Consider the following 57,671-nt stretch of genomic DNA (forward strand, 5'->3'; position numbering starts at 1 on the left):
ACGGTGTCCCTATAATTCAAGCCCAATAGCGAGGAAGCGCCTCCAACGGAATTTAAGTCACTTTTATAAATAGCAAGCTCAATATAACCCGCAGAGTTGAACAGGGCCAAGGCATCCCCTGGACCTTTGCGCTGGTTTCGCTCCAAATCATAATTGATGATGCCGTTGTAGCTTTGGTGTACTTGTTTTATTTTGGTGGTTCTCGCAATAATTTCAAAATCACGTCCGCTTCGGTAGGCTTCAAATAGGTTTTTCTGAATGTTGGTGACCACGTTGCCGTAGTTATCAATATATATAACGTTACCTGTAATGGTTTTGCCTTCGTTGGTGATTCGTGGTTCAAAATCGCGTAATTCCTTCAAACGCTCCAAAGGTTTGCCAATCACCTCCAACTTACCACCACGTGCAATATGGCAGGCCACTTGAACAAATATGTTCAGCACAGGAAAAGCGCCAGATTCTGCATTGGGCAGATTGATTTCCACAACTTTTTCGGGTTGCACCTCGGAAGTTATCAAGGAAATAACGCCACTGTTGGCACTCACAAAATAGTGCCCATCCACCTGCACTACGATATGCTCGTTTTCTGGCGAAATCTCCGAATCCACACCAACTATATGGACCGTTCCCTTCGGGAACGAGTGGTAGGCATTCCTTAGGATATAAGCGCATTCTTGAATATTGAAAGGGCTTATGGCGTGCGAAATATCAACAACGGAAATATCGGGGAGATTGCTCAGTATTGCCCCTTTCACAGCCCCAACAAAGTGGTCCTTATATCCAAAATCTGTAGTTAAGGTTACAATGGCCATGCAATACTGTTGATATGTTTTTCCGTGTTCAAATCGATTTTTAGTTAAGTTTGTTTGTAAAATTAGTCAAAAAAGAAAGAATAAAACGCTTCAGAAACAACTGTAACACCTCACTATTTTTGAACGAACTTGTAATAGAACTTACGGAAATCAGCCCCCAAGAATTTTTTGGGCAACAAAACGCCAACATTGAGCTACTGAAAAAATACTTTCCAAAGCTTAAGATTGTAGCACGGGGGAACAAGATAAAGGTATTCGGCGATGAAGAACTTTTGGAAGAGTTTGATAAACGCTTCGATGAGCTGACCAATCAGTTTGCCAAATATAACAAGCTTGATGAGAACATGATCGAACGGATACTCACCAGTACCAGCAAAGCCGATTATATTTCATCTTCAAGCAGTGGAGATGTTTTGGTGCACGGGGTAAGCGGAAGGTTGATAAAAGCCCAAACAGCCAACCAAAGACGTATGGTAGATGCCACCAAAGTGGATGATATGGTCTTTGCCATTGGCCCTGCGGGAACGGGAAAAACCTATACCGGAGTTGCTTTGGCCGTAAAAGCTCTAAAGGAAAAGCAGGTAAGGCGTATTATTTTGACGCGTCCTGCGGTGGAGGCAGGGGAGAACCTTGGTTTTCTTCCGGGTGATCTTAAGGAAAAGTTGGATCCGTACATGCAACCTTTGTACGATGCCCTTAGGGATATGATTCCTTCGGAAAAGTTGGAAAAATATATTGAGGATGGCACCATACAAATAGCACCAATGGCCTTTATGCGTGGCCGTACTTTGGACAATGCCTTTGTGATTTTGGACGAGGCCCAGAACACTACCCACGCCCAAATGAAAATGTTCCTGACCCGTATGGGCAAGAACGCCAAGTTTTTGTTAACAGGTGACCCAGGGCAGATTGATTTGCCAAGAAGGGTTATATCAGGATTAAAGGAAGCGTTGCTTATTTTGAAGAATGTGGAGGGTATCAGTATCATTTATTTGGATGATAAAGATGTAATCCGACACAAATTGGTGAAAAAGGTGATTGATGCCTATCAAAATATAGAGCACCAGAATCAATTCTAATAATATTATGGGAATGAATACGCTGATGACCACGGATTTTAACTTTCCTGGGCAAAAATCTGTTTATAAAGGAAAAGTAAGAGAGGTTTATACCTTGGAAGATGATATTTTGGTGATGGTAGCCACGGACCGATTGTCCGCGTTTGATGTGGTGATGCCAAAGGGAATTCCTTATAAAGGCCAAATTTTGAACCAAATTGCCACCAAAATGATGGAGGACACTCAAGACATAGTTCCCAATTGGTTGATGGCCACACCAGACCCCAATGTGGCGGTCGGCAAAGCCTGCGAGCCCTTTAAAGTGGAAATGGTGATCCGAGGGTATATGTCTGGTCATGCTGCCCGTGAATACAAGGCTGGCAAAAGAATGCTTTGTGGCGTTCCCATGCCCGAAGGAATGAAGGAGAACGACAAGTTTCCGCAACCCATCATCACGCCAGCGACCAAGGCCGAAAAGGGAGACCACGACGAGGATATTTCCAAAGAAGATATTTTAAAACGTGGTATTGTATCCAAAGAGAATTATGAAGTGTTGGAAAAATATACCCGAGCCTTGTTTCAAAGAGGAACAGAAATAGCTGCTGAGCGGGGACTCATTTTAGTGGATACCAAATATGAATTCGGTAAGACCAAAAACGGAGAAATCGTATTGATAGATGAAATCCATACCCCCGATTCATCACGTTATTTTTATGCTGATGGATACAAGGAGCGCCAAGCTAAAGGCGAACCCCAAAAACAACTTTCTAAAGAATTTGTAAGGCAATGGCTTATTTCCAATGGATTTCAAGGCTTGGAGGGGCAGTCGGTTCCTGAAATGTCGGATGAATACATCGAATCGGTTTCTAACCGGTACATTGAGCTTTTTGAGAATATTACAGGAGATACTTTTGTGAAAGCAGATGTTTCCAATCTACAAGAACGTATCTTAAAAAATGTAAAGGCATATTTGGAAAAATAACCATTACTTATTTGTTATCTAACCAATAAACAAAAGGGAATTCTGTGAATTCCCTTTTTTTGTTGCTCGTTTATTCATATTTGTTTAATCAATTTTGATATATTCATGCCGCACAATTTGAAATAACTAAACCAACCAATAAAACATGTCCGAAAAACAAAAGAAGGCCACCGCCTATTGGAGAGAAAACCTAAAGTATTTGGTTATTCTCTTGACCATCTGGTTCCTGGTCTCCTATGGAGCAGGTATCCTCTTCAAAGATGCATTGAACAACATTAAAATAGGCGGGTTCAAACTTGGGTTTTGGTTCGCACAACAAGGGGCCATCTATGTATTTGTTATCCTCATTTTCGTCTATGTTCGTCTTATGAATAAATTGGACAAGAAATACGGCTACAACGAGGAATAAATCAACCAACTGAATAAAACCACAACTAATGAGTGATGAACAAATTTGGACCTATGTGTTGGTCGCACTATCCTTTGGTCTCTATATAGGAATTGCAATTTGGTCTAGAGCCGGTTCCACAAAAGAATTTTATGTAGCTGGAGGAGGGGTTTCCCCATTGGCCAACGGGATGGCTACGGCAGCCGATTGGATGTCGGCAGCCTCCTTTATTTCCATGGCAGGAATCATATCCTTTGCAGGGTATGATGGCGCCGTATATTTAATGGGGTGGACAGGGGGATACGTGCTATTGGCGCTGCTATTGGCACCCTACCTAAGAAAATTTGGAAAATTCACGGTGCCCGATTTTATAGGGGAGCGCTACTATTCCAAAACAGCCCGTGTTGTGGCGGTCATCTGTGCCCTTATCGTTTCCTTTACCTATGTGGCCGGCCAAATGCGCGGTGTAGGTATTGTGTTTTCGCGATACTTGGAAGTTGATATCAATACAGGTGTTGTTATCGGAATGGTGATTGTGCTGTTCTATGCCGTACTTGGCGGGATGAAGGGAATCACCTATACCCAAGTAGCACAATATTGCGTTTTGATATTTGCCTTTATGGTGCCAGCCATATTTATTTCCATTCAAATGACGGGAAACCCAATCCCACAACTTGGTTTTGGCGATACATTATCCGATGGTTCTGGAACTTATCTTTTGGATAAACTGGATGGTCTATCCGAGGAACTCGGTTTTGCAGCATATACGGATGGTTCAAAAAGTACGATTGACGTGTTTGCCATTACCTTGGCCTTAATGGTGGGCACTGCAGGATTACCTCACGTAATCGTTCGCTTTTTTACCGTAAAAAGAGTGCGTGATGCCAGAAAATCGGCAGGCTTGGCCCTGTTGTTTATCGCAATTCTATACACCACAGCACCCGCTGTGGCCGTATTCGCAAGAACCAACCTAATTGAAACGGTTAGCGGTAAAGAATATGCCAACATGCCTGAATGGTTCAACCGATGGGAAAAAACAGGATTGATAGCCCATGAGGATAAAAATGGAGATGGTAAAATCCAATATGTGGCTTCGCCAGAAGTAAACGAATTGACGGTTGACCGGGATATTATGGTATTGGCCAACCCAGAGATTGCGGATTTGCCCGCATGGGTCATTGGTTTGATTGCCGCTGGTGGACTGGCAGCCGCTTTATCTACCGCAGCAGGGTTGTTATTGGTGATTTCTTCTTCGGTTTCCCACGACTTGATTAAGAACGTACTTAAACCAGACCTTTCGGAAAAAGGAGAACTTTGGGCAGCTCGCATTTCTGCTGCCCTTGCCGTTGTTGTTGCGGGGTATTTCGGTATCAATCCGCCAGGCTTTGTGGCGGCTGTGGTCGCCTTGGCTTTCGGTCTTGCTGCGGCATCGTTCTTTCCTGCGATCATTTTAGGGATTTTCTATAAAAAAATGAACAGTAAAGGTGCCATATCGGGTATGGTTGTAGGTCTTTGCCTGATGCTTTTCTACATGCTGAAATTCAAATTCGGAATTTTTGATGGAGGAAAAGAAGCTGTCGATGTCCTACAAGAAAGCTGGTGGTTTGGCGTTTCGCCCGAAGGGTTTGGAAGCATAGCAATGCTTGTCAACTTTATCGTTGCTATTGTGGTGAACAAATTTACCGCCGAACCGCCCGAAGAGGTACAGGAAATTGTTGAAAATATCCGTGTACCCAATCAAGCAGGTGAAGCATCTGGGCACTAAAATGACTGTGAAATGCCTATCTTTTTCCTTATTTTTAAGGCAGCATAAAATTTAATTACACATAATGAGTAACTACCACATAAAACACTTGGAGGAATATTTTCAAGTCTATCGAAAATCCGTTAGAAACCCCGAAGGATTTTGGGAAGAAGTAGCCGAAGAACACTTTCACTGGCGTAAAAAATGGGATTCGGTTTTGGAATGGGACTTTACCAAGCCAGAAATCAGTTGGTTTAAAGGAGCCAAACTCAACATTACCGAAAACTGTATTGACCGCCATTTAAGAATCCGAGGTGATAAAACTGCCATACTTTTTGAACCCAATGATCCCAGCGAAGAAGCAGAACATATTACATACACCCAACTTCACGAACGCGTTTGTAAGTATGCCAATGTGCTAAAGGAAAAGGGTGTTAAAAAAGGGGACAGGGTAGTTATTTATTTGCCGATGATTCCAGATTTGGCCATTGCATTATTGGCCTGTGCACGAATCGGAGCCATTCACTCTATTGTTTTTGCAGGATTTTCATCTACCGCATTATCAACCAGAATCAATGATTGCGGTGCCAAAATGGTGCTTACTTCCGACGGTTCTTTTAGGGGAACCAAGGTTATCGACTTAAAATCCATTGTGGACGAAGCTTTGGAAAGCTGTCCGGATGTGGAAACCGTACTGGTCACCAAACGTACAGGTGGTGAAGTAACCATGAAAGAAGGTCGCGATATCTGGATTCAGCCACTTTTGGATAAGGCATATTCGGATTGTGTTCCTGAAATTGTGGATGCCGAACATCCATTGTTCATTTTATATACTTCGGGTTCAACAGGCCGCCCCAAGGGAATGGTGCATACAACCGGAGGATATATGGTTTATACCGCATATACCTTTAAAAACGTATTCCAATACCGCGAAGAAGATGTGTATTGGTGTACGGCAGATATTGGTTGGATTACGGGACACTCCTACATTGTGTATGGACCATTGGCCAATGGAGCGACTACGGTAATGTTTGAAGGGGTACCATCTTATCCTGACTTTGGACGATTCTGGGATGTAGTGCAAAAGCACAAAGTAAACCAGTTTTACACCGCTCCTACGGCAATTAGGGCCTTGGCCAAGGAAAACTTGGACTTTGTTACAAAATACGACCTTTCCAGCTTGAAGGTTTTGGGAACTGTTGGAGAACCCATCAACGAGGAGGCATGGCACTGGTACAACGACCATGTGGGTGATAAAAAATGCCCAATTGTGGATACGTGGTGGCAAACAGAAACAGGGGGCATCCTAATTTCACCCATACCATTTTCCACGCCCACAAAGCCTACATACGCCACTTTGCCCATGCCAGGAATTCAACCCGCGCTTATGGATGAAAATGGTGAGGAAATCAAAGGCAACCAAGTAGATGGAAGGTTGTGCATCAAATACCCATGGCCCGCTATTGCCAGAACCATTTGGGGCAACCACCAAAGGTATAAAGAGACGTATTTCTCTGCTTTTGAAGGAAAATATTTCACAGGGGATGGAGCTCTTAGGGATGAGGTCGGTTACTACCGAATTACAGGTAGGGTAGATGATGTTATCATTGTCTCCGGTCATAATTTGGGTACCGCACCGATTGAAGACGCCATTAACGAGCACCCGGCCGTAGCAGAATCTGCAATTGTTGGATTCCCACACGACATCAAAGGAAATGCATTGTACGGGTACATTATTTTAAAAGAAACCGGAGAAACCCGTAACCGTGACAACCTGAAAAAAGAGGTGAACCAATTGATCACCGAGCACATCGGACCCATTGCCAAATTGGATAAAATTCAATTTGTGGAAGGATTGCCCAAAACACGAAGTGGTAAGATCATGAGGAGAATCCTTAGAAAGGTTGCCTCCAAAGATACCAGTAATTTGGGGGACACTTCAACTTTGTTGAACCCAGAAGTGGTGGAGAACATTATAAAGGAAAGCCTTTAAATAGTTCAGTTTTACTCGATAATCGAGATTTGAATACTCTGAGGCTTGCCTCGAAATGAAAACTACCTTTCCTATTAATGCCTCGTGGGCTTGCCCCGAGGTAGTTTACTAAATAAAAAGGGTCTTCTTATTTTTTAAGGAGATCCTTTATTTTTTTGGGTTTCAATTTTTCAATTATTCTTAAAAAAGCAATAGCGGTAATAAAGGCATCGCCCAAGGCTGTATGCCTATCCTTTCGAGAAATACTGAACTTTTTGGCCAAATCGTCCAAGGAGTATCTTTCTTTTTTTTGTACTACGGTGGATACCAACAATGTTCTGATGTAAAGAGATTCAGTGTCCAAGGTTTTGTTTTTGAGCTTGGGTAGCCCATTTCTTTTTAGGGCAGCATTGATCATGTTCACATCAAACATCACATGATGCCCCACCAGCACATGGTTTTTGGCGTACACCAAAAATTGTTTCAATGCTTCGAGCTCGGAGATGCTATTCCGTTTACTTTTCTTTAGAATTCCATGGATCTCTGCACTACCCGAATCATAGTGCTCTTGCTGAATGAACACTTCAAAACTATCCTTCACCACAATATTGTTGTCCAATAGTTTTAATGCCCCAATGCAAAGCATACGGTCTGTTGTAAAGCTAAAACCCGTTGTTTCGGTATCTAAGACCACAAAGGTATTCTCATGGATGCCCTCCAGAAGTTTTTCCTTAAAATGCTCCTCGTACTCCCGCCAAAAATCGGGAAGTTCCAATGGTTTTTTCTTGGAGAAAGGCCACATTAGCGCAACAGGTTTTTAACTTGGAACCTTACCTCAATCAAAGATTGGATTTCTTTAACGGTTTTAAAGGTTCTTTTCAGTTTGATTTTCTCCTCCTTGTTCAATTTGTCCAAAGCGATATACCGACCCGAATCGTTGTGCAGCAAACCCTGTCTTGTCCTAAATTTGAGCAACGCTTTGCTAGCGTAGGAACAAGCTAGGTAAAGCTCCTTGTTGTTAGGTTCCAGTTCGGCCAGTTTTTCGTAGCGTTCCGCTGTATTGTTTATGGATTTGATGGAATGTGACAGTATAAGTACCCGTGCGGCATCGATAATGGGCATAAGGGCACGTAATTTTAAATCGAAGAAATCCTTATGCTCCCCATCCTGTTCCACCAAAAAATCCCTAAAAAAACCTGATGGCGAAGGGTTCTGCAAAGCACCGCTGGCCAAATGGGTGAAAAATTGCGGATAGTGGTTGGCATAATTAAAAATACTTTGAGAAAGTTCATCTGCCAGAGCCTTATCCCCATAGGTTACATTGTAATCAAAAAAGATGGAGGATAAGAGTATCTCGTCAGGTCCAGGATTATGAATCCAGTGGGCCGTAACGTCTTTCCATTCACTTAAACAATGGCACCAAGAGCGGTTCGAAGCCATCATATCCGCAGTGCAATATTCAAAACCAATGGTGTTCAATCCTTTGGAAATGCGTTCACCCAGTTTTAAAAAATAGCTTCGGGTTGTTTCCAATTGCTCTTCTGGAACATCTTCAAAAATAATGGCATTGTCTTGGTCGGTATTCAAGAGTTGTTCCCCACGACCTTGACTGCCCATACTGAGCCACGTAAATTTTACAGGAGGCTCTTCCTCCATTTTGGACAATGCAATTTGAATGACTTGTTTGGTAGAGGCATCATTTAGTTCTGAAATGATTTTGGATACCAATCCCAAAGGGATATTCTGGTCCAAATACCCTTGCAACAAATTCATGATGCCATGTCGAATACCCCGCAGTCTTTTGGCGCTGGTTGCTCTTTTAATGGCTCGCATCAGTACAGCAGGATTGTTGCCGACCGCCACCATAATATCATGTTTGGATAAGATCCCGACCGATTTTGTATCCGTAGTACCATCTTCCGTAAGAACCAAGTGGCTGATATTGCTCTTCATCATGGCCATTTGCGATTGTGCCAACGTAAGCCCTTTTGGATAGGTAATAATGGGGGAGGACATGATTTTTTTCGCCGAAGCGGTGATGGGAAAGAGTCCTGTGGCTACTTTTTTACGAATATCCTTATCGGTTATGATGCCCACAGGTAAGTTGTCTTTTTCTACCAACATGCAACTTACATTGTGTTTGGTCATTTTGTTGGCTATGGTCTTTATTTTTGTGCCTTTTTTGCAGGTGATAAGGTCCGTTGAATATTTTATGGGTTGAAGGTCCAATATTTTATCACTGGAATATTGATTGGAATCGCTACTGGCACCATACAATTTTCCACGGTGTTTAATGGAGTAGGGGTTACCCGTGTTGGAAGCAAAGCTTTCTATCAAAAAATTTCCGATACGCTTGTTTTCGAGCGCCAAGGGTTTAAAATCCTTGATGGGAATGGCGTAGAGAATGGTCTCTTCATAGGCTTTGGCCTCCAGTTTATAACTTTCGTTGGCCAAAAGGGGGCGAAGTCCAAAAACATCACCTTCGTCACATATATCCAAAATTTGACTGGATCCTGCTTTGGACAAGGCCACGGCACCTTTGTTCACCACATAAAAATGGGCGTGCGGACTTTCGCTCTGCGAAAAAACTAGGGTGTTGGTTTCCTTATGGACAATCACCACTTCTACGGACAACTGCTCCAGCTGTTTTGCCTCCATGGCGTTGAAAGGAGGATAGTTTTTTAGAAAGTCGGCAATGCGTTCGGAGATGGTATTTTTCATAGTTTTTTAAATGTAAGACAAAGAATAGAAATAGCATGTCCTATTAAAACTTTATCAGATCAAAACGGTGGTTTGTTGGTTCAAAAGGGGTATCCATCAATTGGAGATAGTGGAGTATGCGATGTTTATGTTTCTTTATGGAAGAAATTCCTTCCTGTTATAAAAATCTATAATTGAGTAATCAAATCAATAACCATAAACAAAGTTCAACATGAAATTAAAATTTTGTTCATAGTTTCTTTTATTGTTTCCTATTTACTTATCTCATCATGTTCTAAAGAGGAACCAGTAGCCTTAAGTGAAACAAGTTCAGAAATAAAAGTAGATATTGAATTGGTCAATAACAAATTGAAATTTGACAATGAAGAGTCTTTAGCTACTTTTTTAGAACAAACAGAAGAAAAAGATTTTAAAGAAAGGATAAAAGAACTGAACACAGCAGGTTTCAATTCTCTAAGACCTATTTTAGACTTAGAAGATGAAAATACCATAAATAATTACTTGGCTCAAAAAAAATCACGTATTGCAAAAAAAGGACTGCTTTACAGCTCAAAAAGAGATTCTGATGATATAGATTTGGAAGATGAGTTAATCGCAGATTCCAATTTTGCATCGATCTTAAATGAAGATCGGGAAATATATGTTGGGGATAAATTATATAAATACACTACTAGAGGACTTTTTTACTGCAAAATAGAAGATGAAAGGTATCTTAAAAGCTATTTGTCGGAACTGTCGTCCAAAATTGCCAATAAGGCATTAATGATGCCCTTAGAATGCGAGGAAGCACTTAAAACTCCACTAAACTCTGATTTGGAAAGTATGTCTTTAAATCTGGTTGAAGGCACAGTTACTCAGATTACCCCAAAAATTTCTCTTTATAGTGTTTGCAGTGGTGGTGGTTCTGGGGGATCTTCAGATGGTTCGTCGGGTGGAAGTCCAAATAATGTGATTCCTCTACTTGTTCCTCAAAACTTTGGAACTTGTTCATATAGTGAGGACAGTTTGTTTCAACAAGTTTTCGGTAATACTGTTAAATGTAATGATTATCACGATAGCACTCATAGAATTCAAACCAAGGTGTGGAACGAAAATTATCTAATATGGTCTTCAGTTGGCGCTTCTGCAAAGTACCAAAAGAAGCGCATCATTGGATGGTCGGAGTCCTCAACTTCTGATGGTGTTAGGTTGGGTATAAATCATGCTATTTATACATATGAGACCAACTTTAGTCCGTACAATGCTTTAGACCCAAACCGTGTAATTTTTAAATATAAGGGAGTCAACTATGATATGACAGGAAATGTTGTTACAACATATCCAATTAATCCATCCGAGTGGCCCTTTATAGAAAAAGAAACTTATGGGGCTATAGAGATTACCATACTTGGTGAAGATTTGTACTATCCTCTGAAAGGAAAAGATGCTAACAAATCAATAAATACTCTTTTAAGTCAAGCTAGGAATTTGATAAATGGTCTTTCCTCTGATATGAAACAAGATAAGGTCGGTGTGAATATAGTGAAGTTTCTTCCAAACTCTTTTCAGGTTACACAAGCCGATATTTTATTAAAACATAGTTCGCAAGCTAAAAAAATTTTTGATTTCAACTATCTTGTTGAGTGGGAATCCAATTCAAATTGGGGGGAAAACCTACTCAATCAATTAGGTAATTCTACAAAATATGAAAAGATTGATATTGATATATACGGAGCTGCTCTACGGAATGGAGTATGGAAAGGAAAACGAATCAGGGGAAAGGTTGATTAACTTTAAATAATGATTGGTTGCATGGGAGTTCAACGAATAGCTTTAAGCATTTTATATATTGTTCTTTTTGTAGGTAACGTTTTTTCACAAGGAGGTGATGGCTTGGAAAACATTTTTAGACTAAATTTTATCAACCCTGCACTGGAATATGAGAAAAAAACAGGTGATTATTCTGTAATCAGCGGAGCAGCCGGTATTGGATATGGAGGTTCTTACAGGGAACTTGAAATCCAGGGTAATGGGTTCGTATATATCATAAGTCCATTTGTGGATATACAGTACAAATTGTTCTATAACAGAAAAAAGAGAGTTTCCAAAGGTAAGAGCATATTGTACAATTCAGGGAATTATGTTTCCCTCCGGGGAATAACAAGATTTTTGCCTTTAACCGAAAATGTAGTCAGAACTGATAAAACCGATTTTGCCATAGGCCCTACTTGGGGGCTACAACGCTCGTTTGGTAAAATACACTTCCTGTTTGATATTGGCCCGCAGTATTATTTTGACACAAAGGGAAATGGAGGATTTTTTCCGATTATGGTACAAATAAATATTGGGTTGAACCTATCTCCAAAATAAGGGTATTATTGTTTTAAACGGTTCTTCCGGTATTTGGCAATCAACTTTTTTGCTCCGGCCAGCATTGAGGTGTGCGAACTCTGTAAAAGTGTCGGCCTATTTTTCCCATCTTCAAAAATGGAACCTTGATCAGCAGTTTTTCCATGTACTTGGGATGATGATATGAGCATTCCGTTGTTCAGATCATAGATTCTGATGGAAACCGAAGCTTCATTGGCAGCATACGGACTATTTGGGTAGTTGGAAGCAAAGGAAATGCCTCCAGCACCATCGTTTATGATCTTGCCTTTTACATTGATCAAATAATCACAGTTCGATGATTTCCCCAAGTCCAATAACTTTTCCTTGGTCAATCCAAAACCAATTTTTGCGGGTATTAATTTATCCGTTCTTAGTTGGTTGATTTCCAAAAGGGAATCGCCAAGAATTTTTCTGAAATGATTCTTTGAAGTGGTATAGAGTTCTGTATCAAAAATCTCCGAATTTGACTCGGTTCTGTTCAAAATCCATTTGCCAGAATCAAAATCCAAATGTTTCCCTGTATCGAAGAAATAGGTATATTTTGCTGTGCTGCAAGACAATAATGGCAGCAGGAATAGGTATGGAAAGATCTTGGGTATAGAATTTCGCATTTTGAGAATATTAAAAACACTGTTTAAATATAGTCAAAACCCATTGTATGTAAGGATGTAACACATAAAAAAGACCATCAATTGATGGTCTTTTGAGTAGCGAGAGGGGGACTTGAACCCCCGGCCTCCGGGTTATGAATCCGACGCTCTAACCAGCTGAGCTACCTCGCCATGGTTTTGCTAAGCGGGTGCAAATATATGTTTAAATTTTCGCTGAATCAAAATTCAGGATTAATTTATTATTTGACATTTATTTTTATATCTTCCCAAACTATACTAAAGTTAAAAAAACGATTTAAAGAACACGACAATGAGTGATAAGGTTAAATATGAACTGGAGTTTGTGATCCAGGCTTCACCTCAGTTGCTTTACCAATATATTTCCACACCCTCGGGACTATCTGAATGGTATGCCGACAACGTTAATTCCCGTGGGGAAATATTCACATTTATTTGGGATGGTGCAGAAGAGAGAGCAAAAATGCTCAAGCGTAAGAGTGAGGAATTTGTAAAATTGGCATGGGAAGAAAGTGAGGATGATTCCTATTTTGAAATGCGTATTATAGTTGACGAAATAACTAAAGATGTATCTCTTTTTATAACAGATTTTGCAGAGGAAGACGAAGTGGATGAATCTAAAATGCTGTGGGAAAACCAAGTATCCGACCTTAAGCAGGTCCTTGGATCTACCTAGTCCGATTCTTAACTAAACCGTATCTTTGGTCCCGATAAAAATCGGGACTTTTTTATGGTCAATTGTAACGGAGCACTTTTAGCGGAGGACAAGGCAATTTTTACCCACAACAACAGAGCCCTCAAATATGGCGATGCCCTTTTTGAAACGGTTCGTTATGTAAATGGAACCCTCTTTTTTTGGGAAGATCACTACTTTAGGTTAATGGCCTCTATGCGTATCCTGCGTATGGAAATTCCCATGGAATTTACCTTGGAGTTTTTGGAGGAGGAAATTAAAAATACCATTAAAGCCAACGCACTGGATAATGGTGCGGTTCGCATTCGCCTAACGGTTTTTAGGAACGAAGGTGGCTTGTATACCCCAAGCACCAACGATGTTTCCTATGTTATTGAGACTAGTCCTATGGAGTCCCCTTTTTACATTATTGAAGAGGGCCACTACGAAGTGGAATTGTTCAAGGATTATTATGTAAACAAGGACATGCTCTCCAACCTAAAGTCCACCAACAAAATTTTGAATGTGGTGGCCGGAGTTTATGCCCAAGAAAATGGGTATGCCAACTGTTTATTGGTGAATACCGACAAAAAGGTGGTCGAGGCCATAAACGGAAACCTTTTTTTAGTGAAGGGCAAAGAGGTAAAAACACCTCCTTTGAGCGATGGTTGTTTGGATGGCATTATCCGAAAAAACCTTATGAAAATTATTGCGGGTTCCGAAGAACTTGATTTGGTAGAAGAATCCATTTCCCCTTTCGAACTTCAAAAAGTGGATGAACTGTTCATTACCAATTCCATTGTGGGCATACAGCCCATTAGCAAATACAGGAAAAACAAATTTGATGCCAAAGTGGCCAAGAGTTTGGTAGGAAAGTTAAATGCCAGGGCTCGGATAGGATAGTTTAGTTGAGCGAGGGATTTTCGGGAGCATTGGACCACAAAAGATAGTCTCCGCCCAATTCTACCATTTTTTCTTTCCAAAACGCATAGGCGGATTTTTCCAGAATATTGCTTTCGTACTCATTTGGGAGCACTACCCACGATTTGGAAGAAAGTTCTTGGTCCAATTGACTGGTGCCCCAGCCGGAATACCCCAAGAAAAATCGGATGTCCTGTTCGGTGATGGTTCCACTATTGATGAGTTCTACGGTCATTTCAAAATTACCGCCCCAAAAAATACCATCAGAAATCTCAATACTGTTTTCAATAAGTTCTGGCACTTTATGGATAAAGTATAGGTTATCCTGCTCTACTGGGCCGCCATTAAATACTTGAAAAGGGATTGTAATGTCAGAAATAAGGTCACAAATGGTATAATCCAAAGGTTTGTTCAAAATAAAGCCCACCGAGCCTTCGTTGTTATGCTCAGCGATAAGAACTACCGACCTATTGAAAGAAATATCACCCGTAAGTGAAGGTTCCGCAACAAGCAAATTTCCTTTTTTTGGCTTTTGACTTACCATTCTTGTAATTTCTTGTATTTAAATTTAACATATTATTTAACATATACAAAAAAACAGAAACCATATAAACTAAAAAAGCACCCCGAAAAGGAGTGCTTTCGTATATTAAATAAATAATTGATTAGTTTACTGCACCGCTCAATTCAGCACCGGCTTTGAACTTTACAACGTTCTTAGCGGCAATCTTAATAGTAGCTCCAGTTTGTGGATTTCTACCTTCTCTAGCACTTCTCTTAGAAACTGACCAAGAACCAAAACCTACCAAGGAAACTCTGTCTCCTTTTTTAAGCGTTCCTTCTACATTTCCCAAGAAAGATTCCAATGCTTTTTTTGCTGCTGCCTTAGTGATGCCAGCATCAGCTGCCATAGCATCGATTAATTCTGTTTTGTTCATAATGGAATTAAATTAATTGTTGTTAATATAATTTTAATGCTGAACAAATTTATATGGATTTGCCAGTCACGCAAGTAAAACCAAGGGAAATAGGGGTTTTTGTTGATAACTTGAAACGTTTGTTGATAAAGTCGGAAAAAAATGACAACTTTTCCCAGCCCAATCGTAGCAAGGCTTTAGCGAAGATGTGCTTCTTTATCAAGATTTAACCCGTTCAAAACCTCCATTATTTGCATTCTTCGCTTCCCCGGAAGTTGCAATTCCAACAAGGAAATATAGCCTTCTTTTACGGCAACTTTCAACGATTTTTTCGCTACCACCAGTTTTCCAACGTTGTAGTCGTGTTCGGCCTGTTCCATTTTGGTTTTAAAAATCTTCATTTGGTCGGCCTTTCCATCATTCACCAACTTTGTCCAAGCACCGGGGTAAGGACTCAATCCTCGAATATGATTATAAATGTCTTCTATGGAAGCATTCCAATCAATTCGGCAGGTGCCTTTATGGATTTTTGGGGCGGGTTTAAGTTCTTTGCTCTCATCCTGAACTTGTCGCGTAGCCGTTCCTGCTTCAATCTGTTTGCAAGTGTCCACCACCAAACCAGCACCAAGTTCCATTAATCTATCATGTAGCGTACCTGCACTATCATCGGATAATATTTTTTCTGTTTTTTGAAGTACGATCCTGCCCGTGTCAATTTTCTCATCAATAAAAAAGGTAGTGACACCTGTTTCCGTTTCCCCGTTGATGATTGCCCAGTTGATGGGAGCAGCTCCACGATATTGGGGCAGGAGGGAAGCATGAAGATTAAAAGTACCGTATTCTGGCATTTGCCAAACTGCTTTGGGCAGCATCCTAAAGGCCACCACTACCTGCAAATTGGCATCGAGGCTTTTGAGTTCTTCTAAAAAAGATTCGTCCTTTAAGTTGGTGGGCTGCAATACCTTTAAGTTGTGTTGTACCGCAAATTGCTTTACGGCAGATTCCTGGACCTTGCGGCCACGACCTGCGGGTCTGTCAGGTGCGGTAATCACCCCAACCACATTAAAATCGGTCTCCAAAATCTTTTTGAGGGTGCCCACGGCAAAATCTGGGGTGCCCATAAATACAATACGGAGGGAATTATTTTTTGATGTACTCATTCTTAAAATTTAGGGAGATCAGCTCATCTTCCAGTAGTCTTTCCAATGTTTTTAAAAGTTCTTTTTCGTTTGCCCCAATTGCTTTTTCCAACTGTCGGGAACTGTGGGGACGAATTTCCAAAAGCTCCATGATTCTTTTCTCCAAATCATAGGGAGATGCTATCTTTTCTTTCTTGGTACAAATATCGCATGTACCGCACTTTTCAGCAGTCTTTTCTCCAAAATAATTCAGCAAGTAAACACTACGGCATACCTTTTTATTGGAAATATAACCCAGCATGGCCGCCATGTTGTTCTGCTTCACCTGATTGAAATCTTTGATTTTTTTGGCAAATAGGTTAATGGTATGGTCATCTTCCCTAGGTACCAAAAAAGTAATCTCTAGGTCGCTGGTATTGTTTTGATACTCCACAATGCCATCGTCGGCGAGTTGCTGGAGGATTTGTTTTAAGTACTCCTCGCTTGCCCCAGTTTTTTTGGACAACATGTACAGGTTAATTTTGGTCTCGTACTCGGTAATGCCTCCATAAGTGCGCAAAATTGTCTGTATTATCGGGGCGGTTTTCCTGTTTTTGTCCAAATATTCAAATATTCCGGATTTGGAGGCTACAAACTGAAGGGTGGTTTTCTCTTTAAAATTTTCAGCAAGCGATAAAACGGAATTCTGATCCAAAATACGGATGGCATTAAAGGTCATGTTTGGGTTAAACTCGTACCGTTTGCAAAACTCATTGAATTTGAAGGCCAATGGGTCCGTTATCAATTCACCATACGATATTTGGAAATAGTTGTTGAGTTTGGAATATACTTTTTTAACGAAGGCTACATCGGGTAAAGTAGACAAGAACTGTTGCTTTGCTTTATCCTTGTCTTCTTTTGAAGTTAAAATAATGGCTGTGGATGGTTTACCGTCCCGTCCCGCTCTTCCTGCTTCTTGAAAATAGCTTTCCAAGCTATCGGGTATATGATAATGGACTACTAAACGAACATCGGGTTTATCCACCCCCATGCCAAAAGCGTTGGTGGCCACCATTGCCCTTACTTTACCGCTTAACCAAAGGTTAAGTTTTTCTTCTTTATCGGATTTTGGAATTCCACCATGAAAGAATGAAGCAGAAATACCATTCTTGATTAAAAAGTTGGCCAAGGAAATGGACATTTTTCTGGAGCGAACATAAACAATGGCACTTCCAGGGACCTTGTCCATGTATTTTTTAAACTGATACAATTTATCCTCGGAACGTTTCACCCTAAAATTAATGTTGGAGCGGGAGAAAGAATCTTTGAAAATCGCTACATTTTCCAATTCCAAGTTTTCCACAATGTCGTTTACCACTCGTGGGGTCGCCGTTGCCGTTAGGGCGATCATCGGTTTATTGGGAGCCAGTTCTTTTAAAATGGAACATCCGAGATAGGCGGGTCTAAAATCGTTTCCCCATTGCGATATACAATGGGCCTCATCAATAGCAATAAGATTAACATTCATTTGTGGGATGCGCTCCTGCACAATGGTTTGTTGCAATCTTTCCGGCGATAGGTACAGGAATTTGTAGTTGCCATAAAGGCAATTGTCCAAAAGATCATTAAGCTCATCTGGGGGAATGCCGCCAGTTAGGGCAACAGCTTTAATGTTCCTTTTCTTTAGTTGTGCCACTTGATCTTGAATCAGGGCCACCAAAGGTGAGACCACAATACAGATGCCTTCCATGGCCAAAGACGGAACTTGGTAGCAAATGGATTTACCACCACCTGTGGGCATCAAGGCCAAAACGTCTTTGCCAGAAAGTACGTTATTTATAATTTCCTTTTGGGATCCTCTGAAATCATCATGACCCCAAAATTCTTTTAAAATGCTTGTGGTGTCCTTATGCACTATAATTTATTAAGTGTTTCCAAAATAAAATCAATCCGATTTGGGACTGCATCTTTTGGCACTTCGATGGGGTTATAGCCAAATTGTGTGTATGTTTTCATCAAGTAATAATGGATATGCTCTGCTTCGTCAAAAGTTTCCAATCTTTCATTGTCGGAAACATATATCTCTTGCCATGGGGGAACAATAAAAACAGAATCATATCTATGGTTCTCGCAATGTGAGATAAAATCTTGGTCGTAGGTTTGACCAAAAAAGGCCATGTAGGCAAGCACATCTGGGATTCCTCGATCAAAAAAACTTATCGGAACATCTATTTTTAAGGACTGTTGGTAATGTGCAGTTCTGCCCTGAAGCAAATCTTTGTTGAACTGCATGGCATCGTCAACAAAGACCAAAGGATTGGAAATATATTCCTCGGACTGCCCTTCTTGCTTAGCTTTGGAGGTCATATCCCGAATAATTTCGTGAAAACAATGAAAGCCCTTGCTTTCCAATCCATTTACTATGGATGTTTTGCCCGTTCCGGGTGCTCCCGTAATAACTACTTTACTCTTGCCCAAAGACCTTAAATTAATAATACAAAGTAATGAAATCGCCAGAAGGAAAAAAAATTGTAGGTTAAGCCATATATTTGTAGAAAAATGCGGCATGGATAAAAAGAGTACGGAGGAGTTCTATACAAAGCTTAGGGAAAAATTATTGGAGAGCACAAATTGGCCATCCGATTATCTCTATAAATTTATAGTGCCTACGGATGAAAAGCGCATTGCCCAGATAAATAAGATTTTTGATAACACTGGCGCGGTTATTGAGTCTAAAAAGTCAAAAAAGGGAACGTACACCAGTCTTTCCATCATGGTGCATTTAAAAAACCCCGACGAAGTTATCCAAAAATATAAGGAAGTATCTGTGGTAGAAGGTGTAATTTCGCTGTAAACCCTTTGTTTGCCATAATTTTATTAATTTGCAGTCGTTATCGGATAGACTTTCCAAATATCAAATCTCTAAATACATTAATTTGAACGAAGTATACAACTTAGAATACAATACAGAGCGTCCAAAACTCTTTATACCCGAGTATGGCCGCCATTTTCAGAAAATGGTGGATCATGCCGTAGCCATTGAGGATCGCGACGAACGCAATAAAGTAGCAAAATCCATTATTAGCGTAATGGGGAACTTGCAGCCCCATTTAAGGGATGTTCCGGATTTTCAGCATAAACTATGGGACCAATTGTTTATCATGGCCGATTTTAAATTGGACGTGGATTCGCCTTTCCCGATTACTTCAAAAGAAGTTTTGCAACAACGACCAGAACCTTTGGAATATCCGCAAAACTTTCCAAAATACCGTTTTTATGGCAATAACATCAAAAGAATGATTGATGTTGCCGTTAAATGGGAAGAAGGAGATATGAGGTCTGGTTTGGAATATGCCATTGCCAACCACATGAAAAAATGTTACTTGGTTTGGAACAAGGATACCGTGGAAGACTCCGTAATCTTTAATCACCTAAAGGAACTTAGTGATGGACAAATAGATTTGGCCAAAAGTGAGGAAAGCTTAACGGAAAGCGGACAGTTCCTTAAAAATAGACCCAGTACTAGGTCCAGCAGCAGCAACAATAACAGAGGAAAAAAAGGGCAAAGAAGTCGCAAAAAACGATATTAAATTCCAAAGGAATAGATGGGTACATTTCGAATAGAGGGTGGACACCAATTGCATGGTGAAATTACTCCCCAAGGAGCAAAGAACGAGGCACTTCAGATTCTTTGCGCCGTGTTGCTTTCAGAAGAGAAAATTACCATAAACAACATACCGGACATTGTCGATGTCAATAAATTGATTGCCCTTCTCGAAGATTTGGGTGTAAAAATTCAGAAAAAGGGCAGTGGTTCATATACTTTCAAGGCAGACGATGTCAACTTGGATTATTTACAATCCGCCAAGTTCAAAGAAGATGGAAGGGGGCTTCGGGGTTCCATTATGCTGGTAGGGCCATTATTGGCAAGATTTGGCAAGGGATACATTCCAAAGCCAGGCGGTGACAAGATTGGCAGAAGAAGGCTGGACACCCATTTTGAAGGCTTTATTAAGCTCGGGGCAAAGTTCCGATATAATAAAGAAGAGTATTTCTACGGGGTAGAAGCCGATAAACTGAAGGGTACCTACATGCTTTTGGATGAAGCATCGGTAACAGGTACCGCCAACATTGTGATGGCCGCTGTTTTGGCCGAAGGTACAACTACCATTTACAATGCCGCTTGTGAGCCTTATTTACAGCAATTGTGCAATATGTTGAACCGCATGGGGGCTAAAATCTCCGGAATAGGATCAAATCTGTTGACTATTGAAGGTGTGGATTCCTTGAAAGGAACAGAGCATACCATGTTGCCCGATATGATCGAGATTGGTAGCTGGATAGGTTTAGCTGCAATGACGCAAAGCGAGCTTACCATAAAAAATGTGAGTTGGGGCGATTTAGGTCAGATTCCAACGGTATTCCGAAAGTTGGGAATAAACGTGGAGCGAAGGGATGATGATATCTTTATCCCGAAACACGAAGAAGGCTACGAAATCCAAAATTTTATCGATGGATCTATTCTCACTATTGCCGATGCACCATGGCCTGGACTGACTCCGGATTTGTTGAGCATCATATTAGTGGTTGCCACACAAGCAAGGGGAGAAGTACTCATTCATCAAAAAATGTTCGAAAGCCGTTTGTTCTTTGTGGACAAACTTATTGATATGGGGGCAAAAATTATTCTTTGCGACCCACACCGGGCCACAGTTATTGGGCACGACTTTAAATCAACATTAAAGGCCACCACCATGGTTTCTCCTGATATTAGGGCAGGTGTATCACTTTTGATAGCAGCACTTTCTGCCAAGGGTACTTCCACCATTCATAATATTGAGCAGATTGATCGTGGTTATGAGAACATTGATGAGCGCTTGCGAGCCATTGGCGCCAATATTGTTAGGGTTTAACTAATTGGTTTCTGTATAGCTTGTAAAATTGTTTAAAATGGCTTGCCAGCCATTTTTTTGCATTTCCAAAGAGTTATTACTTTCGGCATCAAAGGTTATGGTCACCTTGGTCGCTTTATTGTTTCCATCAAAAAGGACAGTAGCCTTTCTACCATCTCCCATGGTATAAGAAATTTTCTTTTCTTTGGTTATTTCATCGTAAACTGCTTCAAAATCAAATCCGAAACTTCCATCTTTAGCTTCCATACGGGCCAAGTAACTGCCTCCTACACGCAAATCGTTTTCAGCTTTGGGACAATGCCAACTGGGGTCGGCAAAGTTCCATTTGGTTATATGCTCTGGAGTAGTGTAGTAGTTCCAAACTTTCTTGACAGGTGCGGAAATTGAGGATGCTATGGTTATCGTTTCCATACTGATAATTTTTGGGTTATTATTTGTTCAAAAGTGTGTTCAATCCGTTTAAAGCAATGGTGAATCCTTCTTTGAAGCCCATTTCTATTATTTTTTCAAGATCGTTCAATGTTTTGTGCTTAATGGTAATATTTATTTTGGTGGTATCTCCTAATTCCTCAAAATCTAAATTCCATTCAGATTGAGGGAAATCGTTGTTGACAATCCTGTTTTCGTCACAAAAGACATCTTTAAATTTAAAGTTGTTCTTTGGAGTAATGGAGGTAAAGTGCATCAAGGACCAATGTTCCTCGCCATTGGGGCCGCACATAGCATATAATCGGTAGCCACCAACTATAAATTCCATGGATTTTGTTTTGGCCACCCATGGGCTTGGAGCCCACCATTGATCTAAGATTTTTGCCTTTGTAAAGGCATCCCAGACCAAGTCTTTTTTGGCTGCAAACTCACGTTCCACGAATACTGTACTGTTTTCTTTGTTTACTGTGAAATTGGATAATAGGTTAGGTTTCATCTTTATTATTTTTGTTTATTCTGAATTTGTGTAAAATAATTGTCGAGCTTACTAAAACGATCTTCCCAAATCTTCTTAAACTGCGACAGCCATTGATCAATTTCCTTTACTTTATCCATTTTTAATTCATAGCGGACTTCCCGACCTTTTTGAGTATAAGTGACCAAATCACATTCATGAAGTATTTTTAGATGTTTTGAAATTGTAGGGCGGGCAGCATCAAAATTTTCGGCAATAGTCCCTGCTGTCATAGCCTGTGAAGCCAATAGCATTAAAATGGCCCTTCTGGTAGGGTCTGCAATTGCCTGGAAAGGATCACGTCGTAATTTCATAAAATATGAAGTTATGTGGCTGCAAATATATATGTAGTTAATTGGCTACGCAAATTTATGCGCAAAAAAAATTTAAGAGCCGATTGGTTATTATACAAGCAATACGGCGTTCATGGAGTAATTAAGTAATCTTGAAAATGTTTAAGAAGATTATTTCTCTACCAATTTTCCATCTGGATAAAGAGCAAAACATCCTCTATTTTTATCATGGACATTGTCAGGATGAGGCCAGGGCCATCCACCAAATTGGGTCAAGCGGTACTCCTCCATCACTTTTTGGATTTCCGCTTGGGTATTCATAACAAACGGGCCGTATTTGGCCACGGGTTCCCCAATGGGTTTGCCCTGCAATAACATAAAATGAGCGGTTTCCGAACCAGTTTTAATGCTCACCTCTTCGCTAGGGTCCAACACAATACCAAAGTTGGGATTGATTTTTTTGTCACCAATATGAATTTCACTGCCCTCATAAAAGTATAGCACACGATTGACCAAAGAATTTGCCTTGGGCAGCACGTATTCGGAATTTGCGTCGGTGTGAATGTTCCATACGGCTACCTCATTTTCTATATTGGCGGCCCAAGAATCAGGAGCGGGGTCAATCGAGGCAACATTTTTATATGTTCCTGCGACTACTTTAATCCTAGCATTCTCTTCTTTAACCATTGGGATATCCTCATTCCATAGCATTTTAAAATGGGGGTCCACAAATTTTCCAGCTTTGGGCAGATTCAACCAAATCTGGAACAACTCCAAAGTATTTTCCTCATCGTCTTTTAACAATGGAAACATTTCGGAGTGTTGCACACCTCTACCGGCAGTCATCCATTGCACATCGCCTTGACCAAACCTACCAGCAGCACCCAAGGAATCGGAATGATCGCAAAAGCCCCTGTTTACAATAGTAATGGTTTCAAAACCGCAATGGGGGTGAGACGGAAATCCTGGAATGGTTTGTCCGTGGTACATTCGCCATTTTTGGCTGGGATCGAAATCACTTCCTAAATTCCGCCCTTTTAACAAAGATTCGTCGGGACCCATTTCGCCGTTACCCTTGGGAAAAAGGTCTAAATGGTACACACTGAACAAAAAGGGATCTAAGGTTTGCCAAGGGGTACTTAAGGGAAAGGTTTGTAGAATGGGTTTTTTCATTATTAATAGTTTACTAGTTTGAAGGTGTCTGAAAGGTAGGTTTTCGTCAACCTGAACTTGATTCAGGTTCTCATAACAATTTGTTTACCATTATGATGAGATTCTGAAATGAATTCAGAATGACGCATTTCGATACTTTTCAGACGCCTTCATCAAATTGTAATTTATTTTCCAGGGATTGGTGGTGGGCCATCTATCATGGCTTCATATTTTACATCACCTTTTCTGGTTTTATATTCCTCTTTTACTTTTTCTACCAATTTAGGGTCATCAAAAAGGTCCAACATGGTCATCCCCATGGCTTTAGATGCATATATCATTCCTTTATGGCCAATACTCATGCCACCACAGGCAACTACGGCCCAAGAGTGCCATGGAGTGCCTTTTGGTGCTACAGTTACCCCAAGGTTAATGTTTGGAACGTTCCAGCTTACATCACCAACATCGGTGGAACCTCCACCAGGAAGCTTCTCGGTTTCTTTTAATGGGTGAACTTCTCCATCCATGCCCACTTGTGGTTTTCCGGTAGCTTCTTGAATGGCTTTACCATAAGTAATTTCTTCATCGGTATAGGTAATTGGGCCTAAAAGCTCCAAATTGTTCTGCATAATTTTACCTCCTTCACGGTTCACCAAGGTCTCATAAATACCAGAAATCAAAGAATATTTGTAATCTACATTGGCCATGATGGCTGCACCTTCCGCCATTGCTTTTACGCGTTCAAAAGTAGGAAGCATCACATCTCTTTTTGGGTCGCGGACCCTGACCCACAAGCGGGCATAATCGGGAACAACGTTCACCACTTGCCCACCATCTTGAATGTGGTAATGAATTCGGGAGGTGGGTTTAATGTGCTCTCTGTAATAGTTGATTCCCGTAGTGTATAATTCCAATGCATCGGAAGCGCTACGACCGTTCCACGGATCGGATGAGGCGTGTGCGGCCTGGCCGTAAAATTCAATCATAAAATCTACCAGAGCCAATCCACTTTGTACATCGGCTTCAATTTCTGCGGATGGATGCCAGCTCACATTCACATCTACATCGTCCCAAAGTCCAGCTTCTACCATCCAGACTTTACCAAAAAACTTTTCTTCTGCGGGGGTTCCGAAGAATTTTACGGTTCCTTTTATGTTTCCGGCTTCTATTTGCTCCTTAATGGCAATGGCAGCACCTAAACTAGCAGCGCCAAACATGTTGTGTCCACAACCGTGACCTGGTTCGCCTTCAATTCTAGGGTCTTTGGTGGGTACCGTGTTTTGCGAAAGCCCAGGGAGTGCATCAAATTCTCCCAACACACTAATTACGGGTGAGCCTGAACCATAGGTTGCTATAAATGCAGTTGGGATATCCGCTACGCCTCGGGTCACGGTCATTCCGTTTTCCTCGGCATAATCGGCAAGTAGTTCTGAAGAAATGGACTCTTCAAAGGCGGTCTCTGCCAATGCCCAAATGGAGTCACTGATTTTGATAAGGTTTTCTTTGTGCTTTTCTACCGAAGCGACAACGGCTTTTTTGTCCTTGGTCATCTTTTGGGCGGATAGGTTAAGCGATACCAATCCCAAAAGGAGTAAGGTTGAAAATTTTTTCATTGTTAAGGTTTTGAGTTAGTTAAATGATATTGATTTTATTCTGTTTTTAGATAAAGCAAAACAGCATCAACAGGAACTAAAATTAACGAAAAAGCATCAACTTACCGCTTCTTTGTACGTTTTTAAGCATCGTTCACGAGCCATTTTGTGGTCGACGATGGGTTCGGGATAACTTAATTCTTGCAAGTCGGGTACCCACTGATTGATGTATTCCTTCTCTTTGTCAAACTTTTTTATCTGCGTGGTAGGATTGAATATCCTAAAATAAGGGGCGGCATCTACACCGCTGCCCGCGGCCCATTGCCAATTGCCCACGTTGCTGGCCATTTCGTAATCCAACAGCTTTTCGGCAAAGTAGGCTTCGCCCCAACGCCAATCGATCAACAAATGCTTGCATAAAAAGCTGGCCACCAGCATACGAACCCGATTGTGCATGTAGCCTGTCTTGTTCAATTCGCGCATTCCTGCATCTACCAAGGGGTAGCCTGTTTCTCCCGCTTTCCATTTTTCAAATTCCCCTTCGTTGTTGCGCCATTCGATTCTATCGTATTTGGGTCGGAAAGCTTTGTTTACGGTATGCGGAAAATGCCAGAGAATCTGCATAAAGAATTCTCGCCAAATTAACTCGTTCCAAAATGTTTCGTTCTTTTCATCCACGGCTTTCTTTACCATTTTACGGATGGAAACGGTACCAAAACGCAAATGGGGACCCAATCTTGATGTACCTTTTTCTTTGGCGGGATAGTCCCTTGTATCCTCATATTTTTGAATCAACTCAGAAGAAACTGTGAAATCTGGGACTTTAACAGAGGACTCTTCGAAACCCATATCTTCCAAAGAAAGTTGCGGTAAGGATTTGGATTGATACAAGTTTTTACGAAGGTCACTCAATGTATCGTATTCCACCAAATGGACGGATGGATTGAAATTTTCTTTCCATTTTCGCACATACGGGGTGTACACTACGTATGGGTCACCATCGTCCTTGACCACTTCTTCTTTTTCAAAAATTACTTGGTCTTTAAAGGTTTTGAACGGGATATCGTTTTGCACTAAAATTTCCTTTATTTGGGAATCGCGCTTTTTGGCGTAAGGTTCATAGTCATGGTTAGTATAGACCGCTTCAACAGTATAGTCTTGTATTAATTTTTTGAAGACTGCTTTTGGTGAATCATGAAACTGTGCAATACCACTACCATAATTGGCACTAAGTTGATTGTTTAGTTTTTGAATCTGTTTGTGGATAAAAGTTACCCTCGCATCGGCTTTGGGCAGATTTTCCAGTATTTCGGTGTCAAAAATAAATAGCGGTAATACTGGAACATCATTTTGAAGTGCTTGATAAAAGCCAACGTTGTCATCCAATCTTAAATCACGTCGGAACCAAAAAAGTATGACTTTGTCTTTCATTAACTCACATTTAAACTTGACATTCCTCCATCAACACCGATTACCTGTCCAGTAATCCATGAGTTATTGGAATCAAGTAAAAACAGTGCCATGTTCGAGATATCTTTTGGAACGCCCACCCTTTTCATGGGATGTCTTTCGGACATCATTTCTTTTTTCTTATCGTTGCTCAAAAGTCTTTCGGACAACGGGGTGTCTACCAAGGATGGAGCAATCACGTTGACCCTGACTTTTGGGGCGTATTCTGCCGCCAGTGCACGTGCAAAGCCCTCGATAGCTCCTTTTGCAGCGGAAACGCTCGTGTGGAAAGGCATTCCTGTTCCAACGGCTACCGTGCTAAAAAAAACCATACTGGAACCTTCGTTCATACGGTTTATGATGGATTTGACCGTTTTGGCCAAAGCGATAAAGTTGATTTCCATATCCTTTTGAATGGTATCGACCCCCATAGTTTTAAAAGGTTTTAGGTTGATACTACCTGGACAATATACAAAGCCATCCAGTTTTTCCGGTATTTCTTTTTCGGAAATGTCGTCGGAAAGGACATCGAAAGGAATATGGGTCACCTCCAGATTTGAAAGTTGTTCGTTGCTTCTACTGGCGATATAGACATTATTTTCTTTGGATAATTTTTTGGCCATTTCCAATCCAATTCCATAGGAACCTCCGATCAATAATATGTTCTTTTTCATGCTATACTTTTCTAATGCTTAAATAGTTCTCTTTTCCATTGACTTTACCAAAGAGCTCCGCAAGTTTGTTCTCCCGAAACTCAAAAATCTTTTGCAATTGTTTTTTTACTAAAAGGGGATGGGTAAGTTGCCCCAAAAATCCAAAGGGTAATTTATAATCGATAACATCTTCCATTTCAACACCTTCGGGGACTTCTTTTAAAAAATGTTTATGGTGCCAAAGGGAGTAAGGGCCAAATCGCTGTTCATCTACGAAATATTCCCCTTCTTTGACATGGGTTATTTCCGTAACCCATTTAGTTGACACGAGGGGAAATGGTTTTACAATGTATTGAATTACCTGGCCTTGGAACATGGGTCTGTCCGCTCCCGCCAAAATATGAAAACCCATATGTTGGGGAGTAATTACCGCCAAATTCTTAGGATCCGACAGAAAATCCCAAGCTTCTTTTTTGCCAATGGGAAATACTTGTTTTGATTGTAATTGGTAAAGTTGCATCCAATAGATTTTCTACAAAGATAAAAGTAAAATGTTTAATATAAATATTAAATAGTTAAACAAAAATTAAATCATAGCCATTAATTGACTAATTTTGTTTTAAGGTTTAATTAACAAATAGAGCAGTGCTTTATCTTAATTTTGCTCTACTAAACAATTAATTTATACAACAACTATGAAAAAATTTACATTCTTATTATTTGCGGTGTCCATGTGTTTTTCTTTGGAAGCACAAATACAGACGCCAGCGCCCAGCCCAGCTTCAACATTGGAGCAAAAGGTGGGATTGACCGATGTTACCGTTAAATATTCTCGCCCTGCCATGAAAGGAAGAAAAATATTTGGCGACTTGGTTCCCTTTGACGCTATTTGGAGGACTGGGGCCAATGAAAATACTACCATTACTTTCAGTGACGATGTTACCGTACAGGATAAGCCGCTAAAAGCAGGTACTTACGCTATTTATACAAGACCCAATGAGGCCGTTTGGGATGTTTTCTTTTATACCGATACTGATAATTGGGGTACACCACAAGAATGGGATGCATCCAAAGTGGCTGCAACGGTAAAAGTGGAAACAATGGAAATCCCGATGCCTATTGAATCTTTTACCATTACCATAGATGACCTTCATAACAATGGAGGGACCCTGGGCATTATGTGGGAGAACACTTATATAGGTGTTGATTTTATAGTCCCTACAGCGAAAAAAGCCATCAAAAGTATTGAAGAGACCATGGCGAACAAAGAAGATTTGAAAGCCAATGACTATTTTGCAGCGGGTTCTTATTATTTTTCTGAGGGCATGAACATGGAGCAAGCTAAGGAATGGGTGGACAAAGCTGTTGAAATGGGTGATGGAAAAGCTTATTGGATGATGCGTACACAATCTTTAATCTATGCTAAAATGGGCGATAAAGAAGCTGCCATTGAAGCTGCCAAAAAATCATTGGCCGCAGCCCAAGCCGCAGGCAACCAAGATTATGTGAAATTGAACAAGGACTCTTTAAAAGAGTGGGCAAAAATGTAGTTGCCGCGTAACAATAAATAAAATTGAAAAGCCCACTTTTTAAGTGGGTTTTTTTTATTCCTCGACAGCAGAGGAGTTTCCTAAAAAGTTATCGAACATCTGAGTAATAGTGGCCAGTACAATTACCAAAACACATCCAAAGGCATTCAACCATAAGTAGGACATCCAGTCTAAGTTGTAACCTACAATCACAATAATCTGGGTTACAATTGCTGCCACAAAAACGGCATTTCCTTTTACGAATTTAAAGAAGAACGCCAGTAGAAATATGCCTAGCACATTTCCGTAGAAAATAGAACCAATAATATTGACCAATTGAATCAAATTATCAAAAAGATTGGCCACATTGGCTATTATTATTGCAATGATTCCCCAAAGTAGGGTAAAGGCCTTGGTCGCTTTTAAATAGTGTTCTTGGGTATGTTCTTTTTTTACATTTCTTTTGTATAAATCCAAAGCGGTAATTGTACCAAGTGCATTTAATTCAGAAGCGGTGGAAGACATAGCCGCGGAGAGAATTACGGCCAAAAGGAGACCGATCAGCCCCATGGGCAAATTGTTTAGGATAAAATGGATAAACACATAATCCTTGTCGTTGGTTTCCACAGTGCCATCTGCTTTGGAAATTAAATCTTTGGCAGTTTCCCTGTTTGCATTTTCCCGCTCATTGATTTTTATAATATCCTGTTTCGCCTGCTCAATGGCATTGTATTCTTTAAGTTCAAGCGCTGCGGAAAAGGAATGTTGCGCCATTCGTTTTTCCTTTTCCAGTTCCTCATGGTCCTTTGAAAGCGATTGATAATCGTTGGCATATTCCGATTGCATTACAGCTTCGGTAGCTGCAGGATTAAAGTTTAAGGGAGATGAGTTGTATTGATAAAATACAAATACCATGGTACCCACCAATAGGATAAAGAACTGCATCGGTATTTTAAAAATCCCGTTAAAAATCAATGCAAACTGACTTTCACGAACAGATTTGCCCGATAAATAACGCTGCACTTGACTTTGATCAGTGCCAAAATAGGCCAAGGCCAAAAAGAAACCTCCCGTGATACCGCTCCAAAACGTATATCGGTTATTGGTATCAAAAGAAAAGTCCAAAATTTCGAGTTTATTGTTCGCCCCAGCTATTTTTAAAGCCTTACCGAAAGATATATCCGTAGGGAGCGCCCCCATTATAAAGAAGAAAGCAAAAAACATCCCCAACATAATAATGAACATCTGCTGCTTCTGGGTCATACTGACCGCTTTGGTACCTCCCGACACGGTGTAAATAATCACAAGAATTCCGATGATTACATTCAATGTCCTTAAATCCCATCCCAATACGGCGGAAAGGATTATGGAAGGGGCAAATATGGTAATCCCTGCGGCCAACCCACGTTGTACCAAGAACAAGAGAGCAGTAAGGGTTCTTGTTTTAAGATCAAAACGCCCTTCGAGCATTTCATAAGCGGTAAAAACCTTTAGTTTTTTGTAGATGGGAATAAAAACCAAACAAATGACGATCATGGCCAAGGGCAGTCCAAAATAGAATTGAACAAAGCCCATGCCGTCGTGGAAGGCTTGCCCTGGAGTAGATAAAAATGTTATGGCACTCGCTTGGGTGGCCATTACGGACAACCCAATGGTCCACCATTTTACATTGTCACCACCACGGACATAATCGTCCACATTATTGTTGCCACGCGTTTTCCAAACACCGTATGCCACGATGAAGAGTAGGGTGCTACCAAGAATAATCCAGTCGAGTAATGCCATTCAGGGGTCTAATTGTTTAAAATCATTATGAGGTAAAAAACCAATATATATATGGCATTTAAAAGGATAACAATGCTGTATTCCTTTTTCCATTCAAATTTGGTATTCATATTATCCTTTGACATTACTGTCTCTTTTTACTTCATCTTTTCCTACGGAAAGCATATTCGCAAAGAGTTTATATGCACCCGAAACCCCAACAGGTAATTCCCTGAAAAAGCTTAAACCTGTGTAAATATAGTGACCTTCTCCATAAGGTGCTACAATAAGGCTTCCTTGTTTTTCGGTTTCACCCTCATCTTTCATAGAGAGAATCGGCGTAAACTCAGAACTCCATTCACTTGGAAAATACAATCCACGTTCTTGTACCCACCCATCAAAATCTTTTTTTGTGATGGCATTCGGGAAATTCAGTAAAGAATGGTTGGGGACCAATATTTTTACCTCTGCATTTTCGTCCGTAACCCTATCTCTGGAAAGCGTCACATCGTATGGGGCAATGTTTTCAAATTGACTTGCCCATCTTCCAGCCGTATTGTACTGTACAATCATGGTGCCGCCATTTTTCACATAATCGAACAGCACGGATTGCTTAAACTTTAGGGCCTCCACCACATTGTAGGCTCTAATGCCCACGACCACAGCATCATATTTATCCAAATCCCCATTTTGAATATCATTGGGGTCAACAATATGGACTTGGTAACCGATTTGCTCTAAATTTTCGGGCACCATATCTCCAGCACCCATAATGTAAGCGATATGCTCCCCAGACTTTTTAATATCCATGCGAACCACTTTGGCTTCCGAAGGAAGTAATACGGATTGCTTTGGAATATGGTCGTAATCTATTTCTACAAGTTCCTTGTCGTAAACTTTGTTGCCCATTTTGATTTTTGGCTCAATTTTTCCTTCGCTTTCTGTATTGGGAGGAGTAACATTGAATATTACCGAAATTTCCTCGCCTTTTTGTGCAATGGAAAAAGGAATACTTTTAGGGGAAACCACCCAACCTGATGGATGGTTCAATGCAACAGTTCCGGACACCCCATTTTTACCTGCTCTTACTTTTACCTGCACCTCTTTGGTATCTGCACTGGCAAAAATGAGCACCTTTTCATCAATTTTGGACGTGACTTCGGGCAAAATGGCAAAGGGTTCGTACAACTCCCCTCTGTCGGGTCTGGAATAGCGGTGTACCACGGATTTTTCAAACGGAATATCCACTCCATCAATAACCAAAGTAAAAACTGCCTTAAAGGCACTTGGAGTTTCAGGTTTACCTATCAAACTTTGGTCGTTCACGGTATAAATTCCCAAAGTTCCAGGTTCGTTTAGCCAATATGGGCTGGTGTAGGAAGTGTTTTCAGGAACGGCAAAGCTTATTTCAAAACTCTCTTTTTGGTTGTTTCCCAAAATTTTGTTCGGGGTTAGATGGGCATTGGCTCCAACAATCTCAATTTTTTTTAAAGTGATGCTTGGAGAAGATCTGTTTATGCTTTCTATATTGATGGTTACCTTACTGCCAGGCGTAGCAGAGGAACTTGCAGAACTCGCTTCCAAATACAATCCTGCAGCGGCTTGGATGATATTTTTTAATTCTTCAGACTTAAGGGTTTTCCAATGCTCATCTTCGACTTTTTGTAATAGCTGATAAGCTTTTACAAGCTCGGGAATATGTTTTGATGGGTTCTGGAAATCGAAGTTCTCCTCAATCTTATATAAGATTTCTCCAACCGCTTCGCCTCCTTTTACACGCGACCAAGTGGTGTTGATGCCTTCAAACACATCATGGTTTTTGGGCATATCGCCTTTGAGCAGTTCAATATACTCGTTGTCAGCGCCTCTGTCCGTCAACCTGCCAAATCCTTGGCACAAGTGTTGGCTACGTGCCATAGCGGCAATTTCGTTGTTGGAAAGACCTAATTCTGGATAATACGTACCCACATCCAACTTTACCATATTGGACTTGTCTACCTTTTCAAACGCTTCTTGACTTCCATATTGCCACCAAGAAGTATTGTAGAAAATTCGTCTGGGTTGCCAAGGTGTTGTCCATTCCAGTTGCTCCGGATAAACATTGGGATTGTTGGCCAGTTCAAAAGCTTCCATGCTCAAAACAGCGGAAGACGTATGGTGACCGTGTGTGGAGCCAGGTGTTCTATGGTCAAATCTATTAATGATTACATCGGGCTGTATATTTCTAATGGCCCAGACCACATCGGCCAATACTTTGTCCTTGTCCCAAATTTTCAAGGTCTCCTTAGGGTGTTTGGAAAATCCAAAGTCAATGGCTCGCGTAAAGCGTTGTTCACCGCCATCTATATGTCTTGCAGCTAAAAGTTCTTGTGTACGCAATACTCCCAAAAGCTCGACTAGTTCAGAACCGATCAGGTTTTGTCCACCGTCGCCCCTTGTCATCGACAAATAGACCGTTCTCGCCTTTTCGTGGTTGTCAAGATAGGAAATCAGACTTGTATTTTCATCATCGGGGTGGGCCGCTACGTAAAGGGCCGTACCTAAAAAATTCAATTTTTGTATTTCGTGGAATAGCTCTGCCGAAGTAAGTTTATCTGGTTTTTGGGCAAAAGAATTAGTGAAAAGTAATATGGTAAGGGAGAGGAATACCCAAAAATGCTTCATAGTTGGTCGTTTAGTGGTTAATTCAAATATAGCCAGTATACATTTAGATATTGGATTATTTAGAAGAGTTTTAACATAGCCATTTGTTGGTGTTATAAACCTAAACTATCCCTTAAAATTAGATTTTTGTTTTCATTTTTACTCCAATAGGCTGTTTTTAGCGTTTTGATCTTAGATGCCGAGGTGGTCAATGTTTTTGCGTTTGAACCAAAGCCGCTTTTAAATTCTTCCGTCCAACTTTCAATGGAAAAAGGAAAGTCAGCCATGAAATTTATCATCAACTTTCGTTCCAGTTCAGGATAAGAAATGGTGTAAGTTGTAATGCCATCTTTGGAAGACATGGTTGCATTGGCGGTATATGCTTTCATCTTCTGATGCCTTAAACGAAGAAACTCCAAAGAAGGTATCATTGAAATTTCACCTTGAGGAAGGTTTTCGGGGTTGATTCGGATTTTGGTCCAGATTTCATTTTCCAAGAATGATTTTTCCATAGAAAATTCTTGATCGGCTTCGCCTTCAAAATACGAATGTGAGGTAAATTCAAATTTTTCACGATTGTTCAGCTGTGAATATACATGTCCGCACCATTCCTGAACGGACAAACTGGTCTTCACTGCATGCTGATTATCGTAAACCGGATAAAATGTGCTGCTCATAATGGAGTAGGGGTAAATTCCTGTCAAAAACTTTTTGGTGGCATTCAATTTCAAAACTGAAATGTTTTCAGGATTGTTGCCATTTGCTTTGACCTGCTCTTTGGGCAAAAATGGTTCGGTAACATAAATCAGAACCGCGTTTCCATCACGTAACTCTCCATATCTCGCTTGTTCCAATTTATAGGAAGTGATTTCGGCATCGCCGGCATACCAATAATTTTTGAAATTATCAGTGAGGGGGTATTTTGGCTTAGCTGTTGAGGGTGTAGTGTTTTCTTGGCCGGATGTTTCTCTGGATTCCGCTGTTTGATTTTTATCGATACAAGAGGTCAATATAAACAAAACCAATATCCATGTGATACTTTGAAGATTGAATTTTATAGATGATTTCATGAGCAGAGGATTTTAGTAAAGTTACACATCCAAACTCAAGAAACCATATCCATTAGGGTTTGGTAGACCAAATCGGTAGGAAGTCCCACCACATTGGTATAAGAACCTTGAATTTCGGCGATACCGATCATACCGATCCATTCCTGAATGCCGTAAGCTCCTGCTTTATCAAAAGGCTGGCAGGTTTCAATATAGTAGTTGATTTCATCATCAGAGAAATCTTTTAGTTTCACTTTGGTAATGCCGCTGACCGTTTTTTGAAAACCTTTCGTGGTAAAACAGACCGAAGTTATAACCTCGTGCCAATCCCCTGAGAGGGTACGAAGCATTTCAAAAGCCTCTGTTTTATTGGCAGCTTTGGCCAAGGAAGTTTTGTTGTGCCAAACCACCGTATCCGAAGTGATCACTATTTGGTTGGGTTCTAATTCTTCTTTGAAGGGAGTGGCCTTGAGTTGTGCTAAATATTCGGATATTTCTTGCCCTTGCAGCTCTTCTGGGTAGATTTCTTTCACCGATTTTGGTCGAACCTCAAAATCCAGCCCCAATTCTTCCAAAAACATTTTGCGTCTTGGCGAACCAGAAGCTAATATAATTTTTTTGCCCCTGAGCTTTTCTTTGAGTGGATTTTTAGTCATTCTTGGCGCTAAAATTATCGTTCCAGTCTCCACGAACCTTTAAAACTTGCTCAATAATATCACGAACACAGCCTTCACCACCGTTTTTATGGGAAACATAATCGGAAATAGCTTTTACCTCAGGCACTGCGTTTTGTGGGGAAGTGGCCAATGCTACCATTTTCATTGGGGGGATATCGGGTAGATCGTCACCCATATAAACCACGGATTGTGGGTCTATACCGTAAATGTCCAAGTATTCCTCCAAAGGTTCTTCCTTGTGGTGTGCGCCCATATAAAAATCGGTTACCCCGAGTCCTTTTAAGCGCTCTTTTACGCCTTGGTTTGTGCCGCCTGTAATAATACAGACATTGTATCCTTTTTTAATGGCAGTTTTAAGGGCGTATCCATCTTTTACGCTCATTTTTCGGAGCAATTCCCCATCGGCGGTAATCATAACAGTTCCATCGGTAAAAACACCATCAACATCAAAAACAAAGGTGGTAATGTTGCTCAAAAGCTCTTTATAATTCTTCTTCATGCGCTTGTTTTATGGCTTGGCTCAATAATTTATAGAGTGCAATGTGTTCTTTTTTGCTTAAAAGTTCCAGATGACTTTCCATACTTTTGGTGTCATTTCTGCGAGCTGGACCTGTTTGTGCTTCTTTTGGCGACATGGCTTGGATTTTATCGGCCGTTTCCATGATCAATGGTTTCAACAAATCAAAAGATAGCCCTTCTTCCAAACAAAATTCTTCGCCAACACTGTACAGGTAATTAGTAAAGTTGTTCACAAAAACGCCTGCAAGATGCAATTTTTTTCGCTGTTCCGAGTCAATATGGTGTACGTTTTCAGAAATGGAATCCGCCAACTTATGCAAGGTTTCTAGTGATTCCTTTTCTTCTGCTTCAATGCAGACAGGAATAGAACCAAAATCCACCGTTTTACCTTTGGTAAAGGTCTGCAATGGATAAAAAACCCCTTTGTTCTGGGTCTGAATCGCCTTCAAACCTATAGCGCCCGAGGTATGGGCTACGATTCCCTTTTTCTTTAATAAATGTTGAGACACTTCGGTAATGGCATCATCTTTTACCGCAATCAAATAAATATCGGCATCAACTATGCAATCAAAAGAATTGGAAATAGTGGAATGCTCGGAAAATTGCTGTAATTCTTTCTGATTTCTGCCCACAATTTGGACCAAATCAACATCATCAGCGTTTGTAAAAGCAGTGTACAAGTGTTTGGCGAGGTTTCCAGTCCCCAGAATTACAATCTTGAGCATGATCAAAATTACAAATTTAGGTTCGATGGATTATAGTAAGAATTAACAAATCTGTTTGATTTTTATGACTTAATGCAATAAGGAAGTTCTAAAAAGACCGTATTTTTGCAAGCCGAAAGTAGACCGAATTTCCATGATCGATATTCTTAAGAAAACTTTATTCTCCACAAGACTTATGGCTGTTCTTTTTTTGGTTTTTGCTGCGGCAATGGCTATGGGAACCTTTGTGGAAAGCTGGTATAGCACCGAAACAGCAAGGATTTACATTTACAATGCGACTTGGTTCGAGGCCATTATGGTCTTTTTTGTCATCAATTTCTTTGGGAATATTTACCGATACCGTTTGTTGCAATGGAAAAAGTGGCCCGTGCTTACCCTTCATTTATCGTGGATCTTGATCATTGTTGGGGCGTTTGTTACGCGTTATATCAGTTATGAGGGAATGATGCCGATTCGCGAAGGTGCATCGGAGAAGGTATTTTATTCGGATAAAACCTATTTGACCGCTTTTGTGGATGGTGACATCAACGGGGAAACCAAGCGAAGGGTCTTAGAGGACGATATTTTGGTGACCCCCGAAGGAAAACGCTCCAGTCTGCCCTGGAAATCCGATTTCAACGGACAACCTTTCTCCATAAGTTATGTGGATTTCATCAAAGGTGCAGAAAGAGGGTTGATTCCCGATGAAAACGGAAAGGAATATTTGCAAATCGTGGAAGCAGGTAATGGTCAGCGTCATGAACACTATCTGGAGAATGGTAAAATTGCCAGCGTCCATAATATACTATTTGCCCTGAACAATGAAACCGACGGGGCCATCAACATTTTTTATGATGAAGAGAATGGCTTCCGCATCAAATCTCCTTTCGAGGGGAATTTTATGCGAATGGCGGACCAGTTCCAAGGCGAAGTGGTCAGCGATAGCGTTCAACCCCTGCAGTTACGTTCGCTATACACTATGGGCGGTATGCAGTTTGTGGTGCCCGAACCTTTGGTAAAAGGAAGGTACGGTATTGTTAAAGTGCCAGATGAAGAAATCACCAAGGTTACGCAAGATGCTCTGATAGTTGCTATCTCCGCCAATGGTGAGCGCAAGGAAGTCAAATTGTTGGGAAGTAAGGGAACGTCAAATTTCTCTGATAAGATCCATGTAGGAGGATTGGATTTTTCATTGAGCTACGGCTCCAAAGTCTATGAACTTCCCTTTTCTATCGAATTGAATGACTTTATAGCGGAGAAGTATCCCGGTACGGAAGCTGGTTACGCCTCATTCATGAGTAAAGTCACGGTACACGATGAGCGCTCTTTTGATTATGATATTTATATGAATCATGTGCTGGACCATCAAGGATACCGGTTTTTTCAGTCCAGTTTTGACCCGGATGAACGTGGAACGGTACTTTCCGTAAACCACGATAGGTGGGGCACATGGATTACGTATATAGGTTATTTTCTGCTGTATATTGGTTTGATGGGCATTATGTTCTTTGGAAAAACACGTTTTAGAGACTTACAGGAAATGCTCGAAAAAATCAAGGATAAGAAAGCAGCTTTGACCACTATTGCTCTTTTCTTTGCTTTTGTGTCGGCAAATGCTCAGGAAGCCCATGATGAACATTCCTTGGTGCCAACAAAAGCCCAAATTGACTCTGTAATCCAAGCAACTACGGTGGCCACAGAACATGCCGAAAAGTTTGGCGCTTTGATTATTCAGGATGAAGGAGGACGGATGAAGCCTATAAACACTTTTGCGTCCGAATTGTTAAGGAAGTTGAGCGGTGACGATGAGTACAAAGACCTATCTGCCAACCAAGTTTTTCTTTCTATGATGCTGAATCCAGGGGTTTGGTACACCGCTGACATTATTGCTTTGGGTAAAAAAGAAAACGATAGCATCCGTAAAGTAATAGGTGTGCCCGAAGGCACCGAGTTTGTAAAAGCCACCGATTTTTTTGATTCAAAAGGCACATATAAACTTAGACCTTATCTTGAAAAGGCAACTTCGACCAATAATCCATCAAACTTTGAAAAGGACTTTAAAAAAGTAGGGGAGCGGTTGAGTTTATTGGACATCGCATTGAGTGGACAAATAGTAAAGATTTTTCCCCTGCTAAACGATGAGAACAACAAGTGGATCTCTGCTGTGGAATATCGCTCTGGACAATATCAAGTGCAAGATTCGTTGTATGCGAATTTCATCAAAAATGCGATGCCGTATTATTTGAATTCCCTACAAAAATCCATTGCAACTGGTGATTATTCACAACCAGATAGGTTATTGGAAGCATTCCAGCAAAATCAAAAAAATCATGGGGAGGAGATTCTACCATCAGAAAACAAAATAAAGACGGAAATCATTTACAACAAGCTGGATCTGTTCAACCGTTTGTACAAATACTACGCCTTGGTCGGTGTGTTGTTGTTTTTTGTGTTGATTGCTAAAATTTTTAAGGAAAGAAAGATATTGGATGCCTTTGCCTATTTATTAAAAGGTACTATAATCATATTCTTTATTTGGCACACTATTGGTTTGGTGTTGCGTTGGTACATTTCTGGCCACGCCCCTTGGAGTGATGCCTATGAAAGTATTCTGTATGTAGCATGGGCAACCATGGGCATTGGTTTGGCCTTGGGCCGAAAAAGTGAACTTACCATTGCCGCAAGTGCTTTTGTAACCTCCATGCTATTATGGATAGCCCACCAGAGTTGGGTAGATCCTGCTATCGCCAACTTACAGCCTGTTTTGGACAGTTACTGGTTAATGATTCACGTTGCAGTAATCGTGGGCAGCTATGGCCCTTTAACGGTCGGGATGATTTTAGGTGTAGTAGCATTGCTGCTCATGGTTCTCACTACCAAAAAGAACAAAAAGCGAATGGACCTCAATATAAAAGAGCTTACGGTTATCAATGAACTGGCGCTTACCGCTGGTTTGGTCATGTTGACCATAGGTAACTTTTTAGGCGGGCAATGGGCCAACGAGAGTTGGGGGCGTTATTGGGGATGGGATCCCAAAGAGACTTGGGCACTGATTTCGATTATGGTATATGCTTTTGTGCTTCACATGCGGTTGGTTCCCGGGCTAAGAGGAAAGTGGGTTTTCAATTTTGCAAGTATTGTCGCCTTTGCCAGTATTATGATGACCTATTTTGGGGTAAACTTTTATTTGGCTGGCTTGCACAGTTATGCGAGTGGGGACCAAGTAATAACCCCAAGCTTTGTGTGGTACACCGTACTTGGGGTCTTTGTTCTTGGAGGCATAAGCTTTTGGAGATACAAAGTGCATTACGCCAAAAAATAGGTTATTCTTCCATTAAGAGCTTCATAATTTCTTCCGCAGCTACTTTACCTTTTTCCTTTAGGAAAGGTCTGGAAGTATTGTCGCCCAATTCAAATACAATGGCAGGCATTCCGTGGTGCACATAAAAGTATTTGCTCGAAACCATGGTTGGGTCAATTTCATCGGAAGCGCTTATGTTGGTTTGCTTTTGGGGTAATCTTTTACTGATGTTTTCAATCCAATCAAAGATTATTTTTCCTTTTTCGCCCGTTACCGTGGTATCAATAGGGTAGTAGATGTCGTCCCAAGTGGAGTGGAAATCCGCTCCGAAAACAAAATCGTACGTTTTGTCTTTCTCTACAAGAAAATCCCGAACGTTTCTAGTTTCGGGCTGGTTGAAGTTTTGCCAGTCCCTATTCAAATCAATACCACCTGTATTATGTCTCCAATGGCCATTGTCGGCTCCATCAGGATTCATTAAGGGCACCGCAAAAACCGTATGTTCTTGTCTAAACGTTTTGGCCAGTTCTGAATCGCCCGAAATGGTCTCGATAAAGGACTTCATCGCTAAAAATCCTGTTACTTCGGGAGGGTGTTGTCTGGAAATGATCATCAAGCCCTTTTTAGCTTCTTTATTTTCATTGATTTCCATTAAGTGCATGGTCCTTTTCTCTTTGGAAAGGCCAATGGGGTAATTTTCAATGAATGGTTTTTGGCTCAAGGAATCTACCCATTCTTGTACAACTGAAGAAGTATAAAGTTCCTGAGCAGTAATCCACGTCGGATTTTTGGTAACGTTTATGGTGAGTTCTGCGGATTCTGGGGCAGCTTTTATTCCAAAATCACCTTCTCCAGGATTAATCGCCTTAAAATTCGTACTGTCCAATGGTTTAAAATTTCTACCATCGGAGCTGATTTTTGGGTAATACCTGCTTCTGGAATCTTGATAATTGAGCTGAACCGTAATGTCACGAGGTTCTTCGGACCAAACTTGAAAGGCGTACCATGGACTCACGTTAATGGGTGTGTTTTCAGCGGTAACCCAAATGGTATAATGGTCATCACCGTCATAGGCCACACCATTTAAGCGGGCACCTTCAAACCTATTGGAAAAGAATGTGGTACTATCATTAAAAGCCCAAACCCCTCGCCATTGTTTTTGAATAGGCCTGTCTACCGTGGGTACTACCGGACTTTTTCCTTGCCCTTGGTAACCTGATTTTTTTTCGGTTTCAGCAGTTTCAGGATTCTTTTTACAGGATGATGTAAGTACCATGGAAAACAGTATTCCAATGGCAATCAAACTTTTAATACGCATGGTTTTTGAATTATTTGAGTTGGTTTGATTACGAAGGTAGGAACAAGGAATGAAGTAGTACAAAAAAAAATATTAATTATATTTCATTTTTTTTGCATATTTGTACCATCATGAAGCTATAAGAATTATGTACACCATAGATGTCACCTTTGGCTTGGAGCCAATCATATAACCGAACACTTCTCGGTCATCTAGACGTTTCCCTTCATTTTTCACACATAATTCTTTAATAATGACAGCTCAACATACACATACATTTAAAAAATTTATTCAATATTTTTGGATAGCTATTTCGGGCAAAGAAACTGAATTTACATCAGGAAGCATCAGAAAGGCCATATTTATGCTTTCCATTCCCATGATCTTAGAAATGCTCATGGAATCCATTTTTGCCTTGGTGGATATTGCCTACGTTTCCAAAGTAAGCGTTAATGCCGTGGCTACAATTGGGCTCACGGAATCCGTAATCACTCTGGTGTATGCTTTGGCCATTGGGCTTAGTATGGCCGCCACAGCCGTTGTTGCCCGTAGAATTGGTGAAAAGGATGTGGACGGCGCCAGAATTGCCGCAGTACAAGCCATTAGTTTAGGAGTAGTAATTTCCGTAGTAATTGGAATTATTGGAATCTTCTATGCCAAAGAGATTTTGGCGTTGATGGGCGGAGAACCTGACTTAATTGCTGAAGGTTATGGATATACTCAATTTTTGATTGGGGGCAATATTACAGTTGTCCTTCTATTTTTGATCAATGCCATTTTCCGAGGCGCAGGTAATGCATCCATTGCCATGTGGGCCTTGGTGCTTTCCAACGGACTCAATATTATTTTGGACCCTATGTTCATTTTCGGGTTTGGACCTATTCCGGAAATGGGGGTAAAAGGAGCAGCTGTTGCCACCAATATTGGCAGAGGAACCGCTGTACTTTTTCAATTGGGAATTTTGTTCTTTGGATGGGGTAAAATCAAATTGGTGGCCAAGGATTTGGTCCTTAACCTTAAGGTTATGATCGGTTTGATCAAAGTTTCTCTAGGAGGGATTGCCCAATTTTTGATAGGAACCTCGAGTTGGATTTTCCTTATGCGAATTATGTCCGAATTCGGGAGCGAAGTTTTGGCAGGTTACACCATTGCCATTCGAGTTATGATGTTCACTTTAATGCCCTCCTGGGGTATGAGCAACGCCGCGGCCACCTTGGTAGGACAGAATTTAGGTGCCAAACAACCGGATAGGGCAGAGCAATCCGTTTGGAAAACTGGAAAATACAATGCTTGGTTTATGGGAATCGTTTCATTGGGATATCTGATTTTTGCGAATACTATTGTTTCTTGGTTCAATACAACGCCAGAAGTGGTGAAGAGTGGAGCACTTTGTTTACAGGTTATCGCATTGGGTTATATTTTCTATGCCTATGGCATGGTGATGACCCAAGCATTCAATGGGGCAGGGGATACCCGCACACCGACCAGGATAAATTTGATATCGTTCTGGTTGTTCCAATTGCCTTTGGCCTACATTTCGGCCTTGGTTTTGGGCTGGGGAGCAACGGGTGTTTTTGTCGCCATCACTTTGGCGGAAGTATTGTTGGCAGTTTTGGCCATAATCTGGTTTAAAAAAGGAAAGTGGAAGAAAGTCCAAGTATGATGGGTTTCGTATCTTTATCCTAAATGAAAACCAACATGAAAACCAACATGAAAACCAACATGAAAAGCAATAAAAAAGGAATCAATACCATCTGTACCCATGTAGGTGAATTGGAGGATAAAGAATTTAAAGGAGCTGTTTCGCCATTGTACATGAGTACCTCTTACCAATTTGAAGACGTAGCGGTTAAGAGATACCCCAGATATTTCAATACACCCAATCAAGAGGCGTTGTGTAAAAAACTGGCGGCCCTGGAACATGCCGAGGCCGCTTTGATTTTTGGCAGTGGTATGGCTGCTATCAGTACGGCATTGATGACTTTTCTGCAAGCGGGAGACCATGTGGTGCTGCAACAGACCATTTATGGTGGTACGTATCATTTTGCCGTAAGTCAATTTGAGAGATTCGGCATTGAATATTCCTTTACCACAGGATGGGAAGTTGAAGATTTCGAAAAAGAAATCAAACCAAACACCAAGGTGTTGTATTTGGAAACCCCTTCCAACCCGTTATTAACGATTACCGATGTAAAAGGAGTCGCAGATTTGGCCGAAAAGAAAGAAATCCTGTCCATGATCGACAATACCTTTGCAAGCCCCGTTAATCAAAATCCAATTGATTTTGGGGTGGATGTGGTTGTGCACAGTGCCACAAAATATATGGGGGGACATTCCGATATTTGTGCAGGTGTGGTTGCCGCTTGCCAAGAGAATATGGACAAGGTGTTCCAAACCGGGATTTGTTTTGGTGGAAGCCTGAGCGATTACACAGTCTGGCTTTTGGAACGAAGCATCAAAACCATGGCAATCCGGGTAAAGGCCCAAAACGAGAATGCAATGAAAATGGCCACATATCTAAATCAAAGCAAAGATGTGGACAATGTGTACTATCCTGGCTTGGAAGACCATCCAGGTCACGAATTGGCAAAATCGCAGATGAAAGGTTTTGGAGGTATGCTTTCGTTTGAACTGAAACCAGAAATTGACGCATCTTTATTTTTTAAAGAGTTGAAATTGATAAAACCATCCATGAGTTTGGCGGGCATTGAAAGCACCGTGCTTTCGCCAACCCAAACATCTCATGCCCTTATGAGCCCAGAGGATAGGGCAAAACAGGGGATAAAGGATTCATTGATTCGTTTCTCCCTCGGCATTGAGGAAACCGAAGATTTAATAGCAGATATTGAACAGGCGATTGCCAAAGTAAAATCCACGACCGTTACGGTATAAAAATATATGAAACTAGACATTTTAGTATTCGGGGCACATCCTGATGATGCCGAACTTGGGGCGGGAGCCACCATTGCAAAGGAAGTTTCCAAAGGAAAAAAAGTAGGAATAGTTGATTTGACCAGAGGTGAATTGGGAACCCGTGGTTCAGCCGAAATCAGGGACAAAGAATCAGCTAAAGCAGCAGAAATATTGGGCGTTGCTGTTCGGGAAAACATGGAGTTTGCCGACGGTTTTTTTGTAAATGATAAAGAACATCAGTTAGAACTTATCAAAATTATTAGAAAATATAGGCCAGAAATTGTTTTGTGCAACGCCATTGATGACCGCCATATTGATCATGCACGAGGTAGTAAATTGGTAAGTGACTCCTGTTTTTTGAGCGGGTTGAGGAAAATTGACACCAAAATGGACGGGGATGATGAGTGGCAGGATGCCTGGAGACCTAAATTGGTCTATCATTATATCCAATGGAAAAACTTGGAGCCCGATTTTGTGGTTGATGTATCTGGATTTATCGACAAAAAAACCGAGGCGATCATGGCATACAGTTCACAGTTCTACGACCCAGACAGTGAGGAACCTGAAACACCCATCAGCAGTAAAAACTTTACGGATAGTGTAAATTATCGAGCAAGGGATTTAGGAAGAATTATTGGTGTGGAATATGCGGAAGGCTTTACCGTAGAACGCTATATTGGCGTGGATAGCTTGGAAGATTTAATCTGATCAAGAAGCCTTTTGATACCTGTTCTGTGCTCTGGGTACAGTAAAATAAAAGGTTGTGCCCTTACGCGGAACACTTTCCACCCAAATTTCACCATTATTTTTGTGCACCATTTCCTTACATAGCGAAAGGCCAAGACCCGTACCTTTTTCGTTATTGGTACCGTAAGTTGTAATATTGGAAGAATCCTTGAAAATGGAACGCTGCATTTCTGCAGTCATACCAATGCCTGTATCTCGGACGGATACTTGCCACATATCTGACTTTTCCTTTGCTTCAATGGTGATAAGCCCGTTCTCTGGTGTAAACTTTATTGCATTGCTCAGAAGATTTCGGATAACGATATCAATTTGATTGTTATCGGCCCAAATACGTGGGTTCTCCGGTAGTTGATTTATAATTTTGATAGACTTACTTTTTGCAATCTCCGATAACAATCGGATGTTATTGCCAACAAGGTATGACAAGGATACCCGCTTAGGTTTGGTGACTACACCATTGAGTTGGTTCAATCCCCAAGATAAAAGGTTGTTTAGGGTAAAGGAAATATTTTCAACATCCGTTTTTAGTTTGGGAATAAAGGAAATAAGCTCCTTTGTGGAAATATCACCATCGGTAAACATTTTAAGTATTCCCTGTAACCCACCAATGGGACCTCTAAGATCGTGACCAATAATGGAGAACAGCTTTGTGTTTGTTTTGTTGATTTCATGGAGTTGGGCCTCCCTTTGGATCACAGCTTCTGATTTATCCTTAAGTTTCTTGTTCAGTTTTTTCTGGATGTTCTCACTTCTCCTGATCACAAAGAGTATTATACTTAGGATGAAAAGAATGATTATCGAAAAATAGATATAGTTACGCTGTTTGGCAAGGGCAGCTTCATTGGCCTCGATCAGCTCTTGTTTTTCCTGTTCGTAATGTAGTTTGGTCTCTAAAAGTGATAAACTCTGTTTGTTCTTGTCCATGAACAAGGAATCGGACAAGGTTTTAAAAGTCTCTAAATAGGCCAATGCATCAGGGTTATTACCGTTTTTCTTGTGGACTTTGTACAAAGTTTCCGAACAATCAATTTGTCCTTGGAGTGATTTGATTTTTTTTGATAAAGTCAGACCTTCTTCGGCATATTTTAATGAAAGGCTATCTTTTTCCAATCCAAAATATACTTTGGCCATACCGTTCATTAATTCAATTTTTATTCTGTCATCCTCAATTTGATGTTTAAACAGCATGTTGCTTTGGTCGAACCAATACAGGGCCCATTTATACTTTTTTTGATTTAGGTAAATATCTCCTTTTACCTGATAGGCATAAGCCAACCAATCGTATATTTTATTTTTTTCAAAAGTGTTTATGCTCCTGTTGATGTTGAACATTGCACTTTTGTAATCCTTGGCATCTTTATAGAGCGATGCCATGTTGCTATACGTTTCAGCATCTATTACCTCATTGCCCAGTCTTCTATTTATTTTTTGGACCGTATCGTAGAACATCAGGGCGTTTTTAAAATCTTTTTGATCCGCATACAGCCCAGCAATGTTTTCATTGAGAATAGATAGCATTTGTTGATTGCCAGCTTCTCGTGCCAGATCGATTCCCTTAAGGTTCCAGTTTAGTGCTTCTGCATAATTTCCTTCAAAGCTATAGTTTTGTGCAAGCGTGTTTATTAGGGATACTTCGCACTCTATACTTTCAATTTCCTGAGCCAATTCCAATGCTTCCTTAAAGAGTGGCATTGATTTTTCTCGATTACCTTTACTATAATAGTAATTGCCAAGAGCATCCAAACCTTTTATTTCCCCATAGGCATAGTCAATGTCCTTACTGTATTTTAGAACTTTTTCGCCAATGGAAAATAAACTGTCAGTATCCAAATATCTGTAAGAAAAGGCCAAACGCGCCAAAAGGTTGATATGAGAAGTATCTTTTGGATTAAACCTATTGGTGGATTCCAATCGCTGAAATTTAAAGGCCAGACTATCTCTTTTGCTAGTCTGTGCCAACATGGGTATGGACAAGCAAAGTGTGAACACACAAAGCACTAGCTTAGCAAGCGAGCTTTTACAATGAGGTATGAAGTTTTTTTCTGACAACACTAAGTTGAAAATATTTATTGCAAAAATAATTTCAGAGCACCTTTTTAAGAATTAAATGTTGTGAAATGCCTAAAAAAGTGTGTTTGGTCTTAAAAACGTGTATTTAGTCGGTAAATTGTACAAATTTGGTTTAATGTTAGTTACGAATGGTTGGATTGCTTCGGAAAAATTGTGAAGTATAGAAAAGGAGGAATAAATTAATGGAAATTGAAAAATGTTTTGGTTGAATCATTACAAAAAAGTATTTTTGCATCCGCTTTAAATGGTGGTTGTAGCTCAGTTGGTTAGAGCGCTGGATTGTGGTTCCAGAGGTCGCCGGTTCGAACCCGGTCTTCCACCCTTAAGTTTGTAAAATCCCAAGCCTAATGGTTTGGGATTTTTTTGTTTGTGACACACAACAAAAAAGCCCTCACTAGGGAGGGCCTTTTCATATGATGTAACCACAAGTTATTAATCCGAAGCTTTATCCACCACCAATCGGTTTGGTCTGTTCGCTATTTCCCAAGCAGTATGGAAAATAAGCCGTGTGCGGTTTTCCAAAAGATCATAATTTATCTTGTCAGGGGTATCAGTTGGGCGATGATAGTCCGCATGCGTGCCGTTAAAATAGAATATAATCGGAATGTTGTTCTTCGCAAAGTTGTAGTGATCGCTTCGGTAATAGAACCTGTTTGGGTCGTTCTCGTCATTGTAAGTATAATCAAACTCAATGTTCGTGTATTTTTTGTTCACTTCCTCCGATAGATTATGGAGTTCTGTGCTCAATTTGTCAGAACCAATGAGATACAAGTAGTTTCTCGCACCAGTATATTTTGGGTCAATCCTACCAATCATATCAATATTAAGATCAGCAACAGTTTGTGACAATGGAAAAATAGGATTAACATCGGTATAATATCGAGACCCCAAAAGACCCTTCTCCTCTCCGGTAACATGCAAGAAAACCAAGGAACGTTTGGGACCATTGCCCTCATTCGCTGCTTTTTTGAACGCTTGGGCAATTTCCAACAGAGCCACAGTGCCCGAACCATCATCATCGGCACCATTATTGATCTGTCCATCGGCGGTAATCCCAATATGGTCCAAATGGGAAGAAATAACCACATACTCATCAGGTTTTTCAGTGCCTTTCAGGAAAGCGACAACATTTTCAGAGTTTACTTTATCGTTACCACTTGTAATATCTAGCTTAAGGTCCGTTGTAATCGTTTTGGGAACATTGTCTTCTTCAATATCACTTTTTAGGGCCTTTGCAGCGGCTTCACCCAAGTAGATAAGAATTTCTTCATTACTGTCGGATGCCAATTGCATTCTACCACTATTGTTGTTTTTCATGAATTGAAAATAGCCCTGAAACCTTGGGAAACTCAACATATCATAGTACAGTACCCCGATTGCTCCCTTTTCATGAGCAATGTCCCGTTTTTTGCCTACCGCTTCGGATGCATTGCTCCAAACCGATTTTTCCATATTTCCTGAAATTGTGTAAACCCCACTTTCATCAACAGGTTCACCAGCTTTTATAAGCACGAATTTTCCTTGAACATCAATTCCTTCGTAGTCGGAATAATCACCATCTTCAATGCCGTATCCCACGTAAACAATATTGTTGTAGGTTCCTTTGGCTTCGGAAAAGGTCAATATATCTTCCCCAAGCTCAAAAGATGTATTGTTGATGCTTACGCTGCCTTGTGGCACTTTGGAAACTTCCAAGGGAACTTTTTGAAAATAGTCTCCATTAGATTGCCCTGGCGGAATATCCAAGGACTCGTAATGGGCCTTAATGTATTCCACCGCCTTTTTTTGCCCGGGGGTACCCGTTTCCCTTCCTTCAAACTCATCCGAAGCATAGGTATATAAATGTTCTTTAAGATCATCCTGTGTAATGGATTCCGCATAAGGTACCGGACTTGCCATTGGTTTGGGCTGTTGGACCTCAGAAATTGTTTTTTGGGAAGAATTGCAGGCTAAGGCTAGGCCCAAGACCAATAAGGATAGTTTTTTCATTCGTATTTAAATTTTCAAAATCCACCAAAAATAGTCAAAAGTTTGCTAAAGAAATCTCAATATATACATTAACATTCTCCAGCCCTTTATGTATCTTGGCGCTTCTTTTAAAGGACACCAAAAACTTGTAGCTATGGGCAAGAACAAAAGTGTTATTGTTGTTGGGGGAGGAATCGTTGGACTTTCCACCGCTTATTTTTTACAGAAAGCAGGACACCGGGTAACCGTTCTGGAAAAATCGGACATTAGTTCGGGAGCTTCGTTTGTAAATGCGGGCTATCTTACTCCGAGCCATATCGTCTCTTTGGCCTCACCGGGCATGATTACAAAAGGGTTGAAGTATATGTTCAATTCTTCCAGCCCATTTTATATGAAGCCACGGCTGGACCCCGACTTTATTCGATGGGCGTGGTATTTTAAAAAATCGGCCACCCAAACCAAGGTAGAGCGATCCATGTCCGTTATTCGTGACATCAACCTTTTAAGTAGGGAATTGTATGAAGGAATACAAGCTTCAGGTGACTTGGGAGATTTTCAAATAGGTAATCAAGGTTTGATGATGGTGTACCAGACCGAGAAAGCCCGTGACCACGAAATGGAAGTTGTGGAAAAAGCGGCTAAAATGGGGTTGGTGGGAAAACATCTATCCAAATCAGCTTTAAAGAAAATCGAACCCAATGTAGATTTTAACGCAGAAGGAGCCATACTTTGGGAGTGCGACAGGCATACCACACCACCGATTATTATGAAAAGAATGGTGGAGTATCTGGAGAAGGCCGGAGTAGATATTCATAAAAATGAGGGCGTAACAGATGTATCTCTTTCAAACGGAAAAGTAACTGGGATAACCACCGAAAAAGCATCCTACAAAGCGGACGAAGTAGTTTTCGCTGCGGGATCATGGACTTCCGAGCTTTCAAAAAAATTGAGCCTAAAATTGCCATTGCAAGCAGGGAAGGGGTACAGAATCAATGTAGAAGAGCCGACAAATATTACCATACCAGCAATTTTAATGGAGAAGAAAATAGCGGTTACCCCAATGGAGGGTTTTACCCGTTTTGCGGGAACCATGGAGTTCTCCGGAATAAATCATACCATTCGAAAAGAAAGGGTGGAGGCTATAGCAAGGGGAGTTGAGACCTATTACAACGGGCTTCAGATTCCCGAAGAAGCCAAAAACAATGCAAAATGTGGACTTCGGCCCGTATCGCCCGATGGTCTTCCGTACATTGGAAAGCCCAAGAATATTCACAATTTGACTATTGCAACAGGTCATGCCATGATGGGGTGGAGCATGGGCCCTGCAACAGGTAAATTGGTTACGGAACTTATTTCAGTTGATAAATTGTCCATGGATATTTCACCTTTTGCCACCGAACGTAAATTTTAGGTGATTTCTTGTCGACAGGGGCATGATATATGTGGTTTATATTTTTCAGTTGCGTTTTTAACGACTAATTTTACAACATGAAAAAACACTACACCATTTTTCTACTTTTTTCATTCTTCCATATTGTTGGAATGTGGTCTCAAGAGGTACAAATCTTTACCGTGAAGGACTTTGATTTGAAAGGCAAGGTGAAGTCCTGCCTTGTTACCACCGACTATGGTAAGGAGTTGTTCGAATTTGATAAGAACGGGGTATTGACCAAGACGATTACCCAATACAACGATACTGACCAAGACATCACATATTACAAGTATGATGATGGTGAATTGGTCGAAAAGCGTATGGAAAGTTATAAGAACAATGTGCTGGACGAATCCACTTCCATGGCAAATTTTTATGAGATTGATACGGTCCCGAACCGAAAAATAACTGAGAAAATCATTTCTTACGATAAACAGTTCTTGGAACAACAGCAATACCATTATAATGAAGAGGGTGAATTAGTCCGTATTATATCGTCCAATGGTGAGGGCGTGGACGAGACAACTTTTGAATATTCTCAAGTTAAAAATGAACATACTGTAAGCACCTTTACGAACGGAATTCTTCAAAAAGCAGTTAGAACGTCTACCAAAAAGGGCCCCAACGGCACCCAAGAAGTAGTTTTGACCAAGGAATATATTGATGGTGAACCCAATACAGCCAACGAAGAGGTTTTTAATAGCAATGGAAAGTTGGTAACCAGTGAAGACTTTTTGTACGATGTGGCCGAGAAAGAGTTTGTATCGCAAAAAAAACGCTATTACCATTACTCCGACGGCAAATTGAGCAGAATGGTAAAAAAAACAATCAATACGGAGTCTACGGACAAATATATTTTTCAGTTTGACAGCCATACCCCCAGCAATTGGGTAAAACAGATTGTAACGCCCGGTAACACTTACATCACAAGAACCATCGAGTATTACGAAGAGGAAGTGCCAGAGGAAAAAACCTCCAATTAGAAGTTAAATTAAATCTTTGATGATTTCGGGCTTCACTTCGTGCCCACCTTCAAATATGGTAGTTTCCGCATTGCCTTGGAACAATTTGTCAATTTTGATTTTCTCGCCTTTCAATCGCTCTGGGGTCAAGAATTCATCTTGGTTACCATAAATTATTTTTATATTGGTGGAACTGTAATCCATAAACTCAAAATCATCAGTGGTAAGTTCGTTGGGAATACCACCTGCGTATAGCGCAACCAGCTTGCAATTTGCTTTTTTACTTGCCAACCATCGGCTAGCTATCGAAACGCCTTGTGAAAACCCAAAAAGGATAAGATTCACATCTTCTGGAAGATTTTCAGCCTCCAGAACAGCATCAATATAGTTAAGTACATTTTTAACTTCTGTGGCAGTATTCTCTTTTGTCAACCAACTGGCGCCAACATATTTGTACTCGTTCTTCAAATAATATTTGGATGGGGCTTGGGGAACAATAATGTAGTTTTCCTCAGTATTCAAACCATTAAAATACTTCACGAAATAGCGGCTCAAATAGCCTATTCCATGAAAAACCAACCATACATTTTTAGTTTTTTGGGTTAATTCATTCTGCGTTAGATAGGTATTCTCGGTAGTATAGGTAACAGTCTTCTCTGTGTTGGACATGATTGACGGCTCTTGAGTTAGATATTGCCAAAGCTTTGTGTAATTTTACAAAAAATAGAAGGATGAACGAGCATAAAGAGAAGATTCTGTCCGTTTGCAACGAAATATGCAAGGGAACATTAATGGAGACGTTGGACATTACCTATATTGATGTCGGTGAAAATTTTCTTTTGGCAAAAATGCCCGTAACACCCAAAGTTTACCAGCCCGATGGGGTACTCCATGGTGGTGCTTCGGTGGCACTTGCCGAAAGTGTAGGAAGTGCAGCATCCTATATTTTCTTGGACGGACAAAAGTTTTTTGTTCGCGGCATTGAAATCGCAGCAAACCATGTTCGCTCCATCAAGGAAGGTTTTGTGTATGCCAAAGCATCAATGCTTCATAAAGGCCGAACCACCCAACTTTGGGAGATAAAAATTACCGATGAAGAGGGAAACCTTATTTCCAATTGTAAACTAACGACCATTGCACTACCCAGAAAATAAAGGCCTCGAAAAGATTTTAGAAAGGGGCGGGGCTTGTTTGGAAAACGGTCTACCCTTTGTGATTTACCGAAAACCCAAACAGCAGGAACTTTTTGCGGTTTTTCAATTGAATGATGAACTGAAATCATCTAGAGATTTCACGGAAAAAGGATTTGTTTTTGCCCCTTTTAATTCAGAAGGTAAAGTTGTTCTGATTCAACCTGATGAGGTTTGGAAAGGAGAGTTTCAATCGGAAAAATCTCAAGTCACAAATAATATTTTCTTGGATGAATCGGGGAAAGATGCCCATTTGGAATTGGTTGAAAATGGAATCAAGGAGATTGAAAAGGGCAGGCTTCAAAAAGTAGTGCTCTCTAGAAAAATAGAGGTATCCAACACAAAATCGCCCGTCAAAATCTTTAAAACACTTTTGAACACCTATCCGAATGCCTTTGGTTATCTTTTTTATCACCCCAAAGTAGGAACATGGTGCGGAGCCACTCCCGAAACCTTGGTGAGAGTGAAAAACAAAGAATTGAGCACCATGTCCTTGGCCGCCACATTGCCTTATATCGAAAACGAAAACCCCAAATGGGGCAGTAAGGAAATAGAGGAACAACAAATGGTTTCAGAGTATATTGGCGATAGGCTGGCACATGCCTTGGAACGGTTGGACATTGATAAAGCAGAATCGGTGCGGGCGGGCAACCTATGGCATTTACGGTCGGAAGTGCGCGGAAACATGTTGCCTAACCTAAAGGTTAAAGAAGTAATCGGGGCCTTACATCCAACTCCGGCAGTTTGTGGAATTCCCACAAGAGAAGCACAACAATTTATTCAAGCCAACGAGAACTATAAAAGAACTTTCTATACCGGTTTTTTGGGCGAATTGAACTTGAGCTCGCAAGGAGAGCTATCCTTGTTCGTAAACCTTCGTTGTATGCAACTGGAGGATGGTAAAGCCTCCATTTTTGTTGGGGGAGGAATTACCGAGGCATCCGACCCTGAAAGCGAATGGATTGAAACCCAAAACAAAAGCAAGACCATGTTGGGTATCTTGTAAATTGATGCTTTCTAATTTGAGGGATAACGCCCAGAAAACGTATTTTTGTAGTCCATGATATACTCAAATATACCCGCTGCACAAACCTTGGTTTTGTACTTTAAATTAAGGGGCGTTAAAAATATAGTTATCTCACCAGGGTCCAGAAATGCCCCTTTGACCATCAGTTTTACCAAAAACTCTTTTTTTAAATGTTATAGCATCGTAGATGAGCGTTGTGCCGCTTTTTTTGCTATGGGTATGGCGCAACATTTGCAGGAACCGGTTGCGGTAATCTGTTCATCGGGTAGTGCCATGTTGAATTTTTACCCAGCAGTTGCCGAAGCTTTTTATAGCGATATCCCCTTAATTGTGGTTTCTGCGGATAGGCCAAGCTACCGAATTGATATTGGTGATGGGCAAACGATCCGACAGGAAAATGTACTGGAAAAACATATTGGGTATTCAGCGAATTTGAAGCAAGATGTTTCCCATGCAACGGATTCCATTTCAAAATTTGGCAAATCATTATTAAATGAAAAGCAGGAAGAAATACAGTCGCACAATGAACGAGAAATTGCCAAGGCACTTTCGGTAGCTTTTGATGAAAAATACCCGGTACATATCAATATTCCGTTCGAAGAGCCTTTGTATGGCAGGGCAGAGGGGGCTTCGGTACAAATTAAAGATAAGGGGGAATACTTGGAACAAAAATCATCAAATGAGGAGAATTGGGTAGAATTAGCGAAGGTATGGAAGAGCAACCCACGGAAAATGGTTTTGGTGGGCGTGAATCAACCCAACGCCATTGAAGCGGAAGTATTGGAAAATTTGGCACAAGACCCAAATACTTTGGTGTTTACCGAAACCACATCCAATTTACACCATCCAGAATTCTTCGAAAGTATTGATAGTATTATTGCCCCAATTGAAAAGTCCAAGAACAGGAATGAACTTTTTAAGGCTTTGCAACCTGAACTTTTGGTAACTTTTGGAGGGTTGATCGTTTCCAAAAAAATAAAGGCTTTTTTACGAGAGTATGGGCCAAAACAACATTGGCATGTGGACACCAAAAAGGCCAACGACACTTTTTATTGCTTAACAAAGCACATCAAGACAAATCCCAATCAGTTTTTCAAAAGGGTTGTTTCAGAGAATATCAATCCAACAAACGATTACAAGGCGTTTTGGGAAAGCAAAAAGAATAAGTACGAAGCAAAGCGGGACGTCTATCTTAAGGAAATTCCATTTTCCGATTTTAGCGTTTTTGACCGTATCATTAAAAACATACCCAAAGGGTATCAGGTACACTTGGCAAATAGTTCCACGGTGAGGTATGCGCAGCTTTTTCCTTTGGATGCATCATTGAAAGTATTCTGCAACCGAGGCACAAGTGGTATAGACGGCACCACATCAACAGCAGTGGGAAGTTCTATTTACAGCAAAGAACCAACCGTATTGTTTACAGGCGACCTAAGCTTTTTTTACGACAGCAATGCCATGTGGAACAATTATATGCGTCCAGATTTTAGGATTGTTCTCATCAATAATTCGGGCGGTGGAATTTTTAGGATATTACCAGGTATGGAGGAAACGGAAGAGTTTGAGACCTTTTTTGAGACCAGTCACGAATTATCGGCCAAACACTTGGCCAATATGTACGGTTTTGAGCACATCAATGCCCAAAATAAAACAGAATTGGAGCTGGGTTTGGTGGAATTCTATTCAAAATCGAACAGACCGAAAATCTTGGAAGTCGCCACACCACGGGTTTTGAACAATAAAATTTTGCTTGGGTACTTCGATTTCATATCTTAGAACCTTAGCTATAAACCAATAAAGAACACTAATCAATTATGAGCAAAAGAGACGAGTTGATCGAAAAGTACGCAGAAGACATCAAAAGCAAATTCGGACAAACACCAGACATGGATTTGTTGACCAAAGTAGCTGTAGGACTGGGACCTGCAATTTATAATTTAGATGCCTCCAAGGTTTCAGGTTCTGATGAGAAAGAACTGGAGACGGTAAAGAACAATTTTTTGGTCAAAAAATTGGGGCTTGCCGAGACACCCGCATTGATGGAATCTATCAATAGTGTTATTGATGCGTATGGAAAGTCTGAAAAGAATAAACATCGTGCTGTAATTTATTATATGTTGACCAAGCACTTTGGAAAAGAATCGGTTTATAATTAAGATTACGATCAATGTAAGGGGAGGTCTAAAATGTCGATTTTCGTCAACCTGAACTTGATTCAGGTTCTCATAATGATTTGCTTATCAACGTGATGAGATTCTGAAATAAATTCAGAATGACACATTTCAATACTTTTTAGACCTCTTTTTATACCCATAATTTACAGCTACCTTTGCCAAATGATAGAATTGGGAAACTACAATACCCTTAAGGTGCTAAGAAGCACCAGTATAGGACTTTTTTTGGGAGACGATGAGGGCACGGAAATACTTTTACCGAACAAATATGTACCCGAAGATTTTGAAATAGATCAAGATTTGGAAGTATTCTGTTATTTGGATAATGCCGAACGCCCCATATCTACAACTTTAAAACCGAAGATTGTTCGAAACGGTTTTGCCTATTTGGAAGTGGTTGAAGTCGGGAATTACGGCGCTTTTTTGGATTGGGGGCTGGAAAAACACCTGCTTGTTCCCTTTAGGGAACAGTCCGAAAGAATGGAGGGGGGGAGCAAATACATTGTTCATTGTTATATGGATGATGAAAGCATGCGTCTCACTGGGTCTAGCCGGGTGGATAAGTTCCTTTCCAACGAAAACGTGGAATACGAACAGAATGATCAAGTTGACCTTTTGGTTTATCGGAAGACCCCGTTAGGTTGGGAGGTTATAGTGGATGACAGACACAAGGGACTTATATTTGATAGTGATATTTTTAAACCCATCTCTATTGGCGACCGTTTAAGGGGATTCATCAAAAATATAAGGGACGATAAAAAGATAGATATATCCTTACAGCCCATCGGTGCCAAAATGTTGGAACCAACGGCCAAATTGATTTTTGACAAACTTGAGGAGAACAACGGTTTTTTACCTTTGCACGATAAATCATCACCAGAGGAAATCAAGAAAATTTTGCACTTGAGCAAGAAGGCCTTTAAAAAAGGAGTGGGTATTTTATATCGACAACGTAAAATCAATATTCAGGATGATGGTATTCATTTGCTCTAAATTAGACCTTTAGACCAGTTTCTTTCAAGCTTTCGGGCGGTAAAGTTTTTTTCTTTGGGCAAAAATTCTATTTTTGTAAAGATTCATATTAACTTATTGGTTGTTATGTTTTTAGCATAGTATATAACTCAAACTCCTCCACAACATGCCTTTTATTGAAGAAAGCGATTTGTTGGACCTTCATAAGGATATAGATAAGGCCCAGATTATAAACGAAAGACTGCTCGATCAGATAAAGTTCAAGAACAAAGATCTTCGTAAAATTAAACTGCAGCGGAACATTCTTTTGGGTTTTGTGGGGCTGTTCGTGATTGGTACCTTGGCCATTACATCTTTTACTGCAGGCCTTAGTAGCAAGCAATCTTTCGAAAACCAAAGTAATGTACTTGTTTCCATAGATAGTTTGGACGTAATCAAGGCTAGGATAGATAACCTTAGGTCCCAGAACGAAGAGCTCAGCTTGGTAAAGGAGTTTTACTTGGCCAAAGAGTTTTTGAACAAGGAAAAAATTTATTCCGTTCAGGTAAAATCTTTTGTGGAAAACAATGTAACCTTGGCTTCCGAGGCATTGACCAACACCCTTTTTGTAAAGACCAATCCTTTTTATGCCTATTCCCTTGGTAATTTTGAAACCTTGGAAGAAGCACAAAAATTTAGGCAGCAATTGGTTCAAATGGGCTTCCAAGATGCATTTGTTGCATCGTACAAGGACGGTCAAAGAGTTAAAATAGAAGATCCATATTAATCTTGGGAAACACAAAGGCTTGGGTACAGGCTGCTAGACTGCGCACACTTCCTCTTTCTTTATCAGGAATAATTGTGGGCACCGCTTTGGCCATGATAGAAGGTCAATTTGAACTGCCCATATTTATTTTGGCCTTGTTGACCACTGTTGGTTTTCAGGTAACCTCCAATTTTGCCAACGATTATGGCGACGGTGTTAAAGGAACGGACAATGAGGATAGAATTGGTCCCGCACGGGCAATACAAAGTGGCACCATTACCAAAAAGGCGTTAAAAAAAGGCATCGTTGTATCTATAATTATTAGTTTGTTGATTGCCTTGGCCCTTATTTATTTGGCCTTTGGTTTGGAAAATTTACCTTACATACTTCTTTTTTTATTATTGGGTCTATTGAGTATTTGGGCCGCCATTACATATACCGTAGGATCCAATGCGTATGGATATAGGGGTATGGGAGACCTTTTTGTATTCCTTTTCTTTGGTTTGTTGGGCGTGCTGGGCAGTATGTTCCTCTATACAAAATCTTTGGGATGGTCCTCGCTTTTGCCCGCAATCTCCATTGGGCTTTTGTGTGTAGCCGTATTGAACTTGAACAACCTCAGAGATATAGTCTCCGATAAAAAGCACGGCAAGATTACCATGGTGGTTAAAATGGGCTTTAAAAATGG

At 40.6% G+C, this 57,671-nt stretch carries 53 protein-coding genes and 2 tRNA genes (2 of these 55 running past the window's edge); 27 read left to right on the forward strand and 28 right to left on the reverse strand.

Annotated features, from left to right (window positions below; translation table 11 throughout):
* A protein-coding gene (locus tag MURRU_RS14495; RefSeq protein WP_014034224.1) for an SAM hydrolase/SAM-dependent halogenase family protein crosses the window boundary here: on the reverse strand, positions 1-812 show its 5' portion. Its footprint begins 19 nt before the window's first position; only the first 812 of its 831 coding nucleotides appear in the window; its start codon is at positions 810-812; its stop codon lies beyond the left edge, outside the window.
* A 119-nt stretch (positions 813-931) separates the two neighbouring features.
* Here MURRU_RS14495 and MURRU_RS14500 point away from each other — a divergent pair, with 119 nt between their 5' ends.
* From MURRU_RS14500 to acs, 5 genes are all read left to right on the forward strand, one after another.
* Positions 932-1,891 (forward strand): PhoH family protein, encoded by a 960-nt coding sequence (locus MURRU_RS14500; protein WP_014034225.1) that lies wholly within the window; start codon positions 932-934, stop codon positions 1,889-1,891.
* 13 nt (positions 1,892-1,904) lie between these two features.
* The gene (locus MURRU_RS14505) at positions 1,905-2,852 is read left to right on the forward strand and encodes a phosphoribosylaminoimidazolesuccinocarboxamide synthase (RefSeq protein WP_148261625.1); all 948 of its coding nucleotides are present in this window, start codon (positions 1,905-1,907) and stop codon (positions 2,850-2,852) included.
* Positions 2,853-2,997: 145 nt separating this feature from the next.
* The gene (locus MURRU_RS14510) at positions 2,998-3,261 is read left to right on the forward strand and encodes a DUF4212 domain-containing protein (protein WP_014034227.1); all 264 of its coding nucleotides are present in this window, start codon (positions 2,998-3,000) and stop codon (positions 3,259-3,261) included.
* A gap of 28 nt (positions 3,262-3,289) precedes the next feature.
* Positions 3,290-5,005, forward strand: coding sequence for a sodium:solute symporter family protein (locus tag MURRU_RS14515; protein ID WP_014034228.1), 1,716 nt, complete (start codon positions 3,290-3,292; stop codon positions 5,003-5,005).
* Between the two features lie 64 nt (positions 5,006-5,069).
* Positions 5,070-6,977, forward strand: coding sequence for an acetate--CoA ligase (gene acs, locus MURRU_RS14520; protein ID WP_014034229.1), 1,908 nt, complete (start codon positions 5,070-5,072; stop codon positions 6,975-6,977).
* A gap of 127 nt (positions 6,978-7,104) precedes the next feature.
* On the opposite strand, the gene MURRU_RS14525 is transcribed toward acs, so the two are convergent.
* A complete protein-coding gene (locus MURRU_RS14525) occupies positions 7,105-7,758 on the reverse strand; it encodes a 3'-5' exonuclease (RefSeq protein WP_014034230.1) in 654 nt (217 codons plus the stop codon).
* Positions 7,758-9,677 carry a DUF294 nucleotidyltransferase-like domain-containing protein gene (locus MURRU_RS14530; protein WP_014034231.1) on the reverse strand — a complete coding sequence of 640 codons (1,920 nt, stop codon included), beginning with the start codon at positions 9,675-9,677 and terminating at the stop codon, positions 7,758-7,760. The genes MURRU_RS14525 and MURRU_RS14530 overlap by 1 nt, the downstream gene beginning before the upstream one ends.
* Positions 9,678-9,902: 225 nt before the next feature.
* On the opposite strand from MURRU_RS14530, the gene MURRU_RS14535 reads away from it, so the two are divergent.
* Positions 9,903-11,447, forward strand: a complete 1,545-nt coding sequence (locus MURRU_RS14535; RefSeq protein WP_014034232.1) for a hypothetical protein — start codon at positions 9,903-9,905, stop codon at positions 11,445-11,447.
* A gap of 21 nt (positions 11,448-11,468) precedes the next feature.
* The gene (locus MURRU_RS14540) at positions 11,469-12,026 is read left to right on the forward strand and encodes a hypothetical protein (protein ID WP_014034233.1); all 558 of its coding nucleotides are present in this window, start codon (positions 11,469-11,471) and stop codon (positions 12,024-12,026) included.
* A gap of 5 nt (positions 12,027-12,031) precedes the next feature.
* On the opposite strand, the gene MURRU_RS14545 is transcribed toward MURRU_RS14540, so the two are convergent.
* Entirely contained in the window at positions 12,032-12,658 is a 627-nt protein-coding gene (locus tag MURRU_RS14545; protein WP_014034234.1) for a hypothetical protein, read from the reverse strand.
* A 97-nt stretch (positions 12,659-12,755) separates the two neighbouring features.
* Positions 12,756-12,829 (reverse strand) — tRNA-Met (locus tag MURRU_RS14550).
* 139 nt (positions 12,830-12,968) lie between these two features.
* On the opposite strand from MURRU_RS14550, the gene MURRU_RS14555 reads away from it, so the two are divergent.
* Positions 12,969-13,352 carry an START-like domain-containing protein gene (locus tag MURRU_RS14555; protein WP_014034235.1) on the forward strand — a complete coding sequence of 128 codons (384 nt, stop codon included), beginning with the start codon at positions 12,969-12,971 and terminating at the stop codon, positions 13,350-13,352.
* Between the two features lie 54 nt (positions 13,353-13,406).
* Positions 13,407-14,252 carry an aminotransferase class IV gene (locus MURRU_RS14560; protein WP_014034236.1) on the forward strand — a complete coding sequence of 282 codons (846 nt, stop codon included), beginning with the start codon at positions 13,407-13,409 and terminating at the stop codon, positions 14,250-14,252.
* A 1-nt stretch (position 14,253) separates the two neighbouring features.
* On the opposite strand, the gene MURRU_RS14565 is transcribed toward MURRU_RS14560, so the two are convergent.
* The 5 genes from MURRU_RS14565 to MURRU_RS14585 form a co-directional block, all read right to left on the reverse strand.
* Positions 14,254-14,814, reverse strand: coding sequence for a YqgE/AlgH family protein (locus MURRU_RS14565; RefSeq protein WP_014034237.1), 561 nt, complete (start codon positions 14,812-14,814; stop codon positions 14,254-14,256).
* Positions 14,815-14,935: 121 nt separating this feature from the next.
* On the reverse strand, positions 14,936-15,208 hold the full coding sequence (locus tag MURRU_RS14570) for an HU family DNA-binding protein (protein ID WP_014034238.1): 273 nt from the start codon (positions 15,206-15,208) through the stop codon (positions 14,936-14,938).
* A gap of 176 nt (positions 15,209-15,384) precedes the next feature.
* Entirely contained in the window at positions 15,385-16,347 is a 963-nt protein-coding gene (fmt, locus tag MURRU_RS14575) for a methionyl-tRNA formyltransferase (RefSeq protein ID WP_014034240.1), read from the reverse strand.
* Entirely contained in the window at positions 16,328-18,220 is a 1,893-nt protein-coding gene (locus MURRU_RS14580) for a RecQ family ATP-dependent DNA helicase (protein ID WP_014034241.1), read from the reverse strand. The genes fmt and MURRU_RS14580 overlap by 20 nt, the downstream gene beginning before the upstream one ends.
* Positions 18,220-18,783, reverse strand: coding sequence for an AAA family ATPase (locus MURRU_RS14585; protein ID WP_014034242.1), 564 nt, complete (start codon positions 18,781-18,783; stop codon positions 18,220-18,222). The genes MURRU_RS14580 and MURRU_RS14585 overlap by 1 nt, the downstream gene beginning before the upstream one ends.
* 88 nt (positions 18,784-18,871) lie before the next feature.
* Here MURRU_RS14585 and MURRU_RS14590 point away from each other — a divergent pair, with 88 nt between their 5' ends.
* The 3 genes from MURRU_RS14590 to murA all read left to right on the forward strand — a co-directional run bounded on the left by MURRU_RS14590 (position 18,872) and on the right by murA (position 21,218).
* Positions 18,872-19,159, forward strand: a complete 288-nt coding sequence (locus MURRU_RS14590) for a DUF493 family protein (RefSeq protein ID WP_014034243.1) — start codon at positions 18,872-18,874, stop codon at positions 19,157-19,159.
* 82 nt (positions 19,160-19,241) lie between these two features.
* On the forward strand, positions 19,242-19,895 hold the full coding sequence (locus tag MURRU_RS14595; RefSeq protein WP_041802104.1) for a DUF4290 domain-containing protein: 654 nt from the start codon (positions 19,242-19,244) through the stop codon (positions 19,893-19,895).
* A gap of 15 nt (positions 19,896-19,910) precedes the next feature.
* Positions 19,911-21,218 (forward strand): UDP-N-acetylglucosamine 1-carboxyvinyltransferase, encoded by a 1,308-nt coding sequence (gene murA / locus MURRU_RS14600; RefSeq protein ID WP_014034245.1) that lies wholly within the window; start codon positions 19,911-19,913, stop codon positions 21,216-21,218.
* Here murA and MURRU_RS14605 read toward each other — a convergent pair whose 3' ends face one another.
* The 8 genes from MURRU_RS14605 to MURRU_RS14640 form a co-directional block, all read right to left on the reverse strand.
* Positions 21,219-21,629, reverse strand: a complete 411-nt coding sequence (locus MURRU_RS14605) for an SRPBCC family protein (RefSeq protein WP_014034246.1) — start codon at positions 21,627-21,629, stop codon at positions 21,219-21,221.
* 19 nt (positions 21,630-21,648) lie between these two features.
* The gene (locus tag MURRU_RS14610; RefSeq protein ID WP_014034247.1) at positions 21,649-22,143 is read right to left on the reverse strand and encodes an SRPBCC family protein; all 495 of its coding nucleotides are present in this window, start codon (positions 22,141-22,143) and stop codon (positions 21,649-21,651) included.
* A 5-nt stretch (positions 22,144-22,148) separates the two neighbouring features.
* Positions 22,149-22,475 carry an ArsR/SmtB family transcription factor gene (locus tag MURRU_RS14615; protein WP_014034248.1) on the reverse strand — a complete coding sequence of 109 codons (327 nt, stop codon included), beginning with the start codon at positions 22,473-22,475 and terminating at the stop codon, positions 22,149-22,151.
* A 150-nt stretch (positions 22,476-22,625) separates the two neighbouring features.
* Entirely contained in the window at positions 22,626-23,627 is a 1,002-nt protein-coding gene (locus tag MURRU_RS14620; protein WP_014034249.1) for a pirin family protein, read from the reverse strand.
* A gap of 164 nt (positions 23,628-23,791) precedes the next feature.
* Positions 23,792-25,219 carry an amidohydrolase gene (locus MURRU_RS14625; RefSeq protein WP_014034250.1) on the reverse strand — a complete coding sequence of 476 codons (1,428 nt, stop codon included), beginning with the start codon at positions 25,217-25,219 and terminating at the stop codon, positions 23,792-23,794.
* A 96-nt stretch (positions 25,220-25,315) separates the two neighbouring features.
* Positions 25,316-26,629, reverse strand: a complete 1,314-nt coding sequence (locus tag MURRU_RS14630) for a cryptochrome/photolyase family protein (RefSeq protein ID WP_014034251.1) — start codon at positions 26,627-26,629, stop codon at positions 25,316-25,318.
* A complete protein-coding gene (locus MURRU_RS14635; protein ID WP_014034252.1) occupies positions 26,629-27,321 on the reverse strand; it encodes an SDR family NAD(P)-dependent oxidoreductase in 693 nt (230 codons plus the stop codon). The genes MURRU_RS14630 and MURRU_RS14635 overlap by 1 nt, the downstream gene beginning before the upstream one ends.
* 1 nt (position 27,322) lies before the next feature.
* The gene (locus MURRU_RS14640) at positions 27,323-27,820 is read right to left on the reverse strand and encodes an SRPBCC family protein (protein ID WP_014034253.1); all 498 of its coding nucleotides are present in this window, start codon (positions 27,818-27,820) and stop codon (positions 27,323-27,325) included.
* 175 nt (positions 27,821-27,995) lie between these two features.
* On the opposite strand from MURRU_RS14640, the gene MURRU_RS14645 reads away from it, so the two are divergent.
* Complete coding sequence (locus MURRU_RS14645; RefSeq protein ID WP_014034254.1) at positions 27,996-28,850, forward strand: DUF2911 domain-containing protein; 855 nt, start codon at positions 27,996-27,998, stop codon at positions 28,848-28,850.
* Positions 28,851-28,904: 54 nt separating this feature from the next.
* On the opposite strand, the gene MURRU_RS14650 is transcribed toward MURRU_RS14645, so the two are convergent.
* The 6 genes from MURRU_RS14650 to MURRU_RS14675 all read right to left on the reverse strand — a co-directional run bounded on the left by MURRU_RS14650 (position 28,905) and on the right by MURRU_RS14675 (position 36,206).
* Positions 28,905-30,614 carry a sodium:solute symporter family protein gene (locus MURRU_RS14650; protein ID WP_014034255.1) on the reverse strand — a complete coding sequence of 570 codons (1,710 nt, stop codon included), beginning with the start codon at positions 30,612-30,614 and terminating at the stop codon, positions 28,905-28,907.
* 111 nt (positions 30,615-30,725) lie between these two features.
* A complete protein-coding gene (locus MURRU_RS14655; RefSeq protein ID WP_014034257.1) occupies positions 30,726-33,257 on the reverse strand; it encodes a PIG-L family deacetylase in 2,532 nt (843 codons plus the stop codon).
* 92 nt (positions 33,258-33,349) lie between these two features.
* The gene (locus MURRU_RS14660; RefSeq protein WP_014034258.1) at positions 33,350-34,306 is read right to left on the reverse strand and encodes a hypothetical protein; all 957 of its coding nucleotides are present in this window, start codon (positions 34,304-34,306) and stop codon (positions 33,350-33,352) included.
* 35 nt (positions 34,307-34,341) lie between these two features.
* On the reverse strand, positions 34,342-34,941 hold the full coding sequence (locus MURRU_RS14665; RefSeq protein ID WP_041801592.1) for a Maf family nucleotide pyrophosphatase: 600 nt from the start codon (positions 34,939-34,941) through the stop codon (positions 34,342-34,344).
* Positions 34,934-35,461 (reverse strand): KdsC family phosphatase, encoded by a 528-nt coding sequence (locus tag MURRU_RS14670; protein ID WP_014034260.1) that lies wholly within the window; start codon positions 35,459-35,461, stop codon positions 34,934-34,936. Before MURRU_RS14670 ends, MURRU_RS14665 begins: the two co-directional genes overlap by 8 nt.
* Positions 35,445-36,206, reverse strand: a complete 762-nt coding sequence (locus tag MURRU_RS14675; protein ID WP_014034261.1) for a Rossmann-like and DUF2520 domain-containing protein — start codon at positions 36,204-36,206, stop codon at positions 35,445-35,447. Before MURRU_RS14675 ends, MURRU_RS14670 begins: the two co-directional genes overlap by 17 nt.
* A gap of 133 nt (positions 36,207-36,339) precedes the next feature.
* Between MURRU_RS14675 and MURRU_RS14680 the strand changes: the two genes are divergently transcribed.
* Positions 36,340-39,507: a cytochrome c biogenesis protein gene (locus MURRU_RS14680; protein WP_014034262.1), complete on the forward strand. Its 3,168-nt coding sequence runs from the start codon at positions 36,340-36,342 to the stop codon at positions 39,505-39,507.
* 1 nt (position 39,508) lies between these two features.
* On the opposite strand, the gene MURRU_RS14685 is transcribed toward MURRU_RS14680, so the two are convergent.
* Positions 39,509-40,804: a M14 family metallopeptidase gene (locus tag MURRU_RS14685; RefSeq protein ID WP_014034263.1), complete on the reverse strand. Its 1,296-nt coding sequence runs from the start codon at positions 40,802-40,804 to the stop codon at positions 39,509-39,511.
* 232 nt (positions 40,805-41,036) lie between these two features.
* On the opposite strand from MURRU_RS14685, the gene MURRU_RS14690 reads away from it, so the two are divergent.
* The 3 genes from MURRU_RS14690 to bshB1 are packed head-to-tail and all read left to right on the forward strand — an operon-like array spanning position 41,037 to position 44,404.
* Positions 41,037-42,446: an MATE family efflux transporter gene (locus tag MURRU_RS14690; protein ID WP_014034264.1), complete on the forward strand. Its 1,410-nt coding sequence runs from the start codon at positions 41,037-41,039 to the stop codon at positions 42,444-42,446.
* Between the two features lie 59 nt (positions 42,447-42,505).
* Positions 42,506-43,675 carry a trans-sulfuration enzyme family protein gene (locus MURRU_RS14695; protein ID WP_041802106.1) on the forward strand — a complete coding sequence of 390 codons (1,170 nt, stop codon included), beginning with the start codon at positions 42,506-42,508 and terminating at the stop codon, positions 43,673-43,675.
* Between the two features lie 6 nt (positions 43,676-43,681).
* Positions 43,682-44,404 (forward strand): bacillithiol biosynthesis deacetylase BshB1, encoded by a 723-nt coding sequence (bshB1, locus tag MURRU_RS14700; protein ID WP_014034266.1) that lies wholly within the window; start codon positions 43,682-43,684, stop codon positions 44,402-44,404.
* Here the strand turns inward: bshB1 and MURRU_RS14705 are convergent, their stop codons facing one another.
* A complete protein-coding gene (locus MURRU_RS14705; protein WP_245545043.1) occupies positions 44,405-46,432 on the reverse strand; it encodes a tetratricopeptide repeat-containing sensor histidine kinase in 2,028 nt (675 codons plus the stop codon).
* 327 nt (positions 46,433-46,759) lie between these two features.
* Here MURRU_RS14705 and MURRU_RS14710 point away from each other — a divergent pair.
* A tRNA-His gene (locus MURRU_RS14710) sits at positions 46,760-46,835 on the forward strand.
* A 110-nt stretch (positions 46,836-46,945) separates the two neighbouring features.
* Here MURRU_RS14710 and MURRU_RS14715 read toward each other — a convergent pair.
* Positions 46,946-48,502: a M28 family peptidase gene (locus MURRU_RS14715; protein WP_014034268.1), complete on the reverse strand. Its 1,557-nt coding sequence runs from the start codon at positions 48,500-48,502 to the stop codon at positions 46,946-46,948.
* A gap of 88 nt (positions 48,503-48,590) precedes the next feature.
* Here MURRU_RS14715 and MURRU_RS14720 point away from each other — a divergent pair, with 88 nt between their 5' ends.
* Together MURRU_RS14720 and MURRU_RS14725 are read left to right on the forward strand one after the other, a co-directional pair.
* The gene (locus MURRU_RS14720; protein WP_335340514.1) at positions 48,591-49,892 is read left to right on the forward strand and encodes an NAD(P)/FAD-dependent oxidoreductase; all 1,302 of its coding nucleotides are present in this window, start codon (positions 48,591-48,593) and stop codon (positions 49,890-49,892) included.
* Between the two features lie 77 nt (positions 49,893-49,969).
* Positions 49,970-50,896 carry a hypothetical protein gene (locus tag MURRU_RS14725; RefSeq protein WP_014034270.1) on the forward strand — a complete coding sequence of 309 codons (927 nt, stop codon included), beginning with the start codon at positions 49,970-49,972 and terminating at the stop codon, positions 50,894-50,896.
* A 3-nt stretch (positions 50,897-50,899) separates the two neighbouring features.
* On the opposite strand, the gene MURRU_RS14730 is transcribed toward MURRU_RS14725, so the two are convergent.
* The gene (locus MURRU_RS14730; protein ID WP_014034271.1) at positions 50,900-51,544 is read right to left on the reverse strand and encodes an alpha/beta hydrolase; all 645 of its coding nucleotides are present in this window, start codon (positions 51,542-51,544) and stop codon (positions 50,900-50,902) included.
* Between the two features lie 62 nt (positions 51,545-51,606).
* Here MURRU_RS14730 and MURRU_RS14735 point away from each other — a divergent pair, with 62 nt between their 5' ends.
* The 7 genes from MURRU_RS14735 to menA form a co-directional block, all read left to right on the forward strand.
* Complete coding sequence (locus MURRU_RS14735) at positions 51,607-52,029, forward strand: PaaI family thioesterase (RefSeq protein ID WP_014034272.1); 423 nt, start codon at positions 51,607-51,609, stop codon at positions 52,027-52,029.
* A complete protein-coding gene (locus MURRU_RS14740; RefSeq protein ID WP_014034273.1) occupies positions 52,010-53,071 on the forward strand; it encodes a chorismate-binding protein in 1,062 nt (353 codons plus the stop codon). The genes MURRU_RS14735 and MURRU_RS14740 overlap by 20 nt, the downstream gene beginning before the upstream one ends.
* A gap of 54 nt (positions 53,072-53,125) precedes the next feature.
* Positions 53,126-54,868, forward strand: a complete 1,743-nt coding sequence (gene menD, locus MURRU_RS14745) for a 2-succinyl-5-enolpyruvyl-6-hydroxy-3-cyclohexene-1-carboxylic-acid synthase (RefSeq protein WP_014034274.1) — start codon at positions 53,126-53,128, stop codon at positions 54,866-54,868.
* 38 nt (positions 54,869-54,906) lie between these two features.
* Complete coding sequence (locus MURRU_RS14750; protein ID WP_014034275.1) at positions 54,907-55,248, forward strand: DUF2853 family protein; 342 nt, start codon at positions 54,907-54,909, stop codon at positions 55,246-55,248.
* 180 nt (positions 55,249-55,428) lie between these two features.
* Positions 55,429-56,259: a CvfB family protein gene (locus MURRU_RS14755; RefSeq protein ID WP_014034276.1), complete on the forward strand. Its 831-nt coding sequence runs from the start codon at positions 55,429-55,431 to the stop codon at positions 56,257-56,259.
* A 145-nt stretch (positions 56,260-56,404) separates the two neighbouring features.
* On the forward strand, positions 56,405-57,004 hold the full coding sequence (locus MURRU_RS14760; protein WP_014034277.1) for an SPOR domain-containing protein: 600 nt from the start codon (positions 56,405-56,407) through the stop codon (positions 57,002-57,004).
* 2 nt (positions 57,005-57,006) lie between these two features.
* Positions 57,007-57,671, forward strand: the 5' portion of a protein-coding gene (gene menA / locus MURRU_RS14765) for a 1,4-dihydroxy-2-naphthoate octaprenyltransferase (protein WP_014034278.1). It continues 244 nt past the right edge of the window; only the first 665 of its 909 coding nucleotides appear in the window; the start codon lies at positions 57,007-57,009; its stop codon lies beyond the right edge, outside the window.

It is taken from the genome of Allomuricauda ruestringensis DSM 13258, assembly GCF_000224085.1.
In the GTDB taxonomy this organism is placed as follows: Bacteria; Bacteroidota; Bacteroidia; order Flavobacteriales; family Flavobacteriaceae; genus Flagellimonas; species Flagellimonas ruestringensis.

Bases quoted from the DNA above. Each gene is read 5' to 3' on its own strand.
- acs (WP_014034229.1), top strand. From the start codon at position 5,070: ATGAGTAACTACCACATAAAACACTTGGAGGAATATTTTCAAGTCTAT.
- MURRU_RS14625 (WP_014034250.1), bottom strand. From the start codon at position 25,219: ATGAAAAAATTTTCAACCTTACTCCTTTTGGGATTGGTATCGCTTAAC.
- MURRU_RS14720 (WP_335340514.1), top strand. From the start codon at position 48,591: ATGTATCTTGGCGCTTCTTTTAAAGGACACCAAAAACTTGTAGCTATG.
- MURRU_RS14730 (WP_014034271.1), bottom strand. From the start codon at position 51,544: ATGTCCAACACAGAGAAGACTGTTACCTATACTACCGAGAATACCTAT.
- MURRU_RS14755 (WP_014034276.1), top strand. From the start codon at position 55,429: ATGATAGAATTGGGAAACTACAATACCCTTAAGGTGCTAAGAAGCACC.
- MURRU_RS14540 (WP_014034233.1), top strand. From the start codon at position 11,469: ATGGGAGTTCAACGAATAGCTTTAAGCATTTTATATATTGTTCTTTTT.
- MURRU_RS14515 (WP_014034228.1), top strand. From the start codon at position 3,290: ATGAGTGATGAACAAATTTGGACCTATGTGTTGGTCGCACTATCCTTT.
- MURRU_RS14615 (WP_014034248.1), bottom strand. From the start codon at position 22,475: ATGAAATTACGACGTGATCCTTTCCAGGCAATTGCAGACCCTACCAGA.
- MURRU_RS14655 (WP_014034257.1), bottom strand. From the start codon at position 33,257: ATGAAGCATTTTTGGGTATTCCTCTCCCTTACCATATTACTTTTCACT.
- menD (WP_014034274.1), top strand. From the start codon at position 53,126: ATGATATACTCAAATATACCCGCTGCACAAACCTTGGTTTTGTACTTT.
- MURRU_RS14665 (WP_041801592.1), bottom strand. From the start codon at position 34,941: ATGACTAAAAATCCACTCAAAGAAAAGCTCAGGGGCAAAAAAATTATA.
- MURRU_RS14510 (WP_014034227.1), top strand. From the start codon at position 2,998: ATGTCCGAAAAACAAAAGAAGGCCACCGCCTATTGGAGAGAAAACCTA.
- MURRU_RS14620 (WP_014034249.1), bottom strand. From the start codon at position 23,627: ATGAAAAAACCCATTCTACAAACCTTTCCCTTAAGTACCCCTTGGCAA.
- MURRU_RS14660 (WP_014034258.1), bottom strand. From the start codon at position 34,306: ATGAAATCATCTATAAAATTCAATCTTCAAAGTATCACATGGATATTG.
- MURRU_RS14675 (WP_014034261.1), bottom strand. From the start codon at position 36,206: ATGCTCAAGATTGTAATTCTGGGGACTGGAAACCTCGCCAAACACTTG.
- MURRU_RS14715 (WP_014034268.1), bottom strand. From the start codon at position 48,502: ATGAAAAAACTATCCTTATTGGTCTTGGGCCTAGCCTTAGCCTGCAAT.
- MURRU_RS14560 (WP_014034236.1), top strand. From the start codon at position 13,407: ATGGTCAATTGTAACGGAGCACTTTTAGCGGAGGACAAGGCAATTTTT.
- MURRU_RS14635 (WP_014034252.1), bottom strand. From the start codon at position 27,321: ATGAAAAAGAACATATTATTGATCGGAGGTTCCTATGGAATTGGATTG.
- MURRU_RS14750 (WP_014034275.1), top strand. From the start codon at position 54,907: ATGAGCAAAAGAGACGAGTTGATCGAAAAGTACGCAGAAGACATCAAA.
- MURRU_RS14545 (WP_014034234.1), bottom strand. From the start codon at position 12,658: ATGCGAAATTCTATACCCAAGATCTTTCCATACCTATTCCTGCTGCCA.
- MURRU_RS14590 (WP_014034243.1), top strand. From the start codon at position 18,872: ATGGATAAAAAGAGTACGGAGGAGTTCTATACAAAGCTTAGGGAAAAA.
- MURRU_RS14605 (WP_014034246.1), bottom strand. From the start codon at position 21,629: ATGGAAACGATAACCATAGCATCCTCAATTTCCGCACCTGTCAAGAAA.
- MURRU_RS14680 (WP_014034262.1), top strand. From the start codon at position 36,340: ATGATCGATATTCTTAAGAAAACTTTATTCTCCACAAGACTTATGGCT.
- MURRU_RS14735 (WP_014034272.1), top strand. From the start codon at position 51,607: ATGAACGAGCATAAAGAGAAGATTCTGTCCGTTTGCAACGAAATATGC.
- murA (WP_014034245.1), top strand. From the start codon at position 19,911: ATGGGTACATTTCGAATAGAGGGTGGACACCAATTGCATGGTGAAATT.
- MURRU_RS14695 (WP_041802106.1), top strand. From the start codon at position 42,506: ATGAAAAGCAATAAAAAAGGAATCAATACCATCTGTACCCATGTAGGT.
- MURRU_RS14650 (WP_014034255.1), bottom strand. From the start codon at position 30,614: ATGGCATTACTCGACTGGATTATTCTTGGTAGCACCCTACTCTTCATC.
- MURRU_RS14570 (WP_014034238.1), bottom strand. From the start codon at position 15,208: ATGAACAAAACAGAATTAATCGATGCTATGGCAGCTGATGCTGGCATC.
- MURRU_RS14505 (WP_148261625.1), top strand. From the start codon at position 1,905: ATGAATACGCTGATGACCACGGATTTTAACTTTCCTGGGCAAAAATCT.
- MURRU_RS14610 (WP_014034247.1), bottom strand. From the start codon at position 22,143: ATGAAACCTAACCTATTATCCAATTTCACAGTAAACAAAGAAAACAGT.
- bshB1 (WP_014034266.1), top strand. From the start codon at position 43,682: ATGAAACTAGACATTTTAGTATTCGGGGCACATCCTGATGATGCCGAA.
- MURRU_RS14530 (WP_014034231.1), bottom strand. From the start codon at position 9,677: ATGAAAAATACCATCTCCGAACGCATTGCCGACTTTCTAAAAAACTAT.
- MURRU_RS14690 (WP_014034264.1), top strand. From the start codon at position 41,037: ATGACAGCTCAACATACACATACATTTAAAAAATTTATTCAATATTTT.
- fmt (WP_014034240.1), bottom strand. From the start codon at position 16,347: ATGAGTACATCAAAAAATAATTCCCTCCGTATTGTATTTATGGGCACC.
- MURRU_RS14555 (WP_014034235.1), top strand. From the start codon at position 12,969: ATGAGTGATAAGGTTAAATATGAACTGGAGTTTGTGATCCAGGCTTCA.
- MURRU_RS14685 (WP_014034263.1), bottom strand. From the start codon at position 40,804: ATGCGTATTAAAAGTTTGATTGCCATTGGAATACTGTTTTCCATGGTA.
- MURRU_RS14640 (WP_014034253.1), bottom strand. From the start codon at position 27,820: ATGCAACTTTACCAATTACAATCAAAACAAGTATTTCCCATTGGCAAA.
- MURRU_RS14645 (WP_014034254.1), top strand. From the start codon at position 27,996: ATGAAAAAATTTACATTCTTATTATTTGCGGTGTCCATGTGTTTTTCT.
- MURRU_RS14670 (WP_014034260.1), bottom strand. From the start codon at position 35,461: ATGAAGAAGAATTATAAAGAGCTTTTGAGCAACATTACCACCTTTGTT.
- MURRU_RS14725 (WP_014034270.1), top strand. From the start codon at position 49,970: ATGAAAAAACACTACACCATTTTTCTACTTTTTTCATTCTTCCATATT.
- MURRU_RS14630 (WP_014034251.1), bottom strand. From the start codon at position 26,629: ATGAAAGACAAAGTCATACTTTTTTGGTTCCGACGTGATTTAAGATTG.
- MURRU_RS14525 (WP_014034230.1), bottom strand. From the start codon at position 7,758: ATGTGGCCTTTCTCCAAGAAAAAACCATTGGAACTTCCCGATTTTTGG.
- MURRU_RS14565 (WP_014034237.1), bottom strand. From the start codon at position 14,814: ATGGTAAGTCAAAAGCCAAAAAAAGGAAATTTGCTTGTTGCGGAACCT.
- MURRU_RS14760 (WP_014034277.1), top strand. From the start codon at position 56,405: ATGCCTTTTATTGAAGAAAGCGATTTGTTGGACCTTCATAAGGATATA.